The sequence below is a fragment of the Bifidobacterium sp. wkB338 genome (assembly GCF_003688325.1).
In the GTDB taxonomy this organism is placed as follows: Bacteria; Actinomycetota; Actinomycetes; order Actinomycetales; family Bifidobacteriaceae; genus Bombiscardovia; species Bombiscardovia polysaccharolytica.
Genome location: NZ_NPOR01000038.1, coordinates 173,015 through 224,029, shown reverse-complemented (window position 1 = coordinate 224,029; position 51,015 = coordinate 173,015). Strand labels below are relative to the sequence as shown.

The window sequence follows — 51,015 nt, the reverse complement described above, 5'->3', positions numbered from 1 at the left end:
TGTATTTTAAGACCGGCCATGTCTATCTGAATAGTCTTGGATGGCCAGTCACTGGACGTTCCACTCTGCGAGGCGAAACATACTCACAGCTGCAGAAGGTTGCTCTTGGGCAGATTACCCCTGCCGCAGCTGCCAAGAATCTGGATGCCAAGCTCAAAACTCTCTCTTGAAATTCCATGATGAAATCACTGTCCGGTCTGCCCACAATTGGGCAGACCTGGCGGATCAACCTCTTACTAATGCAATTGAAAAAATGAAGGAAGCGTCGTCATGACTGCAGTTGCCAGGTCGGTTTCTCCGGCTTATCAGGCTGATGAGGAGAGGCATAGAAGGGAACGAAAAAAGCGCAATTTGGCGGATAATCTTGTATCCCTGCGATTTCTGCTTCCCCTCTTGGCTGTATATATTGTCATCATTCTCATTCCCTTTTTCCAGAGTTTGGTTTTCAGCTTCACTGATTATGGAGGATATGATCTCGCACTGGCTAAGTTCGTGGGTCTGGCCAACTATCGAATGATTTTCCAGGATCAAACGCTGCTTGCTGGTCTGGGATTCACCCTTGTTTATACCGTTCTGACCACAGCTTTTACCACGGTACTGGCTCTTCCGCTGGCAGTTATCCTCAACCGGCAGTTCTTTGGTAGAAACTTTGCTCGCTCGCTGTTCTTCTTCCTCTCCGTGCCATCTATGGTTGTGCTCGGTCTGGTTTGGCAGTATATCTTTTCTCCACTGGGCAATGGCGCTGTCAATATGGTGCTTGGAAAGATGGGTATCGATCCGGTTCCATGGCTCAGTGATTCGAAGCTGGCATGCTTCTGCATTATTTTCATTGCTGTCTGGGCTCAGACTGGTTGGCATGCCACCCTCTATCTGGCTTACCTACAGGCCGTTCCGGCAGATCTTTACGAGCAGGCATCGGTTGATGGTGCCTCTGGATTTCAGCAGTTCGTACATATCACACTGCCACAGATGGTGCCGGCCATCAGCGTATCTGTTTTTATGCTGCTCACTGGTGGCCTGAAAGTGTATGACCTGCCATTCGCCCTAACAGGAGGAGGGCCTGGAAACGCGACTTATACGGTGACACAATCCATTATTGTCACCGGCATTGGATCGGGCAGGTATGGTGTGGGTTCGGCCTTGGGAGTTCTGTTCTTCATCTGCTGTCTGTTGCTAGTTGCCTTGCAGCAGCTATTGTCCCGCTTGTTTGAAAAGAGGCTGTCATGACAATCACGAGGCGCAGACGAATTCGCACAACAATACTGTCGGTTGTGGTCATAGCCCTGGCGCTTATTTGTGCTTCACCGCTCTATGTCGTCGTCGTCAACACTTTCAAGTCTTCCGGCGAGATGATGTCGAATCCCTTTGGCCTACCCTCGAAGTTTTCTCTTGAAAATTACCGACATGCCTTCGAGAGTCTGCCTATTTTCAGGGCGTTGGCGAACACGGTCCTCGTGACGGTGGCCGGCGTGGCATTGCAAGTCATCATCGGTGCTTTGGCCGCCTACGGCATGGTTCAAAAGCGTAGTAGATTCACGGCCGGCATCGGTGCATTCCTACTTCTCTCCTTTGTGCTGCCGGGGCAGACTCTGCTCATCCCGCAGTATAAGATGGAAGCCGGCTTAGGCTTGGTGGATACCTTGACTGGCCTGGTTGTGCTGTACTTGGCCGGCTCCACTTTCTGCTACTTCCTTGTGGTGCAGTACATGATGAAACTGCCTCAGGAGTTATTTGAAGCCGCACGCATCGACGGTGCGGGACCCTTGCGGATATTCTGGCAGATTGTACTGCCACTGATCCGGCCAATACTGATTACGGTGATTGTTTTTCAGACCATGGGGACATGGAATGATTTCATGACACCCAACATCTACATTTCATCACCGGAAAAGCAGACCATCGTGCTGCAGGTGTTCACTGCTATGGGTCAGTTCACCACTAACTGGCCTCTCTTCATGACCATTACCACTATCGCCTTGATACCGGTCTTCATCTTCTTCATCCTCTGTCAGAAGTGGATAGTGGCGGGCTTGGTCGCCGGTTCAGTTAAGGAATAGGCAGGAATGATTCCCTGGCTTCATTTGACAATGAGCAGGTGGGTTCGGGGATTAAAGAATACAAAAGGACACAAAATTAGGAACGGGGACCTGAATGGCCATTAACATCGAGCTGAGAGCCACAAGCTCAAAGAAACATCATGATCTGCCCATCACCGTCCAAGGAGACGATGTAGATCCTCAAGGCAAGCACATAGCCATCAATGATTACTTTATAAGCATGGATGGCAAACCTTGGTATGGGGTATGCGGGGAGTTCCACTACTCACGGGTAGATGCAGACCGGTGGGACGAGGAACTGGCCAAGATGGCCATGAACGGCATCAACATTGTGTCGACATACGTTTTCTGGAATCACCATGAGGAGCGTGAGGGGCATTGGAATTTTACGGGTAATAGGAATCTGCGTGAATTTGTCCGTCTCTGCGCTCGCAATCACATGTACGTCATTGTTCGTCTTGGACCCTTTGCCCATGGTGAGGCACGCAATGGCGGACTGCCGGATTGGCTCTATGGAAAGCCGTATGATGTCAGATCACTGGATCCTGGATTCCTGGCAGCAGTACGCGATCTCTATAATCATGAAGCCGAGCAGTTACGAGGCCTTTACTATGCTGATGGTGGACCGATTATTGCCGCTCAGCTCGACAATGAATATATGCATTCGGCAGCACCCTGGGAATTGACCACGGGGGTTTCCAATGAGTGGATACCCGGAGGTCATGATGGCGAGGCCTATCTGCAGGCGCTGCGTACTATGGCGACACAGGCGGGTATCCGTGTGCCGTTCTTTACTTCCACGGGGTGGGGAGGTTCACCTGTGCCTTCAGATGTACTGCCCCTTTGGGGAGGATATGCCTATCGTCCTTGGCTTTTCTATGCTCATGGTGGTGAGCATCCCAAGACAGATGAGTATCTCTACCGGAATTACCATGCCGATGACTGCAAGCGAACAGAGGAATTCGATCCTGCGTATCCGCCCTCCTCGCTTCCCTATGCCTGTTGCGAGATGGGAGGCGGGATGTTTTCGTCCTATCGCTACCGGTTCCAGCTGCCGATGAAATCAGTAGATGCCATGGCCAACATCAAATTGGGGTCTGGATGCAACATGCTTGGGTATTACATGTTTCATGGTGGAACCAATCCCCAGGGGGACGGGATCTATCTCAATGAGAGCCAGACCCCGAAGCGATCCTATGACTTCCAGGCGGCGATCGGTCAATATGGCCAGGTCCGTGAATCCTGTAAAAGACTGAAGACCATTCATAGCCTGGTTCAGGATTTTTCTGAGCAGATTACTCCTCTTGAGGTTTATCTGCCATCGGGCCAGGACTGTATAGATCCGGCTGATTCCAACTCTTTGCGTTGGAGTCTTCGTACGGATGGACTTCGTGGATTTGTCTTTCTTAACAATTTTCAGGACCATGCCGAGATGAATCCTCAGAAGAATCAAAGCATTGCATTGACTTTGGCGGATGGGCGGCGGTTGACCATTGATGGCATCGGTCTGGAGAATCAGGAGAACTGCATCCTGCCCTTCAATATGGACCTGGACGGGATCACACTTGTGTGTGCAACTGTGCAGCCGGTAGCGCGGCTGCTGCCTCGTAGCGGGAATCGACCGACCTTTGTGTTCATGAAACCGGATGGCATGTCTCGTTATTACATGCGCTTCCAAGAGGGCGCAGTCATGTCAGAAGAAGTTGATGCCGATGCGCAGCGGCAATTGATCACCGTTACCTGTGGGGACAAGGCCATCGATGTTGTAGTGGTTAATAGGAATCAGTCGAACGCCATGTATGTGGTCGATCATGACAGTCTTGTCTTTGTGGATGACGACTCAAATCTGTTCATGTCAAGTCCAGGAAGCGCGGTGCTGGAGTCGTCGAGTGCTCACCCTGTTATCGAGTCGTGGCCACCTTTTTCAGCAGTGCTCAATTCGGAACCTGTGGCTTTGCCACATCAGGATGTTCGAGTCGATGAGGCCGGTACTATGAAGTACATCCTGCATTTGCCATCTCTGGCAATGGATGCATTAGGACACCATGGGGTTACGGATATGCTGTTGCGTATCCGGTATTCCGGTGATATCGCCTGGCTTTGGGCTGGGTCGACTCTATTGGATGATAACTTTGCCAATGGTTCCACCTGGGAGGTGGGACTCAGGGACTATCGACGAGAGTTGTGGGACAATGACAATACCTTGGTGCTTGGTCTGACTCCACTGAAAAAGGGATCTTTTGTCAACGTGGATTCGGCAATGGCTGCCCGTACCGAACAGGTGGAGCAATCAGTCGGCAGGCTTATCTCAGTTGAGTTGACCCCTATTTATGCCTATGAGCTTCAGATAAGATGATTCTTGCGTGGTAAAGGTTATGTCTGTTAGCGGGTGTCTATTGGTATTGTGCTCATCTGCTGTCGCAGGGTTAGGATGAAACGGGTATAGGGACATCTCAGTGTGACGGGCGAGGGAGGCGGGTTTTTGGATTCTGCGGAAAAGCACATCTGGGGCGGTAGTTTCGACTATTACACCTATACTCCTAGCCTCAATGCCAAGAAAGTTTTGCTTTATCCTCTGGAAACCGGGTTCTTCCATATGCTCGACGGTCATTGCACCGAGCGTGACACTTATCCCAGTTTTCAAATCATGTATTTGAAATCAGGCGAGCTCACACTGCGTACCAATGCTATGCAGGGCGTTGCCCATGGTGGTCAGTTTGTGCTTTTGGATTGTTACCAATACCATCGCTACCAGTCTGTGGGGTCGACAGAGATGCTTTGGATGCACTTCGATGGTCAGGCGGCCCGGTTTTATTACCAGCAGATAATGGCCAAGCGAGGGCCGATCTTCGCTCTGGAGCAGGATGAAAAGGCATTGCACCCGCTAAAGACCATTTACAACATATTTCGGTCCGGCACCTATTTATCCGAAACAATGCTTGCGAAATATGTGACCGACATTCTGACCTGGTTCGTTGATGCGCCGATCGGACAGGGTGACGTTGACAGGAGTAGCCATGACATTCAAATGGTGATGACCTATATTGCCAATCATCTGGATGAGCCCCTCGATCTTCATCAGCTTGCCGCTATGACTGGCCTGGGGGAGCGCAGCTTCATTAGGGTATTCAAAAAGGCAACCGGTTATACGCCTCATGCCTATGTTATGGACGCGCGCATCAATTCGGCTCGAAGCATGCTCAGCAATTCCTCCAAGCCTGTCGAGCAGATAGCTCTGAATTGCGGGTATTCCAAGCTGTCCGTCTTTTGCAGCGCTTTTAAGTCAAAAGTAGGTGTGTCTCCTATGGAGTACCGCCGCCGTACTTTGTAAATATTGTAAATGATGGATTAAATCGATGACCGCGTCAAGTACATATTCCGTAATGAAGAGTATCTTGGTGAAGTCCGTTATGTTTCATAGTCCAGCTGTAGTTAAGAGACTCCTATGGATAATTGCATCTGGTCTGTATAGTATGTGCTCTGTAGATGAGATTGGCATAACATGCATAGACGGATTAAGTCGCCATGAGGCGAGGGTTGAAATGGTCTTCTGACCGTTCTTATAAAAGGGCTCATCAGTATTGACTGATGGGCCTTTTGTTTTACCTTTTAATATGCTGCGCTTAAACTTTCAGCTATTAATACGTGTACGCAGTATCTCTTTAGAACGGTCAGTGACCGAATTGACATTATCGGATAAAGGTATTATCTTCGATTAAAAGAACGAAGTTGTTCGCCCATACGAGGGAGAAGGGTTGATGGTTAAGATGGTTGTGCTCAGATTCGAAGATGCCTACCTGCCTAAGTGGGTCTTTGGTTTGCGCTTGGCAAACGATACCCAAAGTAATTGCGATCTATCCTCTGGCAGGATGTTTAGATGACGACCGAAGGCAATGAGATAGACGAATATCTGGCCCGCACCTCGAAAGATCATGGTTTTGAAGTCTGCGTGCAGCATCTGGTGATGACGGGATGTCTTGATGCAGCCTTCGCTGGTCGACTGGCCGGTTATCCGTATGACCAGGATCAGGCTGATATGGGCCTGGACACAGGCCTTCTTCATGACATAGGCAAGTATTCGGATGAATTCCAGAGGATGATCAGGGAGGCCTATGATGAGCAGTAGTGTCAACCACTCTTCATACGGGATGAAAGTAGCGTATAAGCTTCATCTTCAAGAAGCCATGTTTGCCATCGCAGGACATCATGCTGGTTTGCCGGATTTTGGCAATCGTATTGATACCGAGAATTCAAGCACCTTGGTCGGCAGAATGAAGCGTCCCAACCCTGATGCCTCGCATTGGAAGGATGAGATTACCCTTCCCGAAGTCAAGCCGCTCGCTTCTTTGGGCTCGCACTTCTCAAACATGATGCGTATCCGTATGCACGAATCAGCACTAGTGGATGCGGATCGGCTGGATGCTGAGTTCTTTGTCAATGGCAAAGTAGAGCGCGATGAATCGCCATTTCTCGAGCAGCTGCTTCAGGATCTCGGTCCTGATCGTCTGTCCAGCTCTATTATGCCGCCTCCACAGGAATTACGCGAAATAAGCAAAGCGCTAGCTGGGCAGCTGCGTGAGCATCAGTCGATCAGAATCATGGCGCTTGCTGAAATCATGGAACGCAGGGCTGAGTCCTTCCTGTCGGCGAAGGCGAGTACGTCGTTGAATGAAAAGCGTAATGCCATATTGCGTGACTGTCTTACTCACGGAGCCGATCCTGAATGGAAACCAGGTCTATACACGCTGACCGCTCCCACAGGCGGCGGCAAGACTGATTCCTCGCTTACGTTCGCGCTTGAACATGCCAAAACACACCATATGGATAGGGTTATTTACGTCGTGCCCTACACGTCAATCATCGACCAGACGGTAAAGGAATTCGAAACCCTCCTTGGGCCAGATGCGGTTCTGCCGCACTATGCAGATGCTGCTTTCCAATTAAAAGAGGAAGACGAGCTTACAGCAAACGATTTGCATCGCAGTTTTGCGGCCGAGAACTGGAACATGCCGGTTATCGTAACCACTGCTGTGCAGTTTTTCGAAAGCCTGTTCGCCAACAAGGCCTCTAAACTCAGGAAGATTCACAACATAGCTAACTCTGTTGTGATCTTCGATGAGGCCCAGACCTTGCCCTTGCCTCAGCTAAAACCGTGTGTACAGGCCATTGCTGAGCTGGTTACCAATTATCACGTCACTGCGGTACTGTGTACAGCCACACAGCCGGCCTTGCAGGATCTGTTTGCCCAGGCTCTTCGACTTCCAACTCTGGCAATTCCAGAAATTGCGCCATTGAGCGAAAAAGAGCGCTCGGAATTCCGGCGCAACCGAATCGTCGATGACGGTCATAAGAATATGGATGAGATGGCTGAAGCAGTAGAAGGTCATAATCAGGTTCTGTGCGTGGTCAACACACGTAAGGAAGCGCAGTACATCTCCGGAATGGTGCGAAAGCATGGCTTTGAAGACGGCACTTTCTGCCTGACTACACTGCAATGTGCCTATGACAGGGAACGTTTGCTGAAGCAGATACGGGATCGCCTCGCCCAAGGAGAATCTTGTAGGGTCGTATCCACGTCTCTAATAGAGGCCGGAGTGGATGTCGATTTTCCTGAGGCGTATAGGGAACAGACTGGTCTTGATTCGATTCTTCAGACAGCTGGCCGTTGCAATAGAGAAGGTCGACGTGATGCGGATGCCTCATTGGTCCATGTTTTTTCCACTGATGAGGGGCAAGTTTCATTTTTGAAACAGAATATGCTGGCTTTCGATTTGGTGCGGGAAGGCAATGCTGACCTGGCGTCGTCAAAAGCGATTCATGAATACTTCACTAGGCTCTTTGGAATGCGTGGGGACGAGAGTCTCGATCAGCGGCAGATTCTTAAGGCTCATGAGCGTGGAATTTCAGGATGCCGTATGCCGTTCGCTCGGATTGCTGAGCGGTTCAAGCTGATTGATACTCCAACTGTTCCCGTCTATATACCCGTCAATGAAGAAGCGAGCGCCCTATGTGCTCAACTGGCTGACCCTCGCTGCTATACGCGAGGTTTGTTCCGCCGATTGGGCCGGTATGCGGTCAACGTTTGGCCTAAACAGCTGGACAGGCTCAAAGAGGCCGGAAAGATATCCGCTTTGGCAGAGCATGGTACCAAATCGGATGATGACGCATTTATTCTGCTGGACATGGGCATGTACGACAGTGCTACAGGTTTGCAAGTCGATGAAGATCAGCTGCCTCAAAACGGGCTGCTGTATTGATGACTGAATCGTAATCAGCAATACCGGCAACAGGAAAGGAGACCAATGACAGTACAACTGGAGGTCTGGGGTCCGTATGCCCTCTTCACCAGACCTGAAATGAAAGTAGAGAGGGTCTCGTATGACGTGATGACGCCGTCGGCTGCACGGGGGATTTTGGAAGCTGTGTTCTGGCATCCGGGCATGGTCTGGCGGATTGACAGGATCGTGGTTATGAATCCCATAAGGTTCACCAGTGTTCGTCGCAATGAGGTCAGCAGCGTGATATCGGCCGATACTATCCGGTCGATGATCAATGATCCGTCCAAAGACAGCGCGATCTACGCTTCCTCAGACATTCAGCAGCGTGCCTCCACCATTCTGCAGGATGTTCACTACGTGATTGAGGCGCATTTTGATATGAATAGCAAAGCAGCTGCAGGGGATTCGCCAGCTAAATTCATCAGCATGTTCAATAGGCGGGCTCAGAACGGTCAGTACTATCACCACCCTTATTTTGGAACCCGGGAGTTCCCTGTCGATTTTCGGCTTTGGGATGTCGATAAGGGTCAGCCCAAGGGATTCGAAAACGGTCGTCGGGATCTGGGGTACATGTTATACGACATGGACTATCGAGACCCTGCGGATCCGCAACCTATGTTTTTCAGGGCTGAGCTGATTAACGGTGTGCTGGATGCAACTGATCCGAAGGTGAGCTCATGATCGGCGAACTAGTCAGACTTTACGATCGGCTGGTGGAGGCTGGCCAGGCACCGCGGTATGGATATAGCGTTGAAAACGTTCCGTGGGGACTGGACATAGCGGATGATGGGACCATAACGCACGTCATTCCGTTTGGGACATTGACAAAGAACAAGCAGTTCAGACGTATGATGTCTGTCCCAGCACATGCATTGCGGACAGTGAAGATTCAGGCCAATTTCCTCTGTGACAACTCCTCTTACCTGCTTGGTGCAGATGCCAACGGTGCAACAAACAAAGCAGCCAAACGCTTTGCAGCTGCTGCTGAATTGCATCGACAAGTGCTCGCAAATGCCGATGAAGCTGAAGCCCGTGCAGTACTCGCTTTCTTCTCCCGTACGCCTCAAGCGGCAGTTGTAGAGGAGAATTTGGGTGAAGGGGACTGGAAGAAGGCCTTAACCGGTAATTTTGTCCTCTGCTTTAACGGCTTACCTTTATCTAAAAACCGAACCATGCAGAAATACTGGGATTCATGGTTCTCTTCGGATGACGAGGACAGTGGTGAAACGGCCGCTGGTTCTGAAACCATGCAAAGTGTTGTTTCAGGCCAAGCTGTCGTCCCTGCTCTTACTCATCCAAATATCAGAGGCGTCCGCAACGCACAATCCAGTGGATCAGCACTAGTGTCTTTCAATGCGCCAGCATATCTTTCCTACAACAAAAAGCAGGATCAAAATGCTCCTATGAGCAAACGTGAAGCCTTTGCTTATACTACAGCCTTAAATACTGTGCTGAAAGACGATCAGTATACAAGAACTGTAAATGATGGTTCCTTGACGATTGTTTCCTGGGCAGAGTCAGGACAGGCTGAGTACTCAGCTGAGATGAACTTGTGCATTGAAGGCGCTGCAGGGGTTGACCAACAGGATCTAATAGCCACTGTCACGGCCTTGTCTAAAGGGAACCCCGTTGATTTCAATGGTGTCAGGCTTAATCCGGATGAGCATTTTTACATCCTTGGGCTTGCCCCTAATGCGGCCAGGCTTTCGGTGTCCTTCTTCTTGAAGGACACTTATGGCAGTTACATGGAACATGTACGTCGTCATTATGCAGATTTGGATATCGAACGACCGAAATTTGATAAACGTCACGATCTACCTGTGTGGATGCTCCTTGCGCAAACTGTGCCATCTGCCGCTGGTGGGAAAAAGAGGATTCCAGCTTCCCCCCGTACAGTTTCCGACCTATTTAAGGCCATTCTTACAGGTGCGCCCTATCCTACGTCGCTCCTGACTGCTGTCGAGAACCGCATTGGCGTTGAGCATGAAGTGCCCCGCGCCAAGGCGGCAATCATCAAAGCGTATTTTCTTCGTCATCAAAACAACCAATGCCCTAAGGAGGTATTGCAAGTGTCCATCAACAAAGAAAGCACCAATGTGCCCTATGTCCTAGGACGGCTGTTCGCCCTGTACGAGGACATACAACATGCTGCGAATCCTGGTATCAATACCACGATTGGTGACCGGTTCTTTACTAATGCATCGACCATGCCCGCCGTGGTTTTCCCGCACTTGGGCGATTTGGCGAAAAAGCACCTGCGAAAACTGTCGACGGGAACGCGCATTTACTATACCAAGCGTATCGCCGATCTGATGACCAGAATCGGCGAGAACTTCCCGACGAGGTTATCGCTGCCTGAACAGGGTGCTTTCCAGCTCGGATATTATTTCGAGACTCAGGAGCGCTACAAGGGCAAGAACAAGGACGACAATAAGGAAACTAACAAGGAAGAAGGAATTGTAAATGAGTGAGCAAACTGCCAAGGCTATCCAAAATAGGTACGATTTCTCCATTCTCTATGATGTTGAGAATGGCAATCCCAACGGAGATCCGGAATCAGGCAATATGCCACGAACCGATAGTGAGACAGGGATTGGAATTGTTACTGATGTTTGCCTGAAGAGGAAGATACGTAACTATGTGCAGTTAATTAACGGGGATAAGGCGCCCTGGCGTATTTATATCAAGCAGCAGGTTCCGCTGAACCGCCTCGATGCTGAGGCGCTAAAAGCGGTTGGCGTCAATGGGGATCCCGATATGGACAGTATCGGGAAGGCTTTAAAAAAGGCCAAGAAAGAAAACGGCGAGCTGGATAGATTAATCCTCGATTACATGTGCTCCAATTTCTTCGATATCAGGACCTTTGGCGCAGTGATGACCACCTTCGTCAAGGGCGGGTTGGCCTGTGGCCAGGTGCGTGGCCCTGTGCAACTTGGATTCTCGAGGTCCATCGATCCGATTTTCCCGCAGTCTGTCACCATCACCAGGGTGGCCATTACTACGGAAAAAGACCAAGAGAACAAGAACAACGAGATGGGCAACAAGTCCATCGTTCCTTACGGTTTATACCGTGCTGATGGCTATGTGAATGCCAAGCTAGCACAAAAGACCACCGGATTTAGCGAGGAAGACTTGGCCATGCTTTGGCAGGCCATTCTCAATATGTTCGAATTTGATCATTCTGCTGCCAGGGGCAAGATGGCCGTTCGCAAGCTCTACGTCTTCAAGCACAGCAACGATCTTGGCGATGCTCCCTCCTATAAGCTGTTCGATAGTATTCATGTGGCCCATAAGCCTGAGGTTGAGACACCGCGCAGCTTCTCGGATTACGATGTGACCGTCGATACTTCAGCTATTCCGCAGTCGGTCGAACTGACTGAAATGGTGGATGGCTGAGAACACTACAATGAGTGATAATTCCATGGACTTGTCCATGGCCACAGGGCCGGCCGAATATCCTGAGGATGAATGGCTGGCCCTGTCTGGCATTCAGCATTTTGAGTTCTGTAAGCGCCAATGGGCATTGATCCACATAGAGGAGCAGTGGCGTGACAACACCAGAACATATGCAGGAGACTTCGAGCACCGACGTGCTCACGACTACCATGCTTCTGAAAAACGCGGCGACACCTTGATACTGCGCGATCTGCGTGTATTCTCCCGAAAGTTGGGAGTCGTCGGCGATTGTGACATCGTCGAATTTCACGCAGCTCAGGATGGAGTTTCGTTGATAGGCAGGAGAGGACGTTGGAAACCCTATCCTGTTGAGTACAAGCATGGTTCCAGCAAGGTCAATAATGCTGATCGTTTGCAATTGTGTGGCGAAGCTATGTGTTTGGAAGAAATGCTCTCTTGCAGCATCAGCCAGGGGGCATTGTTCTATCAGCGGACCAAGCGTCGTGAATTGGTCGAGCTCAATGATGATCTTCGCGCTCAGGTAGTCCATGATCTGGCACAGATGCGGGACCTTTATCGGCGAGGTCATACTCCCAAGGTGAAGCCAAAGTCGGGGTGCCGGTCATGCTCATTGAAAGATATCTGTCTGCCTGAACTTGTGCATAAGTCTTCCGCTGCTGACTACATTCGAAAGACCCTGAAAGAGTTGTAGGGGTAACTTGGGCAATGAGAGTTTATTGAGGAAAAGCGCCGGAGGGAAGCGATGATCCATTGAGACAGATGTTAAACACCTTGTTTGTCACTACAGAGGATGCCTACCTTTCCCTAGAGCAGGAGAACGTTGTGGTGAATGAGGACGATCGCGTCATGGGACGGATACCACTGCGTGCCTTGGAGTCTATTCTTTGCTTCAGTTACAAGGGTGCTTCGCCAGCCTTGCTGGGAAAGTGCAATGAATTTGGTGTCTCGTTCGCCTTCTACTCCCCTCAGGGCAAATACTATGGGTCAGTGCTTGGAGAGGCTAACAGAAATGTGCTTTTGCGACGCCGTCAATATCACATGGCCGATGACGATAACGAGGTCTGTTCGATTGCAGCCTCGTTCGTCATGGGCAAGATATTCAATGCACGACAGGTGCTGGAGCGTGCTACCCGAGACCACGCCTTACGGATCAATGTGCCTCGTGTCAAAGAGCAGAGTGCCCGTCTGTTGGCAGCCTTGCAGGAATTGAATGGCTGCCAAACGCCAGATTCGGTTCGTGGTGTGGAGGGAGAAGCGGCGAGGTGCTACTTTTATGCCTTTGACGATCTCATCCTCACGAATAAGGATGATTTCTACTTCGAGCAGCGTAGCCGAAGGCCACCGATGGATAGGATGAATGCCTTGCTCTCATTTATCTACGTGTTACTCTCTGGAGATTGTCGTTCTGCACTTCAAGGTGTCGGCCTTGATCCTTACGTCGGGTTCTTGCATACAGACAGGCCAGGTAGATCTTCGCTGGCTTTGGACCTTGTTGAGGAATTGCGTCCAATCTTTGCGGATCGGCTGGCTTTGTCTCTGGTCAACACCCATGTGGTTAAGGCTGAAGATTTTGAGGTTCGAGAGAACGGAGGAACTTATCTTAACGACAAGGGGAGGAAGCAGGTGCTTTCAGCCTGGCAGAAGCGCAAGAATGAGCAAATCATGCACCCCTTCCTTAAGGAGAAAGTGCCGTGGGGGTTGGTGCCATATGTACAGGCATTATTGCTGGCTAGATATATACGTGGGGATATGGATGCCTATCCGCCAATGTTTTGGAAGTAGGGTGAAGAAATAATGATGGTGGTTGTTGCCTATGATGTCGACACCTGTGAGGCGGCCGGCCGGAGACGGCTGCGACAGGTCGGCCATGAGTGCATGAAGTTTGGGCAGCGTGTGCAAAATAGTGTGTTCGAATGCGTGGTCACTCCCGCCGACCGTGAGCTTCTGAAACAGCGGCTGATGACGTTGATCAATCCTCAGGAAGACAGCTTGATCTTGTATGACCTGGGTGCCAGATACTCGCGCAGAATCCATTACTACGGGGTGAGGCGTCATATTCCTGTTGACCAAGTGATGATGTTATAGAGTTATGTGTCTTTGGTTGTACTGTTTTGTTTGAGCCACGGAAATTAGACGATAGCTAAGTGGCTGGTGTAATTCTGTAAACGGTGCAGTATGTTGACTACTGTTGTTGTGGATCAACGTTGGCGCGAAACGCTAGCAATCATGTATTCACCTGATCCTTCGCGCCGCAAATCTTTACTTCATGACGATATACGGTCTTAATTTCGCATGTTTTTGAGCTGAGTTCTTTTCGCATTTCAAATCAGACGGCTATTTATACGAAGGAAGCTAGAATTTTGGTGAATCGGATGAACAGTTGTTTGATAACTGAATAGTGATGTTATCAACTTGAAGCATCATCTCAATTGCTCGACTAGAAAACAGAAGCTGGATACCTAGTTCGGGCTGTTGGGAGTTGTCAGCCATTTAAAGCTGATCATATATTGGTCATTGGATGTATCATTGTGCTGTCGCTCCCTTCACGGGAGCGTGGATTGAAATCTCAAAATGCCGGTTGGTCTGACTCCCTGCAAAGAGTCGCTCCCTTCACGGGAGCGTGGATTGAAATTCGACTGCATTAAGCAGGTCGTCATAATCCTTAGCGTCGCTCCCTTCACGGGAGCGTGGATTGAAATCTGCCCGTAGACTTCAAAATGATCTATGATCTGTAGGGTCGCTCCCTTCACGGGAGCGTGGATTGAAATCAGTAGTCGGCTGGGAGGATGGCGTTTGCGAAATCGTCGCTCCCTTCACGGGAGCGTGGATTGAAATGAGACCAAAGAGCAGCACTACTATAAGGTGGTGGGTCGCTCCCTTCACGGGAGCGTGGATTGAAATTGCACAAGCTGTGGCTGCAAACGCTGCTAGTTACTGTCGCTCCCTTCACGGGAGCGTGGATTGAAATATCCGTCTGCCAGTAGTCCGCAGGCAGGATCGCGTGTCGCTCCCTTCACGGGAGCGTGGATTGAAATCCCTGGAATCCCTTGTTCCAGGCGGCAAAGTCCATGTCGCTCCCTTCACGGGAGCGTGGATTGAAATTTCGATAATGGGGCTGTTCCAGCCGGGATGATTGGTCGCTCCCTTCACGGGAGCGTGGATTGAAATATCGTTCATCCCAGTGGTCTTGTGTTGGATGTTGGTCGCTCCCTTCACGGGAGCGTGGATTGAAATGCGGGAAAATCGAGGAACAGCTTCTGGGCGTATCGTCGCTCCCTTCACGGGAGCGTGGATTGAAATATTTCAGTCTTTTACCGGGAAATGCAGACGACAGAGTCGCTCCCTTCACGGGAGCGTGGATTGAAATCGCCGTGGCGTGTGTGACCGTGTGTCACCCGGTATCAGTCGCTCCCTTCACGGGAGCGTGGATTGAAATCGCATAAGCCATAACATCCAAACCGGCCAGCGTATGTCGCTCCCTTCACGGGAGCGTGGATTGAAATAATATCCGACGCGTGATGGACTGACATACGCAGGTCGCTCCCTTCACGGGAGCGTGGATTGAAATCGCTCACGCCGGGCCGAGGCCCTGGGAGGCGACGGTCGCTCCCTTCACGGGAGCGTGGATTGAAATTACAAAGTCAGAGCTTAATAAGGCCAAGGAATTGGTCGCTCCCTTCACGGGAGCGTGGATTGAAATTGTTCGGTGGTGTTGATGGTGCGCACCGAATCCGTCGCTCCCTTCACGGGAGCGTGGATTGAAATCCCAATGTCGTGTCCCTGCCGAGCTCGGCATTGGCGTCGCTCCCTTCACGGGAGCGTGGATTGAAATCAATTGCGGTCTACTAAGCTTGTTCAAAGTGCCCGTCGCTCCCTTCACGGGAGCGTGGATTGAAATATCCCATGTATCCGGCGATCCGAAAATGGCGGTAAGGTCGCTCCCTTCACGGGAGCGTGGATTGAAATTGGAAGAAAACGGGATCGGTCGTCTGGTTTCCGGTCGCTCCCTTCACGGGAGCGTGGATTGAAATTTGGTGGGACGATTCGGGTCTTGAGGGTGAATACGGTCGCTCCCTTCACGGGAGCGTGGATTGAAATTCCAACGGCAGCACGCGGGGTTCAGAACTCGGGTGTCGCTCCCTTCACGGGAGCGTGGATTGAAATCTTGCCGTGGGGCGTACAGCATCATCAGCGTGGGTCGCTCCCTTCACGGGAGCGTGGATTGAAATAAGGTGCCGGTGGATACCGTGTACCACCAACGCGAGTCGCTCCCTTCACGGGAGCGTGGATTGAAATCAAAATGCTTGACAATCTGGTGGGGAGATGTTATAGTCGCTCCCTTCACGGGAGCGTGGATTGAAATAAGGTGCCGGTGGATACCGTGTACCACCAACGAGGTCGCTCCCTTCACGGGAGCGTGGATTGAAATCAAGAACATGAGCGTCAAGGATGTGGATATTCTCGTCGCTCCCTTCACGGGAGCGTGGATTGAAATACTACTTTGGCGATGCCTTGGATGACGCTTGCGAGTCGCTCCCTTCACGGGAGCGTGGATTGAAATCAGACGCGAGTCCAGTCACCGGAGAAAATCCCCGGTCGCTCCCTTCACGGGAGCGTGGATTGAAATACTGAAGCCTGGGCACTCTGAGCGATATGGTGTGGTCGCTCCCTTCACGGGAGCGTGGATTGAAATAAGGTGAGACCATATTGAGAATCTCCCCTCATCGGGTCGCTCCCTTCACGGGAGCGTGGATTGAAATTTGGGGATCGATGGGATCATCCAGGTGCCGTGGCGTCGCTCCCTTCACGGGAGCGTGGATTGAAATCTCTCCGCGTCGGCTGGCCTGCCGTATCATATGGTCGCTCCCTTCACGGGAGCGTGGATTGAAATACAGCCAGGATGGAGTTGCTTAGTTGCTGCATTTGTCGCTCCCTTCACGGGAGCGTGGATTGAAATACGTTTGGTCCACACCCTCCCTACATGCTGCACCGTCGCTCCCTTCACGGGAGCGTGGATTGAAATTGCGGTCGTGGACTGGGTTAATCGCGAGCTGCCAGGTCGCTCCCTTCACGGGAGCGTGGATTGAAATAACAAGTAGCGCAAAATGCCGGTTGGTCTGACTCGTCGCTCCCTTCACGGGAGCGTGGATTGAAATGAAATCTGCCTCGTCGCATGCGTCGCCCCAAGACAGTCGCTCCCTTCACGGGAGCGTGGATTGAAATTGAAGCGGGGTTTTTCGTCGGATGGGCGGAAAACCGGTCGCTCCCTTCACGGGAGCGTGGATTGAAATGGGTTAGAGCCGGGGCTACTCAACAGATCTCCTGAGGTCGCTCCCTTCACGGGAGCGTGGATTGAAATTCGTCAACAGAACACCAACCTACAGAACGCTCAGGGTCGCTCCCTTCACGGGAGCGTGGATTGAAATCAATCGCCCATCGGCTACTATCACGCGAATAGCGTGTCGCTCCCTTCACGGGAGCGTGGATTGAAATAGTGCTTCTAAGTGCTCTTTGAGTCGTCTGGCTGGTCGCTCCCTTCACGGGAGCGTGGATTGAAATTGGTGGTCACAGCAAGCCAAGCCACAGATTGTAGTCGCTCCCTTCACGGGAGCGTGGATTGAAATTGGCGGCACTGCTGGGTGTGCTCGCTATCGTCATGTCGCTCCCTTCACGGGAGCGTGGATTGAAATGACGCCCAGGAGGACTGGCCCATGGTGTTCGGCAGTCGCTCCCTTCACGGGAGCGTGGATTGAAATACAGGAAGGCCGTACAGGAATCGTGGGACATCATGTCGCTCCCTTCACGGGAGCGTGGATTGAAATCTGGATCGCCCTTGTCCCCCTTGTCGCCTTTGGGACGTCGCTCCCTTCACGGGAGCGTGGATTGAAATCCTACGGGTGGGAATGGCTGGCTGGCAATGAGCGTGTCGCTCCCTTCACGGGAGCGTGGATTGAAATAGCTGTATCCTCGGTCTTGCTCTGCTGCTGCGAGTCGCTCCCTTCACGGGAGCGTGGATTGAAATTGATAAGTGGCGAGATACCGCCGTTTCCCAACCCTGTCGCTCCCTTCACGGGAGCGTGGATTGAAATGACATCTGCTTCTTCGCAGCCAGCGTCTTGACTGAGTCGCTCCCTTCACGGGAGCGTGGATTGAAATTGATGATACGGTCGCGCAGATGGCTGGTGGTCGTCGCTCCCTTCACGGGAGCGTGGATTGAAATCACGGCTTTTTGTGCGGTCGGCTTCCTCGCCTAGTCGCTCCCTTCACGGGAGCGTGGATTGAAATGTGTTGTGCCCGGTCTCACGGTTGGCTGGCCGCAGGTCGCTCCCTTCACGGGAGCGTGGATTGAAATTTTGATGGAGCGTAAAGCCATAGTACCTTGGTCATGTCGCTCCCTTCACGGGAGCGTGGATTGAAATCATCATCACACAGACCGCCAAACGCTATGTACCCGAGTCGCTCCCTTCACGGGAGCGTGGATTGAAATCCGGTCTTGGGGTCGTCATGCTCGCCAGGGTCCAAGTCGCTCCCTTCACGGGAGCGTGGATTGAAATCTCATCCGCACCATCACCGGCGGACCCGACCAGGGGTCGCTCCCTTCACGGGAGCGTGGATTGAAATCCATACCTGACGATGATGGTTGGAACGACGGCCAGTCGCTCCCTTCACGGGAGCGTGGATTGAAATGTCATTCAGATGGGAGACCCGGTTGGAGACGATTGGTCGCTCCCTTCACGGGAGCGTGGATTGAAATCCGGTGGCTTTGGCATAGTCGAGTATCTCATCCTGTCGCTCCCTTCACGGGAGCGTGCATTGAAATCCCGACGGCCCCAGGCTGACAGCCGGCTGCCTCGGTCGCTCCCTTCACGGGAGCGTGGATTGAAATCTCAAGCCCCTGCGCGGCCACACGCCATTATCAGCGTCGCTCCCTTCACGGGAGCGTGGATTGAAATTTTATACCAACGCTGGACTGCCTCGTCCCTGCTCGTCGCTCCCTTCACGGGAGCGTGGATTGAAATTGAGAGTATTTGGGTATCGCGGATTATGTGATTATGTCGCTCCCTTCACGGGAGCGTGGATTGAAATATCTGCCCGACACTTGAGCGTGGTCGTGCCCTGGAGTCGCTCCCTTCACGGGAGCGTGGATTGAAATCAGTCATACCCGAGAGGTGTGGGCTGACGGCTTGGTCGCTCCCTTCACGGGAGCGTGGATTGAAATCCAATAGCGGATAGCCTGCTGCGAAACTCCTAGGGTCGCTCCCTTCACGGGAGCGTGGATTGAAATCCACTCTACGGGAGGGACTCTAACGGGGTGCTCGTCGCTCCCTTCACGGGAGCGTGGATTGAAATAAGGGCGATCTCGACGATACGCAAAAGGTCGGTCGTCGCTCCCTTCACGGGAGCGTGGATTGAAATTGTTTGACAATCCTATATTACTGAGTAATATAAGGTCGCTCCCTTCACGGGAGCGTGGATTGAAATACTTATACTAAGTCAACAGCGTACAAGGCAGATGTCGCTCCCTTCACGGGAGCGTGGATTGAAATATATCGATGACCTTGCCAAAGATGGCCTCGTCGAGTCGCTCCCTTCACGGGAGCGTGGATTGAAATGAGGACTGACTGCAGTGGGGGGATAATGGGGATGATGTCGCTCCCTTCACGGGAGCGTGGATTGAAATCCTATAAGGCCCGCATCCTGCGGGCCTTTTGCATGTCGCTCCCTTCACGGGAGCGTGGATTGAAATCCGCCTCGGTACATACTTTCATAGGCGGTTGGGCGGTCGCTCCCTTCACGGGAGCGTGGATTGAAATTTGAGACTTTTGGCGGCACAAGCAAACTGGATATGGTCGCTCCCTTCACGGGAGCGTGGATTGAAATACCATACACGGCCATAACCTCCATTGTGGATGATGGTCGCTCCCTTCACGGGAGCGTGGATTGAAATACAGCGGCACGAAACGGCGTGACTAATGCCTTTGGGTCGCTCCCTTCACGGGAGCGTGGATTGAAATAGCGAGGCACCAACGAACATTCCAAGAGGGGCGGTCGCTCCCTTCACGGGAGCGTGGATTGAAATGACGGGGTGGCCTACCGTGAGGCGAAGCCGGACGTCGCTCCCTTCACGGGAGCGTGGATTGAAATACGTGAAACATATCCGCCATACCCGTTGACCACGTCGCTCCCTTCACGGGAGCGTGGATTGAAATATCGTCTCGTCGGTCCCTCCGCCCGCCCCTGTGGTCGCTCCCTTCACGGGAGCGTGGATTGAAATCAAGAGGGTCGGTGACCATCACGCCGGCCACCAGGTCGCTCCCTTCACGGGAGCGTGGATTGAAATCCGTTCGGTGACGCGAAGCTGATCACAGCCGTCAGGTCGCTCCCTTCACGGGAGCGTGGATTGAAATGGGAGTAATCGCCTGAGAAACACCGAGTACAGGTTGTCGCTCCCTTCACGGGAGCGTGGATTGAAATTGCGGTTCCATGGCAGGCGAGTGGGTGCTTGGCGCGTCGCTCCCTTCACGGGAGCGTGGATTGAAATAGTCGCAAAAACAGCAGGCGGCATCGCCAAGACGTCGCTCCCTTCACGGGAGCGTGGATTGAAATTGGGCCAGCGTCGTGATGATGGAAGTGACGATGAGTCGCTCCCTTCACGGGAGCGTGGATTGAAATGGGAAAATCATGCCGCCTTGAGTGCGGGCTAATGGTCGCTCCCTTCACGGGAGCGTGGATTGAAATTCCCTCTCAGTAGTGACCGGTCTTAGCATAGGGGTCGCTCCCCTCACGGGAGCGTGGATTGAAATTTTACGCGTCAATCTGACGTGACGAAATTAAGTGGTCGCTCCCTTCACGGGAGCGTGGATTGAAATCTCTGGTTTTCGGTGGGTGCCTGCCCTCCAGGCGGTCGCTCCCTTCACGGGAGCGTGGATTGAAATCGGTACGGTTCAGCCTCCAGCTCCGGCGATGGGGGTCGCTCCCTTCACGGGAGCGTGGATTGAAATATCGAAGACACCAAAGAGGCAATCCGCAAAAGTGGGTCGCTCCCTTCACGGGAGCGTGGATTGAAATTGTAATGCTCGTGTGCTGCCATGATATAAGGTCTGGTCGCTCCCTTCACGGGAGCGTGGATTGAAATTGTCTGCAACTGTTGGGATGGTTGGCTCATGACGTCGCTCCCTTCACGGGAGCGTGGATTGAAATATCGGCAGTGAGCAGTTTGACCCCGAGCTTGTGGGTCGCTCCCCTCACGGGAGCGTGGATTGAAATATCGGCAGTGAGCAGTTTGACCCCGAGCTTGTGGGTCGCTCCCTTCACGGGAGCGTGGATTGAAATTATGGCTCAACCCAGAACAGCCCACAACACCCGATGGTCGCTCCCTTCACGGGAGCGTGGATTGAAATACTGTATGGCCCAGCGGCGTTCCGCAGGAGAACAGTCGCTCCCTTCACGGGAGCGTGGATTGAAATCTCGCTACGGCGCAAGTAGATGAACTGGTAGCCGTCGCTCCCTTCACGGGAGCGTGGATTGAAATAGCGTGGATGATGGGTACATCCGGTCATTGGACTAGTCGCTCCCTTCACGGGAGCGTGGATTGAAATAGGCCCGTTTATCACGTCTGACAGTTCTTGTAGCGTCGCTCCCTTCACGGGAGCGTGGATTGAAATACGACGACTGCCGACTTGATGGTACGAAGACCAGTCGCTCCCTTCACGGGAGCGTGGATTGAAATTACTCGGCAGCCGGGTTTTCTCATGCCCTGCCGGGTCGCTCCCTTCACGGGAGCGTGGATTGAAATCGGTGGATTGGGATAGGGTGTGTCTGGGCATGGAGTCGCTCCCTTCACGGGAGCGTGGATTGAAATGGGAAAATCCTCATCAGGGTCTGAACATTAGGGAGTCGCTCCCTTCACGGGAGCGTGGATTGAAATAGGCTTGCGTTCCTGAAGACACGCCAACAGGCGTGTCGCTCCCTTCACGGGAGCGTGGATTGAAATATCGAGGGCGCGACGACGGCGGACCTGCCCCTGTGTCGCCCCCTTCACGGGAGCGTGGCTTGAAATTTTTTTGTGACTTGCACCACTGTACCTGACACACGGTCGCTCCCTTCACGGGAGCGTGGATTGAAATACCGGGCGCGCGAGGCGTCCGGCGCAGCCATGCGGTCGCTCCCTTCACGGGAGCGTGGATTGAAATATCAACCGCCCCAGGGTTGGCGACTTCACGGGCGAAGTCGCTCCCTTCACGGGAGCGTGGATTGAAATACGATGAGCCAAGGCGATCCGACCACACTGGACGGTCGCTCCCTTCACGGGATCGTGGATTGAAATTTATCAAGATACCGGTCCCAACAGCTGATGAAAGAGTCGCTCCCTTCACGGGAGCGTGGATTGAAATGGCGAGAACGGCAAACTCATGCCGGAATGGAGCGGGTCGCTCCCTTCACGGGAGCGTGGATTGAAATATGTCGCCCCGCACCTGCTGGGCATCAAGCCACGTCGCTCCCTTCACGGGAGCGTGGATTGAAATGACTGGATATCTGCACTGTTCCCGCCAGCCAATAAGTCGCTCCCTTCACGGGAGCGTGGATTGAAATGTCAAGCCGCTGGGCATGTGGCAGCGGCCCGCAGGGTCGCTCCCTTCACGGGAGCGTGGATTGAAATATTCATACGGCGCTTGGCGGGGTAATAACTTACGTGTCGCTCCCTTCACGGGAGCGTGGATTGAAATCTTTTAACCGCGCTGTGCTCACATAAACATGGCTGTCGCTCCCTTCACGGGAGCGTGGATTGAAATTGGTGGTCACGGCAAGCCAAGCCACAGATTGTAAGAGTCGCTCCCTTCACGGGAGCGTGGATTGAAATCGGCTTGAATTGGTCCGCCTCGCTGGTCAGCTGCGTCGCTCCCTTCACGGGAGCGTGGATTGAAATAGGATGATGGCGCAACAATAACCATCACCCCATCGTCGCTCCCTTCACGGGAGCGTGGATTGAAATGTGACTTTGTGTCCGATATTTGGAATGCTATAAGTGTCGCTCCTTTCACGGGAGCGTGGGTTGAAATTGAGTCAACGTTGTGATGATGGAAGTGACGATGAGTCGCTCCCTTCACGGGAGCGTGGATTGAAATTTTATGTGTCTCTCACTGTACCACGGTTCAGTCGGTCGCTCCCTTCACGGGAGCGTGGATTGAAATCACAGCATTAAGCAGGTCGTCAAAGTCCTTAGCAGTCGCTCCCTTCACGGGAGCGTGGATTGAAATGTACATCTTATTGTAGTACGGCATGATTTCATTCGGTCGCTCCCTTCACGGGAGCGTGGATTGAAATCGGAAGACGACCCGGTCCCTGCCGTAGGTCAGGGGTCGCTCCCTTCACGGGAGCGTGGATTGAAATATGTGGCACGTATCGCCTATATCGACCAGCATCGGTCGCTCCCTTCACGGGAGCGTGGATTGAAATTGCCAGGAGTGCGGCCAGCTCAACGACCTGACGCGTCGCTCCCTTCACGGGAGCGTGGATTGAAATTATGGCTCAACCCCGAACAGCCCACCTCACCGGGTCGCTCCCTTCACGGGAGCGTGGATTGAAATTTGGGCCAGTCGATCCAGTCCGGCAGCTCCGGCTGTCGCTCCCTTCACGGGAGCGTGGATTGAAATTCCTGCTGGTCCCTGGCGATGGCCAGGGAGAGCGGTCGCTCCCTTCACGGGAGCGTGGATTGAAATTCACTGGTTCGTCTCCGGTAACGTCCTACTCGTAGGTCGCTCCCTTCACGGGAGCGTGGATTGAAATCGCGACGAGGCCGAAAAGATCAAGGACCGGACGGTCGCTCCCTTCACGGGAGCGTGGATTGAAATATAGGAGACTTGATATGGCAAACACACTGCCTGGTCGTTCCCTTCACGGGAGCGTGGATTGAAATTTACAGTGTACTATCCTGTCAGCGGTTACATGAAGTCGCTCCCTTCACGGGAGCGTGGATTGAAATCGGAATTGGATGCGGAGATCGACCAGGAACTGCGCGTCCCTCCCTTCACGGGAGCGTGGATTGAAATCCAACTGGCACATCATGCTCGACCAGGTGCTGGCGTCGCTCCCTTCACGGGAGCGTGGATTGAAATCTGAACAAATCCACCAGTTCCACGGCACCCTTGAGTCGCTCCCTTCACGGGAGCGCGGATTGAAATCTTGTTTGCTTGGTTTCTATGGCGGCGACCGATAGTGTCGCTCCCTTCACGGGAGCGTGGATTGGAATGCCAAGTCACCGTCCCCGTCGTCACGTCGGCCTCGTCGCTCCCTTCACGGGAGCGTGGATTGAAATACGATGACCCCCATGTGGAAGGACACGGACACCAGTCGCTCCCTTCACGGGAGCGTGGATTGAAATCTGGGCACCTGTTTCAATATCCAGTCGCCACGTGGTCGCTCCCTTCACGGGAGCGTGGATTGAAATATCAGCGACGCCGGCGCTGTCCGAGATCAGCAGGTCGCTCCCTTCACGGGAGCGTGGATTGAAATTGGGAGGCCTACATATGATCGAGGATTACCAGTGGCCACTCCTTTCGTGGGGGCGTGGATTGAAATATCAATGCAAAGGCAAAGTTTTCACCATCCATGGGTCGCTTCCTTCACGAGGAGTGTGGTTCACGAGGAGTTCGGATTGAAATGCCCAGTCTTGGGCCCACTAAGGCAATGAGAACGGACGCTCTCTTCGTGGGAGTGTGGATTGGAAATACTGTTACGAACGGCTCTCTGCCTGCGGCAAATGCATTGCCTCCTACGTGGAAGCCTAAAACGGAAAACTAATCGCGCTACTTTGAATTAACCAGACAGCACTGCCTCTTAGCTGGAATATGTATTAAATCAGTTCTTCCCTCAGAACTCTTTTATAAATTCTGCTCCTCAAAAACATGAGTATGAGTTGCTGCTTTGGCATAGTACCGATCATTTTCATGCCATTCTCCCATTCCTAGGCGCGGGTGTGCCGCCCGGTATAAGCTTGTAGGCGGTGTGTCCACGAGTAGCGGACTTGGAGGTGTGGTCGCCGATGGAGCAATTCGACGATGCAGGTGGCGCGGAATCCGGCAGAAGTGATGCAACCGGTTCTGCATCTGTGCCATCGCACCTGGATGACGCGACTGCTGTGAACAAGGTTTCGGCCCACCCTGAAGCGACTATTCCGGATTCGGAATATTCTCTGGCTGAGATTGAGCAGCGCCGTGCCCGTCCGGTCCGTTGGGTCGTCTTCGCGCTGGCGGTCCTCTTGGCCATCGTCATTCCATACGGATACGGGCGCTCGCTGGCCATCAACCACACCCAGGGCGTGCTCCACTATGCCTCGGTCCTGGATCCGCGCGGCATAGCCCTGATTGCCTGGACGGTGACTGTGCTGACCTTTATGGGCATCGGCATGTCCATCATCGAATCGTCCTCCTGGTTCTGGCGGGTGGTCTTCGTGCTGAGCCTGGCCGCCGAGCAGCTGATCGCCGGCCTCTGCCTGCTCAAGATGAACTTCTGGTACAGCACCTTCGTGGTCTACCAGCATCAGGCCATTCTGGCCAACGCGGCCAATCTGGGCATCATCGCCGCTGGCCTGGGCGTGGCGGTCTTTGCGGTCGTCTTCGTAGCCATACTGGTCTGTGTGCGCAAGGATTCCCCCTGGAACACGCTGACCCATAGCTGGTCCGCTCTCTCCTTATTTTTCATCATTGAGCTGGCGGCCATTGCCATCGTCCTCTTCGGAGGCCTGATCACCGCGGCCTGACCTCATCACCGAGTCCGTCGGGGATGAATCCGTTCCTCCTCCCATTCCCACCTCTGGTCCCATCGCTGTGTATAATGGATTTTTGGCGTGTTTCGCCCGCGGATCGAGAGCGCTTCAGCATAGGGCTGGTGCACCGCGTAACGGAAGAATGCAAGAGGAGGAGCCGTGGCTCTTACGAGTGAGCAGAAGCAGGCAATCGTCAAGGAATACGCGACCCACGAGGGCGATACCGGTTCCCCCGAGGTCCAGGTGGCTCTGCTGAGCAAGCGAATCTCCGACCTGACAGAGCACCTCAAGCAGCATCAGCACGATCATCATTCACGTCGCGGTCTGCTGCTCATGGTCGGTCATCGTCGTCGGTTGCTGGATTACCTCAAGAAGGTGGATATCAACCGCTACCGTTCCCTGGTGGAGCGTCTTGGACTGCGCCACTGATATGCATGCTTTCGCCCGGGCCTAGCGCTCGGGCGCTTTTGCATGACTGAACCAGGCACCGTCGATCCCGGGATGGGGTTGCAGAAGATGGTGCCGAATTGAAATGCAAGGCTGGTCCGCAAGGAATGAAAATCGCCGGACATGGGGTTCGGCAGGACCAGACCGAAGTACAAGGATCTCCGGCTGTTAAGTGACGCCGAGCATCCTGACATCAGGTAGTAAACAAGCAGTAAACAAAAGGAGGAACCCTATGGAGGGTCCCGAAATCACGGCTGTAGAAGCCACGATCGATAACGGATCATATGGCAAGCGCACGTTGCGCTTCGAGACGGGTCGTCTCGCCCAGCAGGCGGATGGGGCAGTAGCCGCCTATCTTGATGACGATTCCATGGTGCTGTCCACCACCACCGCCGGGTCCAGCCCCAAGGAGAACTACGATTTCTTCCCGCTGACCGTCGATGTGGAAGAGAAGATGTATGCCGCGGGCAAGATCCCCGGCTCCTTCTTCCGTCGTGAGGGTCGGCCTTCCAACGAGGCCATCCTGGCCTGCCGGCTGATTGATCGTCCCCTGCGCCCCCTCTTCCCGCACACCCTGCGCAACGAGGTCCAGGTCGTGGAGACCATCCTGGCTGTCAACCCCGAGGATGCCTACGATGTGCTGGCCCTGAACGCGGCCTCCGCATCCACTTTGATCTCTGGTCTGCCCTTCGAGGGTCCGGTCTCGGGTCTGCGCCTGGCCCTGATCGATGGCCAGTGGGTGGCCTTCCCGCGCTGGAGCGAGCGCGAGCGCGCCGTCTTCGAGCTGGTCGTGGCCGGCCGTGTGGTCGAGGGCGGGGACGTCGCCATCGCCATGATCGAGGCCGGTGCCGGCAAGAACGCCTGGAGCCTGATCTATGACGAGGGTCAGATCAAGCCCGATGAAGAGGTTGTCGCCCAGGGTCTTGAGGCCGCCAAGCCCTTCATCAAGGTTCTGTGCGAGGCCCAGAGTGAGCTCAAGGCCAAGGCCGCCAAGCCCACCAAGGACTTCCAGCTCTTCCCCGAGTACACTGACGAGCTTTATGCTCGCATCGACCAGGTGGCTCATGCCGACCTGGACCAGGCCCTGTCCATCGCGGAGAAGCTGCCCCGCCAGGATCGAATCCACGAGATCAAGGAGAAGGTCCGCGAGGCTCTGGCCGACGAGTTCACCGACATGGACGAGGCCGAGAAGGACAAGGAGCTGGGCAATGCCTTCAAGGAGCTTCAGCGCCAGATCGTCCGCCGCCGCATCCTGACCCAGGACTACCGCATCGATGGCCGTGGCCTGCGCGACATCCGCACCCTGTCCGCCGAGGTGGACGTGGTGCCCCGCGTGCACGGTTCCGCACTCTTCCAGCGCGGCGAGACCCAGGTGCTGGGCGTCACGACCCTGAACATGTTGAAGATGGAGCAGACCATCGACGCCCTGTCCGGCCCCACCACCAAGCGCTACATGCACAACTACGAGATGCCGCCCTATTCGACCGGCGAGACCGGCCGCGTGGGTTCGCCCAAGCGCCGCGAAGTGGGCCATGGCAACCTGGCAGAGCGCGCTCTGATTCCGGTTCTGCCCAGCCGCGAGGAGTTCCCCTACGCCATCCGTCAGGTCTCCGAGGCCATCGGCTCCAACGGGTCCACTTCCATGGGTTCCGTCTGCGCCTCCACTCTGTCCCTGCTGGCTGCCGGCGTGCCCTTGAAGGCCCCTGTGGCGGGCATTGCCATGGGCTTGGTCACAGGCGAGGTCGACGGTCGGCCCACCTACAAGACCCTGACCGACATTCTGGGTGCTGAGGATGCCTTCGGCGACATGGACTTCAAGGTGGCCGGCACCTCCGAGTTCATCACTTCCCTGCAGCTGGACACCAAGCTGGACGGCATCCCCGCCGACATCCTGGCCGCCGCCCTGCAGCAGGCCAAGGAAGCCCGGGCCACCATCCTGGACGTGATCAACGAGTGCATCGACGGACCCGCCGAGATGAGCCCCTATGCGCCGCGCATCATCACCACCCAGGTTCCTGTCGACAAGATCGGTGAGGTCATCGGCCCCAAGGGCAAGATGATCAACCAGATCCAGGAGGACACCGGCGCCGACGTCTCCATCGAGGACGACGGCACGGTCTACATCTCCTCCGAGGGCGGCGAGGCTGCAGCCAAGGCCAAGGAGGTCATCGACCAGATCGCCAACCCGCACGTGCCCGAGGCGGGGGAGACCTTCAACGGCAAGGTGGTCAAGATCACCAGCTTCGGCGCTTTCGTCAACTTGACACCGGGCACCGACGGACTTCTGCACATCTCGCAGATTCGCAACCTGGCCAACGGCGAGCGCATCGACTCTGTCGAGGACGTCCTCAAGGAGGGTGACACCGTCGAGGTCATCGTCCAGGGTGTGGATGACCGTGGCAAGATCTCCCTGGCCATTCCCGGCTTCGAGGACCAGGAGTCCGCAGGAGGCCGTGATCGCGGAGGCCGCACAGACCGTCGTGACCGTGGCGGTGATCGTCGTGAGCGCAGTGGTCGTGGTGACCGTGATCGTCGTGATCGCCGTAGCCGTTCCTCCGAGCGCGAGGATCGGTATGAGGCACCGCGCCGCTCTCGTTCAGAGCATGATGATCGCTACTACGACGACGACGAGGACCAGGAGGATCGTCCCCGGCACCGTCGTCAGAGCCGCGACCGTGATTATGAGGATGGCGGAGACTGGTTCGAGGACGAGGACCGTGGCTCCCGTCGCGATCGTCGTCGGGTCTCCCGCGACGATGACGAGGATCGTGGCGGCCGAGGCCGTGGCGAGCGTCGCGGCCGTGGCAGCCGTGCCGAGCGTGATGACCGCAGTGATCGTGGCGGCCGTCATGAGCGTCGCTCTTCCGGACGTGGCGGCTATCGTGGCCGCAGGGAGAACCCGCGCTACGCTGCCGACGAGCACTACGACGAATACCGGGCCGACCGGGAGGAGCGCTCAGAGCGCCCCCGTCGTCGGGTGCGCAGGGACTTCGATCCCTTCGACAGTGAGGATTGATTCCTACTGATGCCGGATGTTGATTGATTCGGTGTCTTCCGACAGGACCCCGTTCTAATGAGCGGGGTCCTGTTTTGTCTGCAGACCCTTCCGTGAGAGAATTGGAACATGTCCGTATCACTGATCGTGCTTATCGTCATTGTCCTGCTGGTCGTGTTGCTGGTCATCTGGGGCATCGGGGCTTACAACGGTTTGGTCAATCTGCGCAACCGAGTAGCCAATGGCTGGGCCCAGATTGACGTCCAGCTCAAGCAGCGTGCCGACCTGGTGCCCAACCTTGTCCAGACGGTCAAGGGCTACGCCTCACACGAGTCCACCGTCCTGGAGGAGGTGACCAAAGCCCGCGCCGACGTGGCTCAGGCCCAGACGGCTGGCGGAGACCAGATGCAGGCCCGTGCCGATGCCGAGCAGCGGCTGGGTCAATCCCTGGTCACTCTGATGGCTCGGGCGGAGGCCTACCCTGAGCTCAAGGCCAACCAGAACTTCCTGGACTTGCAGCGTCAGCTCAAGGACCTGGAGGACAAGATCGCCTACGCCAGGCAGTTCTACAATGATGTGGTTCAGAAGTTCAACACCCGCATCGAGACGGTCCCCTCAAACATCATCGCATCCCTCTTCCACTTCCGTCAGGCCCAGTACTTCCAGGCTGACGAGGGTAGCCGCCAGGCGCCCGTAGTGGACTTCGGACAGTGAACGCCCCAGTGGCCTCCTCTGGGAAACCGGTCTCAGGCCATCCCTCCTGGAGTACTTCCCGCTTTTTCCGAGCCTTGGCACTGGCTTTGGTGGCAGCCTTGGTGACGTGCATAGTCGCTGCTCTGCTCATCTTCAGCAAGAATTGGCCGGACCTGGTATACGATTCAGTGGACTATGATGTCCAGGTCCTGGATAACGGCGATTTGCGCATCAGTCAGGACCTGACCGTAACCATGAACTCCCGTGAGGACGACAACGGCGATAAACGTCCCTGGAGGGAGCTCTACCAGCGTTATCAGATCAAGCCTGACCGGCTGACGGGCATCAGTGACATAAGCGTGCGCGACCTGACCAATGGCTCTACATATAGGCAAGCCGATCCGCCGACGGATCCTGATAACCTCGATCAGGTTCCCGACTGGGATAAGACCATGGCTGGCACCTGGTATATGGGCACAGTCTCGGACTCAGGATTGGAATCCTACAAGCCGGGCGACTCGGACCAAGGATCCGCCTGCGGCGCCCAGGGGGACCGGTGTCAGGTGGAGCTGGGTTGGAACATTCCGCAGATTGCCGAGGATTCAGGTCGGCGCTTCCGCATCGACATGACCTTCCACGGTGTCACTACTGCCCATCCCGATGTGGCTGAATTCCAATGGGAGCCCGTGGGCGACACCAACCAGATTCCCGTCGAGCATATGAGCGCTGATGTCAGGCTTCCCAAGCTTATAGGAACAGAGAAGGGCAAGGATACCAAGGCCTGGCTCCATTTCGCTGGCAAGGGTTCCTACCAGGTGGGCGATGACAGCCGTATCCACTTTTCAGCTGACCAGATCGGGCCAGGTCAGCATCTGGATTTGGTGGCTCTCTTCGATGCGAAGAGGGTTTCCTCGGTGGTCAGGACCGACTCTCAACCGGCGCGTGACCACATCATCAAGCAGGAGCGCCAGCAGTATGAGCACTGGCACGCCGAGCAGACCAGACGGGCGCGGATCGGACTTTTGGCTGGTGTACTGACCGTCTTAGCTGCTATCGCGCTGATTGTAGTGATGCTCTGGCAGGCCTTCCGCACCTATGGAGACTCCCAGTACCGAGGCGATATTATCTACTACCGTCAGCCTCCTGATCTGTCACCGGCCGTGGCCGCTGTTGTCAACGATTTGATGCTGACCCGAGAATCCCCTATTGGCAGGCAATTGTCAGCCACCATTCTCTCCCTGGCCTCCAAGCGGGCCATCGCTCTGATTCCGGTCAAGTATGAGGACCGGGCGAATTCCGGCGGAGGTTCCTTGACTAAGATGATGCGCTCGCTGCTCCACAAAGGCAAACGGCAGTCCATGGAGGTGGTCATTAATCCGGTCTGTAGTCAGGATCGAGCCTCCCTGGCCCTGTCCTTAAGCGAGGAAGCCTGCCTGGCCATGCTGGAAGGTGCTTCCGATCTGATGGGCTCCAAGGATGAACGTTTCGACCTGTACGAGATGATTGCTCTCTTCTCCAGCACCGAAGCTAATCATGGCAAGGTCTATCTGGAGGCTTTCGACAAGGCCGTCAAGTACGAGACCAACAATGCTGACCTGCGTGCCTATCGTCATGGTATAGAGGTCTTGCCCTTCCTGGCCGTGCTCTTGGCCGCTTTCATCCTGCTGGCTGGATTCCTGCCGGGCACCGTGCTGGTACGTGCGCCATTGGCCGTGCTTCTGGTGGCTGTTGCAGCATTCTCCATTCGTTATGGTAGTTGGCAAGTGCTCAGCAGTAATGGACAGCTCATGGCTGGTCAGGTGTCAGGGCTTCGGCGCTATCTGCTGGACTTCAGCGATTTTAGCCACCGGGGCGTGGAGGATCTGGTGCTCTGGGACCGCTACCTGGTTTACGCTGCGGCCTTCGGTATAAGTGACCGGGTTGTCGCTCAGCTGGCACAGGCCAGCCCTGAACTGACCGACTTCGACTGGCTGAATAATAATGCGCGCGGGAGCCTGCTCTACTGTACTTTCCTGCCTTACAGCCAGAATGTTCCGGTGGCTTCCTCCGTGAGTGGCCCTGAAGCACTGGCTGCAAATTCAATGTTTGGCCAAGGCGGGGTGGTTGATCTGGGTACTCAGTTGACCCAGGGACTCGAACAGATCGGCGGCCTGATCGGCCAGGCCAGCGGCAACAGTTCCGGCAGTGGTATTGGTGGGTTTGGCTCCGGTGGTGGTTCCTTCGGCGGCTCCGGTGGCGGCTCCGGTGGTGGTTCCTTCGGCGGTCGTTGATACTGGGCCACAAGCTAAGCTCGATAGGAAGCCGGCGGCATTGAAGCTGGCATCAATCTACAAGACGGGAGTACATGTATGACATCGTCGATGCGGGCCTTGGGGCCCTTTACTACGACAGCGGTCGGACTGGGTTGCATGGGATTGTCCATCGAGGGCAAGCCGGACCAGGGAACGGCCATTGAGGTCATCCACCAGGCCCTGGATGCCGGTTGCCGACATCTGGATACTGCCTGGTCCTACTACGAGTCAGGTGGTCCTGAGCAGACCAATGAACGACTGGTTCGCCAGGCTTTGGACTCCTGGAAGGGACCCCGTCAGGATGTGCTGGTGGCCACCAAGGTTGGGCACTATCGCAACTTCACCGATGGTCGCCCAACCTGGGCTGTGGACGGTCGCCCGGAGAGCCTGATCCGGCACGCCAAGGAGTCCGCTCAGGCCCTGGGTGTGGACACCATCGATCTGCTCTACATGCACCGGCCCGATCCGCAGGTGCCCTACCAAGAGTCTCTGGAGGCCATGGCCGAGTTGGCCAAGCAGGGCGTGGCCCGGACCCTGGGCGTCTCCAACGTAGACATTGAGCGGATGGACCTGGCTCGTCAGATTCTGGGCGATGACCTCGTGGCCGTGCAGAACCAGTTCTCGCCCACCTTCACCAGCTCCCGCCAGGAGTTGGACCATGCGGCCGAGCTGGGTCTGGCCTTCGTCTGCTGGAGCCCCTTGGGAGGCTTCCGAGCGCCCAAGGACGAAACCCGTTATGACACCTTCCGTCAGGTGGCCCAGGAGCGCGGTGTCTCCCACCAGCGCGTGGTCCTGGCCTGGGAGCTGTCCCAGAACCGCAACGTCTTCGTGGTTCCCGGTGCCCACAGGGCGGCCACAATTCTTGACTCCCTGCAGGCGGCCGACATGGAGCTGAGCGAAGAGGAGATGGACCGCCTGAACCAGGCGGCGACTGCATGAGCCTCAAGCCCAAACCAAACGAGCAGAACTTCCAGAGTGTTCAGGGAGAAGCCTGGGATCGGGGACGGACCCTGCTGGACAGCAGCCCCCTGTCGTCGCTGGACGATCAGGGTCGGCCAATCCCGGTCACCATTCCCATCGCCTTGGCGCCAGGGATCAAGGTGGTCTACACCACCAGGCTGGGCGGGGTCTCCTCAGGTGATTATGCCCAACTGAATCTGGGCGGCAAGGGAGGCGATGACCCGCAGGCGGTTGCCGCCAACCGTCAGGCTCTGGGTCGTCAGCTGAACCGTCCCATGGTCCTGGTGGATCAGGTTCACTCAGCCCAGGTCTGGGATGCCGACCGAGGTCAGCCCCAGGGGCGTTGCGAGGCCGATGCTCAGGTGACCACCCGTCGCGACTTGGCCTTGGGCATCTTCGCCGCTGATTGCCTTCCCGTGCTTCTGGCCGACCCTCAGGCCGGCGTGATGGGGGCGGCTCACTGCGGCCGTCGGGGTCTGGTGGCAGGAGTCATTCCGTCAACAGTCCAGGCCATGGCCGACAAGGGTGCTGACCCGTCCAGGATCGTGGCAACCCTTGGGCCTCGCATCTGTGCGGACTGCTATCAGGTGGGTTCGGACCTGGCCGATGACTTCGAGAAGCGTTTCCCCGGCGCATCTGGACCATGCAGGTTCGGCGGAATCGCCATCGACATCGCCACTGCTGCCATCATGGAACTGAAGGCGGCAGGAGTGACCAATATTGTGGACTCCGCCCCCCGGATTGGCGCTGCGACCAGCTATCTGCGTCAGGACCCGGACCTGGAAGAGCTGTGCAGCCAGGACAGTGAGGGTCCCTTCCTACCAAAGCGTCTTGAGGATCTGCACCGACCGCTGTGCACCCTGGAGAACCCACTCTGGTATTCCCACCGCCGGGCCTCGCTGGCCAACAAGGCTGGGGAGGGGCGCATGCTGGCCCTTATTCTGGCCGATGACTGAAGCCGTAAGATTGATCGATCCTGTTTCTGGCGGCCGGAGCAGGCCTCGGGTGCAGATGTTCGGTGCAGATAGCGCCGGGTCTGCGCCCTTCCTTGTCCTCGCGTGAGTACCGTTGAGTGTATGAGTGAGAGCAGAGCATCAGCAGCCCCGTCCGAGGCTAGTCAGGATAACGCAGAGCCGGAGGAGCAGATCCAGCCAGTTGTAGCAGTGATTCTTGCGGCCGGTCTGGGCGTTCGGTTTGACGAGAACAACCCCAAGCAGCTGGTGCAGGTGGGTGGCAAACCCATCATCACCTGGTCAATTGACGCCTTCCAATCCAATGCCCGTGTCACCGACATCCTGGTCGTGGTCAACGATCGGGTTCGGGAGTCTGTCGAGGCCATCGTGGGTGCTGACACCTACGACAAGGTCCGCATGGTCATCAAGGGCGGCGTCGAGCGCATGGACAGCACCGAGGCGGCCCTGCAGACCCTGGCTGATGCGGAGATTCCCCAGGATGCCAAGCTGCTCATCCACGATGCGGTACGCCCCTTCGTCAGCCAGGAGTCCATCAATGGTTGCATCGATGCCTTGGATACATTCAACGCCGCAACCGTGGCCGTGGCCTCGAGTGACACCATGCTGATTGCCGGCGACTTGGGTGAGCGCAAGGTGGTGCGTCAGGTGCCCGACCGCGACAGCATGTTCCGGGCTCAGACCCCGCAGGCCTTCCGCTTCGGCACCCTCCGCAAGGCCTACGACCTGGCCGCTGCGGACCCCGACTTCCATCCCACTGATGACACCAGGGTTGTGGTGGACCACTTGCCTGAGGAGTCGGTGGCCATCGTGGCCGGCAGTGTGACCAACATGAAGATCACCCTGCCCTCGGACGTGCCCATGGCTGAATGGATAGCGGGCTCCCTGGCCGGGTGAAGCCCTGTGTACCATGGGGCACATGGAGCAGATCAAGGTCATCGTCGCCGGATACGACCATTATGAGGGTGTTGATGTCAACCCCTCCAGCCAGGTCTCACAGGCTCTGGCCGAGCATGGCATGGAGGGCATGCGAAAGGTCGGTCCAACCGAGGAAGATCCCCTGGAGGGCGTGGACCTGGCTATTTCCTCCGTCATCATGCCCGTCAGCTTCGCCAAGGCCTGGCCCATACTGCATGAGGCCATAGAGCGGGTGCACCCCGATATCATCATCGCCACAGGGCTCAAGCGTCGGGCTCGTGGCATCGCCATGGAGCGTTGCGCCGTCAATCTTAAGGAGGACGACGCAACCGACCGTGACAACCTAGGTGAGAAGGAGTCCCAGGATGCCGTTCGTCGGACCAGCCGTCTGCCCATCGATCCCCAGGGTCCTGCCGCTTACTGGACCCGTCTGCCGCTGAGGGCCATCCTGCACGACTTTGGCACTTGCGGCATCCCGGCCACACTCAGCTCGGACGCGGGCACCTATGTCTGCAACGCGCTTTTCTACAACCTGCTGGCATGGGCTGCAGGGCACAAGGATGTCCTGGCCGGGTTCGTCAGCCTTCCCCTGGTCAACGAAAGCGGCGGACAGGAGTGCGGTCTGCCCCTGGATCAGCAGATACAGGCTGTGCGCGAGGTGGTCAATGAGACCATTCGCTATTACCGGAGGCCCTCCTCCAGCCCTATTCTGATTGCCTGAGCCCCGTATGTAAGGTCAGTGTGTCGGCAGCTTGTCAGACAGCAAATTTCGGCCTGTCATGGGGTAGAGTCGAGGTAAATCCACCGGACCGAAGACATCTTTGTCACGGGCCGGCATGTCTTGGTGGCGAAGAGGAGTGTTTCCATGGCCGAAGATCAGTTTCCCGTTGTCCTGCGAGGCTATGACAAGGAGCGGGTCGACCAGGCCCTGGCGGCCTCGCGGAGCAATTTGGCCCGGCTGCGTCAGCAGATCAAGGCCGATGACGATCGCATTCTGAAGCTGGAGGCGGAACTCCAGGAGGCCAAGTCCCGCAAGGTCGAGCAGCCTCGCAACTCCTTCGCCTCCCTTGGAGCCAACGCCCAGCAGCTGCTGGCTTCGGCCGAGCAGACCAGCACCGAGCTGCTCAACCGCGCCAAGCAGGATGCGGCATCCACTAAGACCTCCGCCCAGGAGAAGGCGACGACCCTGGTCAACGAGGCCCAGCTTGAAGCCAAGCACATCGTGGACGAGGCCAACGCCAAGGCCAAGTCCATCGTCGAGGCCGCCAATGACGAAGCCAGGACCGTCACCACCACCGCCAAGCAGCAGAGCGAACAGAGCAAGTCCGCGGCCGACAAGGTGGTGGCCGAACGTCGCCAGGCTCTGGATCTGGAGCTGCAGAACTCCCGCGAAGAGCATGAGAAGCGGCTGGCCACCAACAAGGCCACCCAGGCCAAGGAGCTGTCCGAGCAGAAGGCCAAGGCCGCCAAGGAGATCGCCGACAAGCGACGCAAGAGCGACGAGGAGATCGCCAAGCTCAAGAAGGACGCCAACGATCAGATTCAGAAGGCCCTGGCCGATGCCAACAAGAAGCTGGCCGACGTGCGCGAGCAGGTCTCCAAGAGCCTGAATGACGCCCGCAGGCAGGCTTCGGAGATCACTGACAAAGCCAAGTCGGAAGCCCAGCAGATTGTGGACGATTCCAAGGTCACCAGCGCCGAGACCATGGCCAAGGTCAACGCCGAGGCCGAGCAGGTGCGCTCCGACATCGCCGCCCAGCAGGAGGACGCCACCAAGAAGGTGGGCGAGCTGCTCAAGAGCCTGGAGGAGCGGCGAGTCAAGACCGAGAAGGAGACCCAGGAGCTGATTGAGCAGGCCAAGGCCACCCGCAAGGATGCCGATTCGTTCGCCTCCTTCAAGCGCGAGGAGTCCGAGCGCAAGGCCAGCCAGCTGCTGGAGGAGGCCAAGCAGCGCGCCCAGGCCGAGGTCGAGGCTCAACGCAAGGCCGCACAGGCTGAGCTGGACGGGCTCAAGGACCACATCACCAAGCTGCAGCACCGGGAAGCCACCATTACCTCTCGGGTCGATGAGTTGCGGAACATCTTCTCCAAGTCCTTCGGCAACTTCGACGGCTTCCATGACGAGACTGTGGTCAATGACCAGGACGAGGGGCAGGCGCCAAGCGTGCCCGTGGTCAACGCGGTGCCTGCCGCTGATCCATTGCCGACCCCAGCGACGAAGGCTGAAAGCGAGGATGATGGTGTAGGCCAGCCCCTTGCCGATCCCCAGGAAGAAACCCCTCAGGCATCGGACGATTCGGTCGCAGCGAGTCAGCCAGCCGATGACCTGGCAACTGATGACGTGGCAGCTGCTTCAGCCGGCAGTTCCGAAGATGAGACCAGCGCGGATGTGACTGTCCGATCCTCGGCCAATATGCCGACTCAGGTCCTGCCCTCCCCGGCACCGAGCGTCCTGCCCGATGCATCCGATCAGACCGGTGATGAGCCGGCCCAGGCCAAGGGTGGCCAGGTGGAGAAGGCGGTCACTGACCAGGAGACTACGGTCATTCCGCCGGTCAATGATGGCATGGCTCCGACCGATCGGGACTGATCAGCGAACTTCACTGTTCGTAAGGGCCGGATTGCAGGCATGATCTGCAACCCGGCTTTTTCTTGCTCTGAAGTTGCCTGATCCCATGCCGAAACCGGCATGGGCGTCAATCTCGATCCGGACCCTTGCTCTGGCCTAGAGTCAGTGGTGAAGGGCGCAGGCCATGGGGTCACAGGGTTGGGAGAGCATCATGCAGCAATCAAATCACTCATTATCTGAGTCACCCGCCACAGATTCGACCGAGGCGGATGCTGCGGACAGACGGAGAGGATCGAGCGGATCTCCAGGGCCCTTACGCTCATGGAGCGCCCAGGTGCGCCGGGGGGTGGACCTGCAATCCCTCTACGCCCTGGTGTATCTGGTGGTGGCCAACCTGATCGCAGGGGTTCTGAATCTGCCTTCGGTGGCTGCAGCCTTGGGCATTGCCCGTCAGCCGGGGCTAGGGGATCTGCTGGGTGATCTGGTCATGCTGGTCTTCCTCTTTGGCACCCGCGGCCAGGACCTGCTTGGCCGCGGCTCCAACCCGGTGCGCTACAAGGCTCAGGCCAACCCTGGTCCAGCCGTACTGGTCGGGGCCATCCTGCTGATCATGCTGGCCAGCAGCATCGAGACAGGCTTCACCTGGGTGGTCAACCAGGGCTCCCAGGCGCTGGGGCTGGTTTACCATTCCACCACTTCGCAGATCGCTGCGGGTCAGCATGGGTTCCTGTCGCCACTGGACACGGCTATTCTGGTCCCCGTCGTCGAGGAGTTCCTGCTGCGCGGCGTGGTCATGGGCAGGCTCAGACCCTACGGGCGAACCTTCGCCATCGTCACCTCCTCCTTTATCTTCGCCTGCCTGCACGGGGACATCACCCAGAGTCTGTTCACCTTCCTTTTGGGCCTGGTTCTGGGTTTCATCGCCATGGAATACTCCATCCTCTGGTCCATGGCTTTGCATATCTTCAACAACCTGGTCCTGGCCGACGCCATGATGTGGCTGACCCAGACGGTGCCGGCCCGCACCGGCACGCTGATCAACCAGGGGATGACCCTTCTGGGCCTGGTTGGGGGACTGGTCGTCCTCTGGCTGATTCGGGGACAGCTGGCAGACCGCCTGCGTGCCAACCGCTCACGCCCTGGCACCTATAAGGGCTGGATCTCCCTTGGGCTGGCTGTCCTGGTGGTCCTGGCCGTGGTCAATGCGGCTCAGCGCTTCTCCCTGGCTTGATAGATGCAGCTGTCCACATCCTCCTCCAGACGAACCCCCGATGACCGATTCCCGCTATGCTGGATGCAGGGATGCAGATACATCCGCATGAAAGGAAGCAAGGACAGACCGTATGACATCAGCACTGACACCACTGGATCAGACCCGTTTGGAAGGCCTGCGTACCGCCTTCGATGAGCGCGAGGCCAATCACGTCGCCATGAACGCCGTCACCCAGGTAGGCATTGACGAGGTGGCCCACAACTATAATCGCTCCCGCCTGCTGCAGCACCGATTCTCGGTCAGCATCGACAATGGCACGGTCACCTCGCAGGCGCATTCCGGCCGCTGCTGGCTCTTCAGCTCCTTGAACGTGGCCCGATTCGTGGCCCGCAAGGCTCTGAACATTGATGACGAAAGCACCGCCAACCCCATGGGCGACTTCGAGCTGTCCCAGAACTACGCCATGTACTATGACAAGCTTGAGCGCGTCAACTACTTCCTGCGCGATGTAGCGGCTCTGGTGCGTGCCGGCGAGCCCGTCGACTCCCAGCTTATGCGCTTCCTGATGGGCGATGTCATGGGCGATGGCGGCCAGTGGATCATGGCCATGAACATCTATAAGAAGTACGGCGCAGTGCCCAAGCAGTTCTACCCCGAGACCGCCTCCTCCCAGGACACCGGCCAGATGAACGATCAGCTGCGTCGTCTGCTCCACCAGGCAACGGCTCACATGGTGGCCAACCCAGACGGCATCGACGAGATCATCGATAGGACCCTGGAGGCCGGTCATCGTATGCTGACCATTCATCTGGGCACTCCGCCCACCAGCTTCGACTGGGAGTGGACCGACAAGGATGGCGTCTTCCACCGGGATGGGCGGATTACCCCGCAGGAGTTCTGGAAGCGCTACGTGAATGCCGGACTTGAGGACTATGTCTGCCTGGTCGACGATCCGCGCCCCGAGCACCCCAAGGGCCGCAAGATCGGCATCGAGCACCTGGGCAACGTGGCTGGCGGCGATCCCACCGAGTATCTGAATGTTCCGGTGGAGGTCATGAAGGACTGCGCCCGTCGTCTGATGAGTGAGCAGGGTCTGCCGGTTTGGTTCGGCGCCGACTGCCACCCCATGATGGACCGCAAGGCCGGTCAGTGGGCCACAGACCTGTTCGAGTATGGTCGGGTCTACGGAGTGGACTTCGACATGGATAAGGAGCAGCGGGTGCGCTTCGGCGACTCGGCCCAGAACCACGCCATGGCATTCGTGGGTGTGGACGTGGCCGATGACGGCCGGACCACCAACCGCTGGCGGGTGGAGAACTCCTGGGGCGAAGAGATCGCCAACAAGGGCTACTTCACCATGAGCGACGACTGGTTCAGCCAGTATGTCTACGAGGTGGCCGTACCCAAGTCCATGCTGTCCGAGGAGTATCGCCAGGCCTTCGACCAGGATGCCATCAAGCTGCCCGCCTGGGACCCCATGGGTGCCTTGGCCTGAGCTACTGCACTAATTCATCCACTTTTATCCATCAAACTGTTCGTCCCCGTGGTCTATAAGGATCGCGGGAACGGACTGTCCACATTGGCCCGGATGTGGGCGGTCATAAGGAATTCGGGCGTAATCGTCGCAGTACGACAGAGAGGAGAGCGACCGTGGCATTCGTCAAGGAACCGGATATCATCCCGGAAGAGGAGCGGCAGTATTTTGCCGATACGGCCGTCTTTCCCGAAACAGTGGATGTCAACATTCGTCAGCTGGACCCAATCCCGGCCCCTAGGGTTTTTCTGCGCTCGCGACCCTTGGATCCGGAGCGGATGAGTCTGGTAAGGGACTCCCGCCAGGCCATTCGCGAAGTTCTGCATGGACGGGATGACAGGCTGCTGGTCATCACCGGCCCTTGTTCCATCCACGACCCGGAGGCTGCTCTGGAGTACGCCCGTCGTCTGTCGGCCGTCAATGAGCGGTTGAAGGATCGGCTGCTGATCGTCATGCGGGTCTACTTCGAGAAGCCGCGTACCACGGTCGGCTGGAAGGGGCTGATCAACGACCCCGACTTGGATGGAACATTCAACATCCGCAAGGGGATTCGCCTGGCCCGCCAGGTGCTTTGGCAGGTCCTGGGCCAGGGGATTCCGGCGGCCACAGAGTGGCTGGACCCCATCACCCCACAGTATCTTTCCGACGCGGTCAGCTGGGGGGCCATCGGTGCTCGGAACACGGAGAGCCAGGTCCACAGGGAGCTTGCCAGCGGCATGTCCATGCCCATGGGCTTCAAGAACTCGACCGAGGGCAGCGTAGAGGCTGCGGTCGATTCCTGCCTGGCTGCGGCATCCGAACATCACTTCCTGTCCATCAACCTGGACGGCCATGTCATTGCTGCCGAAACCAGGGGCAACCCTGACTGCCACATAATTCTGCGCGGTTCCAGTCATGGACCCAACTACGATGCGGAATCCGTCCGGTCCGCCCTGGAGGTCATGCATCAGGCACCGCTGGGCCCTGGCGCCTGCAGAGGTCTGATTGTGGACGCAGCTCACGGCAACTGCGGCAAGGACCCCGTACGTGAGGCCCAGGTGGTCGAGGAGCTGGCAGACCGTCTTGCCAAGGGCGAGCAGGGCCTGTCGGGCATCATGATGGAGAGTTTTCTTGAGGGCGGTCATCAGAAACCGGCCCCACTGGATCAGCTGGTCTTCGGCAGATCCGTCACCGATGCCTGCATCTCCTGGGACAGGACCGAGGAACTGTTGCAGTTCCTGGCCGATGCTGTGCAAGCCCGTCGGGAAAGGAAGAAGGCATGAGTCGGATGAAGGATGAGCCACAGGAGCCCCTGCCCCGACCCAGCAAGGCCTATGAGGTCGAACTGGTGCACAAGGCGCTGGCGGCCGGCGTCAACCCCCTGCAGTCCGGGAACCTGCCCAGGTGGGAGGACGAGGTAGGCATAGGCCGAATCGTGAACAGGCGGGTCTTTGAGCTTGACCGCCTGCCCTCACCCGCGCAGATGCTGACCCGATACCCCTTGGATGGGCCGGCCAAGGATCTGGTCATCCGGTCACGGCAGGAGATCGTGGACTGTTTGCATGGACGGGACGATCGGTTGCTGGTCATTGTGGGTCCCTGCTCCATCCACGACCCTGATGCCGCTCTGGACTATGCTCGTCGTCTGTCGGCCGTCAATGAACGGTTGAAGGATCGGCTGCTGATCGTCATGCGGGTCTACTTCGAGAAGCCGCGCACCACGGTCGGTTGGAAGGGCTTGATCAATGACCCCGACCTGGATGGCAGCCACAATATCCAAAAGGGCCTGGTCCTGGCACGGCGGATTCTTCTGGGTGTGCTGGAGACCGGGCTCCCAGCTGCCACGGAATTCCTGGAACCAACATCGCCCCAGTACATCTCTGATGCGGTCAGCTGGGGAGCCATCGGTGCTCGGAACACGGAGAGCCAGGTCCATCGCCAACTGGCCAGCGGCATGTCCATGCCCATCGGCTTCAAGAACGCTACGGACGGCAGCGTGGATGTGGCCATCGACTCCTGCTATGCGGCCTCTCAACGTCACACCTTCTTCGGAATAGACCACGAGGGCCAGGCCGCAGCCGTCGCGACCATGGGCAACCCCGACTGCCATTTGGTTCTTCGTGGTTCCAAGTCCGGCCCCAACTACGATCAGGACTCGGTGCGGGCGGCACTTGCCGTGCTGCGCCAGCGTATGCCCAAGGACAGCGCGGCTGCCCACGGACTGCTCATCGATGCCTCCCACGGCAATTCCGGCAAGGATGAGCGGCGCCAGATCCAGGTTGTTCACGAGTTGGCCCAGCGAATAGGCGATGGCGAGGAGGGCTTTACCGGGCTGATGATGGAGAGTTTCATACGTGGTGGCAATCAGAAGCCGGCTCCGCTGGACCAACTGGTTTACGGGTGTTCGATTACTGACCGCTGCATCTCTTGGCCTGATACTCAGGACCTGCTGGAGGAGCTGGCGGAGGCAGTGGAACGTCGTCGCGGCACGGCTCGTTGACTTGCGGTCTGCAGTAGGCTGATCGGGACGCAGTTGCGGGTGAAATCATGGGTAAGGAGTCAGGCATGAGTGAAACAGGCGATTCCCTGGAGGGCGAAGATCAGCGGCCGGTTGCCGTCATAGGAGCCATGGATGAGGAGGTGGCCCTGATCGGCCAAGGTCTGAAACAGGCGGATCGGGATTCCCGTGCTGGCGATGCTGGATTAAAGGTCATAAGCGGTACCCTTGATGGATCACACGGCCTGGTTCGGCTGGCCGCCACTGTTGGCGGCATGGGCACCGTCAACATCGCCGCCACCACACAGTATTTGATCGATGCCTTCCATCCCAAGGCCGTCATCTTCTCCGGCATCGCCGGCAACCTGAACAAGGACCTGCACATCAATGACGTGGTTCTTGGAGGCACCCTGCGCTATCTGGATACCGACATGCGATTGGTGGCCCAGTCGGCCCCCGGCACGGAGGAGTTCCACTCCGACCCTCACCTGCTGGATCTGGCTGATCGGACCTTGGGTGCCATGGGGATCAAGCATATCGTCGGCACAATTGCGACCGGCAACTACTTTGTGGACAGCCCGGAGAAGATTGCACAGGTCAAGGAGCAGACCGGGGCCGATGCGGTCGAGATGGAAGGGGCGGCCGTCTGCCACGTGGCTGCCCGCAACAAGGTGCCGGCACTGGTCATCCGCGCTCTGAGCGACAACGCCGACACCGACTACGAGGTTTTCCGGGAGTTTGACATCTCCGAATATGCCGACACGGCCGCCAGGCTGGTGCTGGGCATCGTGCGTGAGCTCTGAGTGCTGACCAGCAAGGATTTCCTACTTCTTAGGGTCTTTTTTGCCTATTTAGGGCTGTTGACCGTGGCTTGACGGCCCTCGCCTGTGCATTTGTTGGCTAATTATTCATCAACTACATGGTTATTGCGGCACTCGAGTCTTGTCCGGTTCATGGACCAGCTGGTTGTCAGTTGCTCCATGCAGGGCCTGAGCAGACGATGTCTACTTGTCAGCCATATCGGCTACTGATCCCCTGTCAATGAGTGCGGGCTCTATGTAGACGTGCTCGATGCGCCGGTCCGGATCTTGTATCCGCCGCACCTGGAGGCGCAGGGCGGCGGACGCCAGGTCCTGGGCCGAGGATCGCAAGACGGTCAGACGCTTGGTGTAGCCGTCGATGGTGATCATGGATAGATTGTCGGGAATGCGGCATCCCCGTCTTTCCAGGGCTTGGACCAGTGCGATGGACAGGTAGTCCGGATGGACCAGGACGGCCGTGGTGTGTGTCTCCAGAATCGTCTGGACGATCTGCTCGACATCCTCGGCCGCATATGGCTGCTTGTCCTTGAGCAGGAAGGTCTGTTCAAGCCCGTCTCCTTCTTGCATCATCAGCTGCCAGCCCAGCTCGATATCGCCGGCGGTGGGGGTCCTGCCCAGAGCCAGTCCTACCCGATGGTGGCCGTGCTGCCGGAAGTGTTGCAGTCCACGGCGGACTCCGGCTGGATGGTCGGTATGAACCGAGTCAAAGAATCCTGGCAGCCATTGTGGCGGATGGCGTTCCAGAATGGTTACTGGCAGTTGGCACTCGGTCAGCCATTGCCAGGTTTCCGGTGCGACATCAGGTTCGATGCTTGGGGCCACGATCAGTCCAAGCATCTGTGGATCAGTGGCCAGATCTTCCAGGATATCTACCTCAGGAAAGGTCTCATAGGAGGTTTCCTTGGCCACAATCTCCAGGTCGAATCGTTCGGCCGCCATACGTCTGATGGCATCGGTCACTGAGGGCCAGATGAAGCTGGGTTCGGGCAGAGCTACCCCGATTCGGTTTCTACGAACGGCAGCTGCTCTATCCTGGCTGGAGGCTTTATCCATGGCGAAGCTTGACGCACCAGCACTGGTTTTGCCGTCGGTGCTTCCGCGGCTGACAATTCGATCTAGATTGATTTTTCTTCTGATTTCCTTTTCCGAGGCGGCATTCGTTCCAACTGATGCCTTTGGCATCTCAGCCAAGGTTGCGTCGGCGTTGTTGGGGGAAGAGACGGTGAAGGATTCAACAGATTGGCCTTGAGGATCCAAGGATTTGACGGCCAGGGCACCCCCACGCACTCGTCTGACGAGACCAGCTCTGGCCAGATTATTCAAATCCCTTCTGACGGTTATTTCAGTGGTGCCCATCATCTGTGCCAGGTAGGGCACTCTGACTACGCTCTCTCTGAGGAGTGCGTTGAGAATCAGCTCTCTTCTCTGAGCCGGGAGCCATCCTGCCGCAGGTGGCTTTGGAAAGGACCCATCAGAGGGGTCCTGTTTTTTACTTCCTGCCCCTGTCTCTCTTTGATTCATGCTCCGGCCTCGATGCTTTACTATGACGCTGATGAGGGCAGTCACGACGGCCAACATCCCTAGGTTTCAAGCTTCCCTAACTTTTATAGTGTATACCAGAGTTTTGTCCTAAGAGTGATGGAAACAGACTGCAACAAACTCTTCAGGTCATTTTCCGACCAATTAGTCTAGATTTGTTCGTTCGGAATCATCACGGTCAGGTAAGCCAACAGGGACTCACCTAGCGACTGTGATGAATCCGGAACGAGAGAGGGGTCGGCCATATCCGGCCTCTTCCCCGGCATTGTCGCCGAAGGAAAGGGATGACCATGAACGTGAAAACTGTAACCAAGGCTCTGGCAGTGACTACTGCGGGCATCATGCTGTTGGCTGGCTGCGGTGGTGGCTCAAGCAAGCAAGCCTCCTCAGGCAGTGACGGATTCGACAGCAAGGCCAAAACAACCATCACCTTCGCAGGGTGGTCTTTGGACATGACCCCCGAGTTCAAGACTCTGGCTAACGGCTTCCATAAAGCCCACCCCAACGTGACTGTCAACGTCAAGCAGTACTCCGCTGATGACTATGACAAGCAGCTGACGGCGGACATATCCTCTGGTGCCCAGCCCGACGTCTTCCCCATCAAGAACATGCTCAAGTATGTCACCTATTCAGACTCGCAGGGACTGGCGGATATCTCCGACATCGCCAAGGGTTACCAGGGCAACAAGCACATTGATCTGAACGGCTATGAGCACAATGGCAAGTACTTCGCCCTGCCCTACCGCAGTGATACCTGGGTCCTCTTCTATAACAAGGACATGTTCAAGAAGGCCGGGGTTGAAGAGCCGAACGCCAAGTGGACCTGGGATGATTACACCAAGGCAGCCAAGGAACTCAAGGAGAAGCTGCCGGCAGCAGGTTACGATGCCAACAGCGTCTACCCCATGTATATGCACAACTGGCAGTCCGTGGTGCAGTCCTTCGCTCTGGCACAGTGCGGCAAGTCGGCGGACAGCACCTTCCTCAAGGCCGACTTCTCCTACATGGAGCCCTTCTACAAGAGGGCCTTGGAGTGGCAGAAAGACAAGTATACGATCGACTGGAACACCTCATTCACCAACAAAGTTCAGTATCAGGCGCAGTTCGGCACTCAGAAGGCCGCTATGATGCCCATGGGCACTTGGTACGCCGCCACCCTTGTCAGCCAGCAACAGTCGGGTGAAGCCGAGAAATTCAGCTGGGGCATGGCTCCGGCTCCCCAGAACCCCGACAAGAAGCTGCCCAAGACCCCAATCACCTTCGGCAGCCCCACCAGCCTGGCAGTCTCTTCCAAAGCCACCGGCCAGAAACTGGCTGCTGCCAAGGAGTTCGTGAAGTGGGCCACTGGCCAAGGCGGCGCTCTTGAGTTGGCCAAGCTCTCCACCACCCCCGCTTACATCGACGACAAGGTGACCGAGATTTTCTTCTCTCCTGAGGGCATGGCTTCCGACCAGGCCTCCAAGGATGCATGGAGCAAGCACGACATGAAGATGGAAGCCCCCGTGGCCACGGCCACGGACACCATCAACTCCCTCCTCAAGGACACCCACTCCTCGATCATGACCGGCGCCAAGTCTCCGTCCGATGGGCTCAAGGAAGCAACCCAGAACGTCAAGGACCAGGGCGTGCTGGACGAGTAGTTCCCGGTGACAGATGGGGAGGCTTCAGGACGCATACGGGTCCTGAAGCCTCCCACTGAGCCAGTTGGAGCAAGGGCGGCCGGGGACTGCCCAAGCCCATGACGCGTGATGGTAGTAAGGAGAGGCAGAGATGTCAGAAGAAATCGGTGTGATCGACGATCGACAGGCGATCGCTGATCACAAAACGGGGTCTCATGGGCCCGGCGGCGGGCGGCGAGGCCCGAGTGCCAAGCAGGGCAAGTTCAATGCCAAGGCGATTTCACGGAGGAACCTGCGCAATGGTTTGATATTCATATCACCGAATTTCATAGGGTTTATCTGCCTGACTCTTCTGCCCACTCTGACGCTCTTTTATATAGCTTTTACCAAGTGGTCGGCCTTCGGCAACCCCGTCTTGAACGGTGTGAAGAACTGGGTCAGGCTATCCCACGACAAGATTTTCATGACCTCGGTGTGGAACACCATCTACTATTCGATAGTTCACATCCCTCTGACCCTGGTCCTGGCCTTCGCTCTGGCTGTCCTGCTCAATTCCAAGCTGCGCGGACGCGCTTTCTTCAGAACGGTGGCCTTCTTCCCCTACATCACCTCCATAGTGGCTGCGGCCCAGGTTTGGGGCATGCTCTTCGACCCCAAGTCCGGCCCTATAAACTCCTTCCTGCGGCTTTTCATCAGCAATCCCCCCGGGTGGCTGGGCTCGACGGCCTGGGCCATGCCTGCGGTCATCGTCGTGGGTACCTGGCGTGAGGTCGGCTACTATATGATCCTGCTTCTGGCGGGTCTGCAGACCATCCCCTCCGAGCTCTATGAGGCCGCTGAGCTCGATGGCACAAACGGATGGCAGCGCTTCTGGCATGTGACCGTTCCCATGATGCGCCCCACGCTCTTCTTCGTCATGGTCACTCTGACTATCGGATCCTTCAAGATTCTTGATCTGACACTGGTCATGACCGATGGCGGACCCGGCACCAGCACCCTGGTCCTGGCGCAGTACATCTACCGTGTGGCCTTCGAGCGTGGTGACTTCGGCTATGCTTCGACCGTCTCCCTGGTGCTCCTGGCCATATGCATGGTAGTCACGCTCTTCCAATTCTGGTACAACAACCTGAAGGAGGACTGAGATCATGTCCACCAATACAGTCTCCGCAGACATTCCCTGGAACAAGAAGCAGGTCTCCCCGGCCAAGATCGTCGGCACCGTCATCGGGTATCTGGCCATGATTGCTGTATCCGCCTTCGTCCTCTTGCCCTTCTTCTGGATGTTCCTCTCCTCCCTCAAACCCAACAATGAGGTTTACGCCATCCCCATCAAGTGGTTCCCATCGGTCTGGCACTGGGAGAACTACGCAGCCATCTGGACCAAGTCCGATATGACGACCTGGTTGCTCAACACCATCTTCTTTGCTGTGATTGTGACCCTTCTGCAGGTCTTTACAGGATCCTTCGCAGCCTACGGCTTCTCGAAGATTCCCTTCAGGGGGCGTACCACCCTCTTTTTGATCTACATCGCAACCATGGCTGTGCCCTGGCAGGCTTACATGATCCCGCAGTTCAAGCTGGTCTCTGCCGTCGGCCTCTCCGATACCAGGTGGTCCATCATCCTCCTGCAGGCCTTTGGAGCCTTTGGTGTGTTCATGATGAAACAGTTCTATGACACCATCCCTGAGGATCTGTCGGAGGCGGGCCGATTGGATGGCCTGAGTGAGTTCGGCATCTACTGGCGCATCATGCTGCCTTTATCGGGACCATCTTTGGCGGCCTTGGCCATCATCACCTTCACCAATACATGGAACGATTACATGGGGCCGCTGATCTACCTGCGTTCCCAGAAGCTCTACACCATCCAGCTGGGCCTCAAGCTCTTTATTTCCCAGTACAATGCTGATTTCGCCATGATCATGACCGGTTCGGTCCTTTCGGTCCTGCCCATCTTGGTCGTCTTCCTCATCGGTCAGAAGCAGTTCATCGCCGGCATTGCGACATCCGGCATGAAGGGCTGAATCGTGGCTGGAAGCGATGGTGATCAGGGGCGTCCCGCCAAGGGCTACGCCATGAGGGCTCTCCTGGGGATCACCAACTCCATTGCCGTGGTGCTGGGAGCCGGATGCTGCTCCCTGCTGGGGATGCTCCCTCTGGCAGCCGTGCTGATTTTCCTTCGCGATCCACAGTACTACCCGACCTATCTGCTGGCTGCCGTGCTGTCCGCGCCTGGTCTGGCTGCCCTCTTTGCCATCTACCGCGATCATCCAGGCCTGTCCTCGTCCTTTGCCCGGGCCAGGCGGCAGGCCCTGGATTCCATGACAGAGCGAGGGCATGCTCTGCCGGATTGGATAGCAAAGCCCTATGTGGACTCGGGAACGGTCTATGGGTTCTTCCGCGCCTACTGGCGGGCCTACAAGGTTCTGGCCCTGAGGTCATGGGCGACTTGGCTGCCTCTGGGGCTCATCGCCTTCGCGCTGATCTATGATCTGCAGATTGCATCGCAGCTCTCATGGGGCCAGATTCTGTTCCTCCCCATCCTGGTATGCCTGCTGCTCCTGGTTCAGACCGCCTTGGTCTCTCTGGTACTGCTGGTGGAATATCCTCGGGCGCGCATCCGCAAGGTGTTGGTCAATGGCCTCCTCCTGTCGGTGCGTCGCTGGTACATGATGGTTCTGTCGCTGGCGGTCCTCGCTGGATATGTCTGGGGGCTGATGCGCTCGCCAATCCTGGTGGCTCTTCTGGCCACAGGTCTAATCTGGTATCTGGTCTGGGCGGCTGTTCGGTGGCAGGCTGACCCCTTCTTCCAACAGATGGCCCGTGAGAGCGGGGACCCGGGTGTCCAGGCCATGTATGGACTGCCTGACGCTGGAGCCAAGGGCTCCTCCTTCACTGCGCTGCAGGACTACCGGCAATAGCGGTTCATGAAGAACAGTTGTATTTAAGAGCAGGCTCAAGGAGGATTCGCTGGAATGGGCTGTGAGCCTTTGCAGGTGCTGATCGAGGACCGGGACCGTCCTGTGGATATCGAGCCGGGGACCAGGCCCACGGTCAGGTGGAGGCTGGATCCTTTGCCCTCCTGGGCGGATAGGGTCCGTTTGGCCAGGGTGCGAGTCTTTGAACAGCCTAAGGGGCGGGTACTTGTAGACACCGGCATCCAACCTGCGGACGAGCTTAATGGCAGCCGTCTGCCTGGACCTGATATGGATCCTTCGCGACGGTATTGGCTGACCGTTCTTCTGCTGGATGCACAGGGCCGTCGGCTGATGGGATCTGAACCCATCACCTTTGGCACGGGGCCTGGCCTGGTCTGGCACGCTCGAGCCATTTGGTCCGAAGAGGACGAAAAGAACTCCTCAGGTCCTCAGGGCAACGCCAAAGGTTGGGCCCTGATGCGTGGTGTGGTCCGGCTGTCCCCGGGGCCGATCCTCTGGGCTAGTCTGTACGCGACCGCTGACAGCACCGTACCTGCGCGTCAGTTTGTCTACCGACTATGGCTCAATGGGCGCTTTCTGGGCTGTGGACCGGTCTTTCCCTTGGATGGAGAGGATCGTTACAGGGGCTACGAGGTCACCGGCCTCTTGCGTCCGGGAGCGGAGAATGTTCTGGGCGTTGTGGCCTATGCCATGGAAGGCCGACGCTTTCAGGCCCAGTTGGATGTGGGCCGGCCTGACGGCAGTGTGGAGCACTACGGCACGGACGCCGAATGGAAGGCTATTAGCGGCGCCGAGGCCTTTCCTGACAGCGCGTCCATCGGCACAACCTACTATCAGGCTCCGGCTGAGGACATCGACCTGTCCCGATATCCTTGGGGTTTTTCTCGGCCGGGCTTTGACGACTCTGCCTGGCGGAAGGTTCGGATTCGGCCCTCATTCTCCAAGTGCCTTGCCGCTCCTGCAGATGGCACCAGACTGACTCGGGTGAAAGCTCATAGGGTTTTGGCGGCTGCTCCTGGCCATCTTCTGCTGGACTTCGGCTCCGTGCGGTTGGGCGGCATCGGGCTTCGGGTGGATCTGTCGCAACATTTGGATCTGACCGTCCGCTACGGGGAGGTCCTGGACGGCCAAGGAGGCGTTCGTTACCGTCTGGCCACCTCCAACGTCTATCAGGATCGCTGGCGGCTGCAACCTGGCAGCAACCGGGCACAGACTTGGGGGATCCGGGTCTTTCGATATCTGGAGCTGATCTGGCCTGCGGAATCTGACCCTGAAGGGTTGCTGGCGAGCCTGTCTGACGGGGGCCTGTGGGCAGAGTGCCTTGAGGCTCCCGTATATGACGACCACGCCAGTTTTCATTGCGACAGGCCTCTGCTGGATAAGGTCTGGCAGCTGGGAAGAAACACCATCAGGGGACTCAACGCTGACATCTACGTAGATTCCTGGACGCGGGAGCGGGCTCCCTATGAGGCTGATGCCTGGATCCAGCAGCAGGCTCATATGGTGCTGGATGATG

At 56.7% G+C, this 51,015-nt stretch carries 33 protein-coding genes and 1 CRISPR repeat array (1 of these 34 running past the window's edge); of the genes, 32 read left to right on the top strand and 1 reads right to left on the bottom strand.

The features are described 5' to 3' along the window. The first annotated feature begins 270 nt into the window (after positions 1-270). The 27 genes from CI603_RS07700 to mtnN all read left to right on the top strand — a co-directional run bounded on the left by CI603_RS07700 (position 271) and on the right by mtnN (position 43,387). Entirely contained in the window at positions 271-1,227 is a 957-nt protein-coding gene (locus CI603_RS07700) for a carbohydrate ABC transporter permease (RefSeq protein WP_121913653.1), read from the top strand. Continuing rightward, on the top strand, positions 1,224-2,057 hold the full coding sequence (locus tag CI603_RS07695) for a carbohydrate ABC transporter permease (RefSeq protein ID WP_121913652.1): 834 nt from the start codon (positions 1,224-1,226) through the stop codon (positions 2,055-2,057). The genes CI603_RS07700 and CI603_RS07695 overlap by 4 nt, the downstream gene beginning before the upstream one ends. A gap of 94 nt (positions 2,058-2,151) precedes the next feature. Further along, entirely contained in the window at positions 2,152-4,413 is a 2,262-nt protein-coding gene (locus CI603_RS07690) for a beta-galactosidase (RefSeq protein WP_121913651.1), read from the top strand. A 102-nt stretch (positions 4,414-4,515) separates the two neighbouring features. Then, positions 4,516-5,388, top strand: coding sequence for an AraC family transcriptional regulator (locus CI603_RS07685; protein ID WP_121913650.1), 873 nt, complete (start codon positions 4,516-4,518; stop codon positions 5,386-5,388). Positions 5,389-5,934: 546 nt separating this feature from the next. Further along, positions 5,935-6,183: a hypothetical protein gene (locus CI603_RS07680; RefSeq protein WP_121913649.1), complete on the top strand. Its 249-nt coding sequence runs from the start codon at positions 5,935-5,937 to the stop codon at positions 6,181-6,183. Continuing rightward, complete coding sequence (gene cas3 / locus CI603_RS07675) at positions 6,170-8,314, top strand: CRISPR-associated helicase Cas3' (protein WP_121913648.1); 2,145 nt, start codon at positions 6,170-6,172, stop codon at positions 8,312-8,314. The genes CI603_RS07680 and cas3 overlap by 14 nt, the downstream gene beginning before the upstream one ends. 45 nt (positions 8,315-8,359) lie before the next feature. Beyond that, entirely contained in the window at positions 8,360-9,016 is a 657-nt protein-coding gene (gene cas5c / locus CI603_RS07670; protein ID WP_121913647.1) for a type I-C CRISPR-associated protein Cas5c, read from the top strand. Further along, positions 9,013-10,806, top strand: coding sequence for a type I-C CRISPR-associated protein Cas8c/Csd1 (gene cas8c, locus CI603_RS07665; protein WP_121913646.1), 1,794 nt, complete (start codon positions 9,013-9,015; stop codon positions 10,804-10,806). Before cas5c ends, cas8c begins: the two co-directional genes overlap by 4 nt. After that, positions 10,799-11,731 (top strand): type I-C CRISPR-associated protein Cas7/Csd2, encoded by a 933-nt coding sequence (cas7c, locus tag CI603_RS07660; protein ID WP_121913645.1) that lies wholly within the window; start codon positions 10,799-10,801, stop codon positions 11,729-11,731. The genes cas8c and cas7c overlap by 8 nt, the downstream gene beginning before the upstream one ends. 10 nt (positions 11,732-11,741) lie before the next feature. Further along, positions 11,742-12,443 (top strand): CRISPR-associated protein Cas4, encoded by a 702-nt coding sequence (cas4, locus tag CI603_RS07655; protein ID WP_259465514.1) that lies wholly within the window; start codon positions 11,742-11,744, stop codon positions 12,441-12,443. Positions 12,444-12,502: 59 nt separating this feature from the next. Beyond that, on the top strand, positions 12,503-13,534 hold the full coding sequence (gene cas1c / locus CI603_RS07650) for a type I-C CRISPR-associated endonuclease Cas1c (RefSeq protein WP_121913643.1): 1,032 nt from the start codon (positions 12,503-12,505) through the stop codon (positions 13,532-13,534). A 12-nt stretch (positions 13,535-13,546) separates the two neighbouring features. After that, positions 13,547-13,837, top strand: coding sequence for a CRISPR-associated endonuclease Cas2 (cas2, locus tag CI603_RS07645; RefSeq protein ID WP_046323348.1), 291 nt, complete (start codon positions 13,547-13,549; stop codon positions 13,835-13,837). A gap of 448 nt (positions 13,838-14,285) precedes the next feature. Beyond that, positions 14,286-24,331: a CRISPR direct-repeat array (repeat unit 32 nt; unit sequence GTCGCTCCCTTCACGGGAGCGTGGATTGAAAT). 463 nt (positions 24,332-24,794) lie between these two features. After that, positions 24,795-25,511 carry a hypothetical protein gene (locus CI603_RS07640; protein ID WP_121913642.1) on the top strand — a complete coding sequence of 239 codons (717 nt, stop codon included), beginning with the start codon at positions 24,795-24,797 and terminating at the stop codon, positions 25,509-25,511. Between the two features lie 165 nt (positions 25,512-25,676). Beyond that, positions 25,677-25,946, top strand: coding sequence for a 30S ribosomal protein S15 (rpsO, locus tag CI603_RS07635; protein WP_024626835.1), 270 nt, complete (start codon positions 25,677-25,679; stop codon positions 25,944-25,946). 250 nt (positions 25,947-26,196) lie between these two features. Beyond that, the gene (locus CI603_RS07630) at positions 26,197-28,980 is read left to right on the top strand and encodes a polyribonucleotide nucleotidyltransferase (protein WP_121913641.1); all 2,784 of its coding nucleotides are present in this window, start codon (positions 26,197-26,199) and stop codon (positions 28,978-28,980) included. 108 nt (positions 28,981-29,088) lie between these two features. Then, positions 29,089-29,673 (top strand): LemA family protein, encoded by a 585-nt coding sequence (locus tag CI603_RS07625; RefSeq protein ID WP_015022422.1) that lies wholly within the window; start codon positions 29,089-29,091, stop codon positions 29,671-29,673. Beyond that, positions 29,670-31,922 carry a DUF2207 domain-containing protein gene (locus CI603_RS07620; RefSeq protein WP_121913640.1) on the top strand — a complete coding sequence of 751 codons (2,253 nt, stop codon included), beginning with the start codon at positions 29,670-29,672 and terminating at the stop codon, positions 31,920-31,922. The genes CI603_RS07625 and CI603_RS07620 overlap by 4 nt, the downstream gene beginning before the upstream one ends. A 78-nt stretch (positions 31,923-32,000) precedes the next feature. Further along, the gene (locus CI603_RS07615; RefSeq protein ID WP_121913639.1) at positions 32,001-32,882 is read left to right on the top strand and encodes an aldo/keto reductase; all 882 of its coding nucleotides are present in this window, start codon (positions 32,001-32,003) and stop codon (positions 32,880-32,882) included. Then, complete coding sequence (locus CI603_RS07610; protein ID WP_121913638.1) at positions 32,879-33,859, top strand: polyphenol oxidase family protein; 981 nt, start codon at positions 32,879-32,881, stop codon at positions 33,857-33,859. Before CI603_RS07615 ends, CI603_RS07610 begins: the two co-directional genes overlap by 4 nt. 120 nt (positions 33,860-33,979) lie before the next feature. Then, on the top strand, positions 33,980-34,771 hold the full coding sequence (locus CI603_RS07605; protein ID WP_121913637.1) for a 2-C-methyl-D-erythritol 4-phosphate cytidylyltransferase: 792 nt from the start codon (positions 33,980-33,982) through the stop codon (positions 34,769-34,771). 22 nt (positions 34,772-34,793) lie between these two features. Continuing rightward, entirely contained in the window at positions 34,794-35,513 is a 720-nt protein-coding gene (locus tag CI603_RS07600; protein WP_121913636.1) for a pyroglutamyl-peptidase I, read from the top strand. Between the two features lie 144 nt (positions 35,514-35,657). Beyond that, positions 35,658-37,382 (top strand): cell division protein, encoded by a 1,725-nt coding sequence (locus tag CI603_RS07595; RefSeq protein WP_121913635.1) that lies wholly within the window; start codon positions 35,658-35,660, stop codon positions 37,380-37,382. A 313-nt stretch (positions 37,383-37,695) separates the two neighbouring features. Then, on the top strand, positions 37,696-38,592 hold the full coding sequence (locus CI603_RS07590) for a CPBP family intramembrane glutamic endopeptidase (RefSeq protein WP_183122282.1): 897 nt from the start codon (positions 37,696-37,698) through the stop codon (positions 38,590-38,592). Between the two features lie 112 nt (positions 38,593-38,704). Next, on the top strand, positions 38,705-40,069 hold the full coding sequence (locus CI603_RS07585) for a C1 family peptidase (RefSeq protein WP_121913633.1): 1,365 nt from the start codon (positions 38,705-38,707) through the stop codon (positions 40,067-40,069). A gap of 155 nt (positions 40,070-40,224) precedes the next feature. Further along, complete coding sequence (locus tag CI603_RS07580; protein ID WP_121913632.1) at positions 40,225-41,370, top strand: 3-deoxy-7-phosphoheptulonate synthase; 1,146 nt, start codon at positions 40,225-40,227, stop codon at positions 41,368-41,370. Continuing rightward, positions 41,367-42,587: a 3-deoxy-7-phosphoheptulonate synthase gene (locus CI603_RS07575; RefSeq protein ID WP_121913631.1), complete on the top strand. Its 1,221-nt coding sequence runs from the start codon at positions 41,367-41,369 to the stop codon at positions 42,585-42,587. The genes CI603_RS07580 and CI603_RS07575 overlap by 4 nt, the downstream gene beginning before the upstream one ends. 65 nt (positions 42,588-42,652) lie before the next feature. Next, positions 42,653-43,387: a 5'-methylthioadenosine/S-adenosylhomocysteine nucleosidase gene (mtnN, locus tag CI603_RS07570; RefSeq protein ID WP_121913630.1), complete on the top strand. Its 735-nt coding sequence runs from the start codon at positions 42,653-42,655 to the stop codon at positions 43,385-43,387. A gap of 201 nt (positions 43,388-43,588) precedes the next feature. Here the strand turns inward: mtnN and CI603_RS07565 are convergent, their stop codons facing one another. Further along, positions 43,589-44,926 carry a substrate-binding domain-containing protein gene (locus CI603_RS07565; protein ID WP_183122281.1) on the bottom strand — a complete coding sequence of 446 codons (1,338 nt, stop codon included), beginning with the start codon at positions 44,924-44,926 and terminating at the stop codon, positions 43,589-43,591. 308 nt (positions 44,927-45,234) lie between these two features. Between CI603_RS07565 and CI603_RS07560 the strand changes: the two genes are divergently transcribed. From CI603_RS07560 to CI603_RS07540, 5 genes are all read left to right on the top strand, one after another. Continuing rightward, positions 45,235-46,584, top strand: a complete 1,350-nt coding sequence (locus tag CI603_RS07560) for an ABC transporter substrate-binding protein (RefSeq protein ID WP_183122280.1) — start codon at positions 45,235-45,237, stop codon at positions 46,582-46,584. A gap of 130 nt (positions 46,585-46,714) precedes the next feature. Then, positions 46,715-47,704, top strand: coding sequence for a carbohydrate ABC transporter permease (locus tag CI603_RS07555; RefSeq protein WP_110425766.1), 990 nt, complete (start codon positions 46,715-46,717; stop codon positions 47,702-47,704). Positions 47,705-47,708: 4 nt separating this feature from the next. After that, complete coding sequence (locus CI603_RS07550; protein WP_110425765.1) at positions 47,709-48,584, top strand: carbohydrate ABC transporter permease; 876 nt, start codon at positions 47,709-47,711, stop codon at positions 48,582-48,584. A gap of 3 nt (positions 48,585-48,587) precedes the next feature. After that, positions 48,588-49,481 carry a hypothetical protein gene (locus CI603_RS07545; RefSeq protein WP_121913627.1) on the top strand — a complete coding sequence of 298 codons (894 nt, stop codon included), beginning with the start codon at positions 48,588-48,590 and terminating at the stop codon, positions 49,479-49,481. Between the two features lie 54 nt (positions 49,482-49,535). Next, positions 49,536-51,015, top strand: the 5' portion of a protein-coding gene (locus tag CI603_RS07540; RefSeq protein WP_121913626.1) for an alpha-L-rhamnosidase N-terminal domain-containing protein. Its footprint extends 1,232 nt past the window's final position; 1,480 of the gene's 2,712 nt are visible here — the first part of the coding sequence; the start codon lies at positions 49,536-49,538; the stop codon falls past the right edge of the window.

What these genes read in the sequence shown, in the direction of transcription:
- CI603_RS07630 (WP_121913641.1), top strand. Translation starts at nt 26,197, where the DNA reads ATGGAGGGTCCCGAAATCACGGCTGTAGAAGCCACGATCGATAACGGA.
- cas3 (WP_121913648.1), top strand. Translation starts at nt 6,170, where the DNA reads ATGATGAGCAGTAGTGTCAACCACTCTTCATACGGGATGAAAGTAGCG.
- CI603_RS07690 (WP_121913651.1), top strand. Translation starts at nt 2,152, where the DNA reads ATGGCCATTAACATCGAGCTGAGAGCCACAAGCTCAAAGAAACATCAT.
- CI603_RS07595 (WP_121913635.1), top strand. Translation starts at nt 35,658, where the DNA reads ATGGCCGAAGATCAGTTTCCCGTTGTCCTGCGAGGCTATGACAAGGAG.
- cas5c (WP_121913647.1), top strand. Translation starts at nt 8,360, where the DNA reads ATGACAGTACAACTGGAGGTCTGGGGTCCGTATGCCCTCTTCACCAGA.
- cas7c (WP_121913645.1), top strand. Translation starts at nt 10,799, where the DNA reads ATGAGTGAGCAAACTGCCAAGGCTATCCAAAATAGGTACGATTTCTCC.
- CI603_RS07560 (WP_183122280.1), top strand. Translation starts at nt 45,235, where the DNA reads ATGAACGTGAAAACTGTAACCAAGGCTCTGGCAGTGACTACTGCGGGC.
- CI603_RS07575 (WP_121913631.1), top strand. Translation starts at nt 41,367, where the DNA reads ATGAGTCGGATGAAGGATGAGCCACAGGAGCCCCTGCCCCGACCCAGC.
- CI603_RS07605 (WP_121913637.1), top strand. Translation starts at nt 33,980, where the DNA reads ATGAGTGAGAGCAGAGCATCAGCAGCCCCGTCCGAGGCTAGTCAGGAT.
- CI603_RS07680 (WP_121913649.1), top strand. Translation starts at nt 5,935, where the DNA reads ATGACGACCGAAGGCAATGAGATAGACGAATATCTGGCCCGCACCTCG.
- CI603_RS07625 (WP_015022422.1), top strand. Translation starts at nt 29,089, where the DNA reads ATGTCCGTATCACTGATCGTGCTTATCGTCATTGTCCTGCTGGTCGTG.
- CI603_RS07700 (WP_121913653.1), top strand. Translation starts at nt 271, where the DNA reads ATGACTGCAGTTGCCAGGTCGGTTTCTCCGGCTTATCAGGCTGATGAG.
- CI603_RS07640 (WP_121913642.1), top strand. Translation starts at nt 24,795, where the DNA reads ATGGAGCAATTCGACGATGCAGGTGGCGCGGAATCCGGCAGAAGTGAT.
- CI603_RS07550 (WP_110425765.1), top strand. Translation starts at nt 47,709, where the DNA reads ATGTCCACCAATACAGTCTCCGCAGACATTCCCTGGAACAAGAAGCAG.
- CI603_RS07585 (WP_121913633.1), top strand. Translation starts at nt 38,705, where the DNA reads ATGACATCAGCACTGACACCACTGGATCAGACCCGTTTGGAAGGCCTG.
- cas4 (WP_259465514.1), top strand. Translation starts at nt 11,742, where the DNA reads ATGAGTGATAATTCCATGGACTTGTCCATGGCCACAGGGCCGGCCGAA.
- CI603_RS07615 (WP_121913639.1), top strand. Translation starts at nt 32,001, where the DNA reads ATGACATCGTCGATGCGGGCCTTGGGGCCCTTTACTACGACAGCGGTC.
- CI603_RS07555 (WP_110425766.1), top strand. Translation starts at nt 46,715, where the DNA reads ATGTCAGAAGAAATCGGTGTGATCGACGATCGACAGGCGATCGCTGAT.
- cas8c (WP_121913646.1), top strand. Translation starts at nt 9,013, where the DNA reads ATGATCGGCGAACTAGTCAGACTTTACGATCGGCTGGTGGAGGCTGGC.
- mtnN (WP_121913630.1), top strand. Translation starts at nt 42,653, where the DNA reads ATGAGTGAAACAGGCGATTCCCTGGAGGGCGAAGATCAGCGGCCGGTT.
- CI603_RS07600 (WP_121913636.1), top strand. Translation starts at nt 34,794, where the DNA reads ATGGAGCAGATCAAGGTCATCGTCGCCGGATACGACCATTATGAGGGT.
- CI603_RS07565 (WP_183122281.1), bottom strand. Translation starts at nt 44,926, where the DNA reads ATGAATCAAAGAGAGACAGGGGCAGGAAGTAAAAAACAGGACCCCTCT.
- cas2 (WP_046323348.1), top strand. Translation starts at nt 13,547, where the DNA reads ATGATGGTGGTTGTTGCCTATGATGTCGACACCTGTGAGGCGGCCGGC.
- CI603_RS07610 (WP_121913638.1), top strand. Translation starts at nt 32,879, where the DNA reads ATGAGCCTCAAGCCCAAACCAAACGAGCAGAACTTCCAGAGTGTTCAG.
- CI603_RS07695 (WP_121913652.1), top strand. Translation starts at nt 1,224, where the DNA reads ATGACAATCACGAGGCGCAGACGAATTCGCACAACAATACTGTCGGTT.